The organism is Candidatus Bathyarchaeia archaeon (assembly GCA_035283685.1).
Taxonomy (GTDB): domain Archaea; phylum Thermoproteota; class Bathyarchaeia; order Bathyarchaeales; family Bathyarchaeaceae; genus DATETJ01.
The window spans coordinates 113,311-167,102 of the sequence record DATETJ010000004.1; the positions used below are offsets into that span (position 1 = coordinate 113,311).

A 53,792-nucleotide genomic window follows, 5' to 3' on the forward strand; every position below is an offset into this window, starting at 1 on the left:
GAATGTAGACGTCACCGGGACCAGTTACCTCAGTGACCAAGCCTTCGCCGCCTAGAAGAGTCTCTTTCAAGCCTCCGAATTTGATCACTTTGTATGGGCAGGTGTCGCTGAAAGCCACAAGGTGGAAGTTGTCGACAATCATCTTTTCTCCAGACTTCAGAGTATGCTTGTCGATGGCGCCGAACGTGTTTATGAAAAGCATCCCCTTACCGGACACTTTGATCATGAACAGGCCTTGACCGAACAAACCTTTCGTGAAACCTTGCCACTGCACATCTAGGTTCACGTCTTTTGTGGAAGCGATGTACGAGGATTTCTGAACTATGTATCCCTGCGTCGGTGAAACATCAAGAACTTCGATGTCTCCTACCGGCGCTGAGACAAACGCTGCCTCTCCGGGTTCAGAAGCCGCAGTGTAGTCGTTGACAAAGAATGACTGTCTGCCAAGAAACGTTAGTCCAAGTGTTCCCAGGAAGCTCTTCTCTCTCATCCGCGTCTTCACGTCAATACTGGGATTCATGTAGGTCATGGCGCCAGACTCGGCTGTTATGGTCTCGCCTGCATCCAATTGTACGACAAGCATGCTGTAAGACGGCTTGTACCGTATATCATACTTCAAAGCGTTCTAAACCTCCAAACCACTGGGACACCTTCTCTATGTGGAAGTTATTAAGCGCTCCTCCTATCAACTTCTGCCATATTACGATATTGAAATAACGACTTTAATTTTGGAAAACAATGATGCCTCTTGAGATTCTCCATGTCCTCTTACAGATGCGACGATTACTCATGCTTCGGCAACGAAACCGAAATTCTTGAACGAACAATTAATGGAAAAAAGGCGCGAGTACAGTGGGACTGGGCAAATTTCAAATCAACCGAAAACTTCCCCGTAGACGACAATCTAATGTCTTGGGTTATCGGTCAAGACCGCGCACTTCAAGAATGCTTTCTCTGCCTCGACGAATGGGCTCACAAGCTCAAAACGCTTGAAGAACAGAAATGGTACGAAGAATGGAAGGATCCGCTAGCGTCAAAGCCAGATGTTAAGACTAAACTCAGCCCCGGACCCTACCTCCTCCTGCTAGGCGACCCAGGCACAGGCAAATCGCTTCTTGGGCGCGCGTTAGCTGAAAAGCTAACTGAAGTCTACCAAGAGAACAAGATCAAGCTTTTCGATGTGCTGTGCTGGAAGAACAGAGTTGTCCCCAGCGAACCAAAAATATCCATAAATGAGGCTGGAAAAGGCAAAGAAACAATCAGAAAGGAACGGCTACACCAAGAAAAAAGAAAGTTCCTAGTCTCTGGCGGCCTGCGCGTAATCCAAACTTTTCTGTTAGCTTTCGGTATGCTTATGCTGTTCATAGGAATGTACGGCATTTACGAATTGGTTGAAAAATGGCAGTTGAACCCCGGAGTGGCCGACGGTGTCTCTCTGCAGGCAATGTTCAACTACAACTTCTTCGAATACTTCGCCAAGTCATTTCCATCACTTGTACTCATTTTCGTGCCAGCAGGGTCGCTCATATTCTTTGGAATATTCATTTGGTGGTTCGGCAAAATGAGCGGCGGCGCCCTCAACCTAGGAGGCATAGGAGGAGCTCAGCAATCTGGGGTACCCAAACTTCTTGTTGACAACTCTTCTCAAAGGGCGCCTTTTGTTGATGCAACGGGTCACATGTCTTCACAACTGTTTGGCGACATAGCGTGGGATCCATTCCAAACTGGCGGGATGGGCACACCTGAACATCAACGCGTCACTGCAGGCGACGTGCACAGAGCGTCTTTAGGCATCTTATACATTGACGAAATCAAGAACCTGAGCCCTCTCGAAGCAGTAACCCTGTTAACCGTTTTGGAAGATGGACAACTGCCCATAACAACGCGGGGGCATCTGATGACAAGCGGCACCGCAGCCATGGCAGTGTCAACCGAGCCTATCCCGTCCATGTGCTTCCTCGTAGGCGCCGGCAACTTCGACTCCATCGGACAACTGCACCCAGCCCTAATGGATCGTATCTACGGCTATGGCAAAGTTGTACGCATGAACAATGACATGCCCAACACAGTTGAAAACAGACGCAGGTATGTTCAATTTGTGGCACAGGAAGCCAAACGATTCCACCTGTCTCCTTTCAGTCGGGAAGCATGTGAAGAACTTGTAGAAGAAGGCAGGCGCCGAAGCAACAAACGAGATGCACTGTCCACCAAGTTTCGACCATTAATCTCATTGGTAAAGACCGCTGCCACCTTAGCCATGAATGAAGACAATCCAGCAGTTGAACGGCGTCACGTAGAAGAAGCCATAGAGAAGCATTGCAAAACCATTCAACGCCAGATTTTAGAGCATCAACTCAGCGAAAGAGGCAAACTGCTTGAAATAGACCCGCATGGGACACAGCTGGGCCAAATCTACGGCTTGGCCGTTGTAACCGACCCGTACAGCGGCGAGATGACGGGCAACGTGCTCAGCGTGAAGGCGCAGCTGGTCAAGCGTAGCCAAGTTAACCGAGACTATCCAATGCAAGGATATTACAAAGTCACAGGTGTGGCTAAGGGAAAGACCGATTCATTCATTTCTGACAGCATCGACAAAGTGCGCAGCGTCATACTGCACAAATACGGCGTCGACATAGCCCAAGACTTTCTCACACACATTGACTTCTCACAATCATACGGCGTCGACGGACCATCTGCAGGGGTAACCATGGCCATACTGATTTGCTCACTAATCGAAGGACGGGCCCTAAGACAGGACGTAGCTGTCACTGGCGAAATCAACTTGGGTGTAGGCGACCAGATAATGATAACAGCAGTCGGCGGATTATACGAGAAGATCAAAGCAGCCGAAGCTTGGGGCTTCAAAAAAGTGGTCGTGCCACAAAAGAATTATGAATACTCGCTGGACGTCAAAGACTACAAGATAGAAGTTGTGCCAGCGAAAACTCTAGACGACTACCTCAAGGAATGCCTAATATAGGCACATTGCCCGCTTTTTCTTCAGCTTTCTTCCATCCTTTAGTGTCAGAAATGGCCATTTATCGAAGGTTTAAAAAGCGTGAGTGTAGTTCACAGAGTAGAAACGCTGACAGGGCAAGGTGCAAGTCTACATGGACATTGTATGTCGCGCTCCGAAGGAATTGGTGATTCTGGAATGTACGCATTATCCATCTCTTGAAGCTTTGTCCAGAATCGTGGCAGTAATAATGAGCAGCGGTGAATCCGTTATCTTGAAATGGGCTGAAGGTGTAGTCTTCTCCTATAACCCCATAGCACCCCAAACCGAGGTTCTTGTAGACGAGTACATTAAAGGCAGAATATTCTGGTCAGACGTGGTCTATGCGCTTATGCCCGAGTACAAGCAGGCAATACGCGTTGGAACATTGGACATACCGGTCATAGACGTGTCGCCAAACCCGCTGCTACGCGAAGCAGCAACGTGGATGAAGAAACACGCCTAGTTTTTTTATCACTTTTGTTGGTCCAAGAATCTGCTGTAGATGATGAGATCTAGACCGTACGAATGCTGCCTCATGTAGCCTTCAGGCACAAATCCAGTCTTGATATAGAGCCTTATCGCCGAATGCAGGTTAGGCGAAGTGAACAGCCACACCTTGTGAGCGTTTCTCTTCTTTGCCTCCTCAAGAAACCTATTAAGCAACATTGAGCCCTCGCCTCCTCTGCGATAATCCTTTTTGACGCCTAGAAACCCAAGTGTACCGACTCCGCCTTCTCCTGCCCTTCCAGTTGCTAGTCCAATGATCTCTTTGTCTTCTTCTGCGGAAAGGTAAATGACCTCTCTATTCTGAAGCATTTCCTGCCAGTTCTGCAGGTAATCAGGTCGCCGAATGTAGTCCATGTTCGGCCTGACAAATGAATCAGGCAGCCATTCACTAAGGCTTTCCCAGATCTGCAACTCGCACTCTCGAAGCCTTCCCAAGTCTTCAACTACAGCGAATTTTATCTGAGCCATATCATATCCCAGATTGCTTAGGTCTGTTAAGATATTTAACTGCCTTCACTTATTAGAGAAGCAGCTTGGTGAAAACTCGATGAGCGGCTTAACCAAAGAAGACCAAGAAATGCTGAAAAGCATGCCAACTGAAACGTTACTCAATCTCTTCAACATGCAAATCCGAAATCTCTGGCGCGTTGACGGCTTGTACTTCCTAGGCATTGAAGAACGATTTGGCACAGAAGCAGCAACTCAAATCGACTCAAACTGCTGGAAAACCCTAGGCAAGCTTGAGGCTCGCGAACTCAAGAGCTTACTCCAAATCCAGAACAACGACATTTCAGCATTAATGTATGCTCTGAGAAACACAAGTTGGTCACTTTATCAAGAGGAGAAACAGATCGAGGAATCGCTTTCCATAGGAGTCTACCGTGTTACCAAGTGTCGAGTACAAGAAGCAAGGATCAGCAAAGCGCTCGATGTTTTTCCATGCAAAAACGTGCGATTCAGCTACCTTAAAGCCTTCGTCGAAGAATTCAACCCAAGCATCAAGGTCAATTGCCGCTTTGCACCGACTGAAGAACGCCCCAAAAACGTCTGGTGCGAATGGGAATTCAAGCTCTGATTTCCTCTCGTGATCCCGTTTGATCCAAAAGTTTCCTGTTGGCAAGGGCTCTTACGCCTACCGCTAGCAGTAGATATATCAGTCTTTACACCTAAACTAAATCCTAGACTTGCACACGAACAAGGTGAAGAAATTGTCCAAGGAACAATCTGGAGACTTGAAGAAATACCCATACGGAATATGCGGCGTCTATTGTGGCCAATGCCCCAATGGCAACGGACGAGTAAAAGTGATAGCTGGAGAGCTGAAACGACTTGTTGACACAGTTCGCTACGACTGGCTCAACGAAGTTGTGAAATCATTCAAGTTTGACGAGTTCAGAAAAGGCTTAGAATGGTTCTCCGCAGCGCAGTGCCCCGACTGTCTGAACGGTGGGGGCGCACCCTGCGAAAACAAGAAATGTGCTCCTGAAAAGAAGATTGAAAGCTGCCTTCTCTGCACAGATTATCTTACATGTCCTAACACAGAGTATCACCGCGAGTGGTATCCATTCGTCGTTGAAAACTACGCGCGCGTCAGGCAGGTTGGACTCCAGAAGCATCTTGAGGAAGAGGAGCAGAGGGCAAAGGCTGGAATCAGCCTGATGAGCCAGTTAGAGAGAAGATGCTGCAAAGTCGTGAAACTAGAAGACGAATAAACGTTGGAGGCTGCCCTCAAAGCTTGATTTTTTCGTGTCGTTTCTGTTTTTGTCTGCACTGATCAAGCACATCGACCGCTCGGCGCAGGTGCGGTATCGTGATCGACCCGCCCACAACCATCGCCACATTCAACGCCTCAAACAACTCCGCGTCGGAAGCGCTTTCCTGCACGCAGCGTATGACATGATAGGTGATGCAGTCGTTGCAGCGCAAAACGGTTGAAGCAACGAGACCTAGTAGTTCCTTGGTTTTTGCGTCCAAGGCGCCTTTCTCGTAAGCGCGACTGTCCAAGGCGAAAAACCGCTTAATCCCGAGATGCCCGTTCGAGAGGATGCGCTTGTTCATTTTCTCCCGATAACGTCTAAACTCTTCTAGGGTGTCCAATAATGGTCACGCGCATACACTCTGGAAAATGAGGGCATAAAAGCGTTTATGCAATGACAACAGAAGCAGATTGTATGTCCAGCAATGGCAAAAAAAGAAGCGTTGAACGCTTTTCTTTGAAAGCAGTCACTCGTCTATACCTTGCCAAACATCACCTGCTTCGAAAAGCCCAAAAAAAAGCCCTTGGCCAAGTTGTTGACGACGTTTGCGGTTTACATGCTCAAGCGGCAACTACACCTTATTTGTCGTTGTGGAGCAGAGTCGAAGACTTTGACAATAGCCTACTGGATGAAGCGCTTTACAAAAGCAAATCGCTAGTAAAGACGTGGGTTATGCGCGGCACGTTGCATGTGACTCCATCTAAGGACTTGCCGATCTTCAATAGAGCGCTGAGACGAATGTGGTTTGAGCATCATGGTCGTTACATGCGTGCTCCTGACTGGCCGTCAAGAGAGGAGAGGAAAAACGTCATCTATCCCAAGATAATGGAGGCGTTGGCTCAAGAAGCACTCAAACGCAAGGACCTGAACAACCGCGTGCGTTCGTTGCTCAAAGATGACTCGAAGCCTTATGAAAGACTCTTCTCAGGTTGGGGCGGTATTCTTAAGGAAACCGCATATGAAGGCTTAACCGTCTACGCCCAGCCCTGCGACAGAAAAGCATGCTTCGCACGATTGGACAAGTGGCTACCCAACATCGACTTGAACAAAGTGAGCGAGGAAGAGGCTCAAAAAAACCTTTTTCTGAAATATCTGCACGGTTACGGTCCAGCCACACAACAAGATTTCGTTCTATGGAGCGGGGTGGTGGCAGGCGACGCCAAGAAAGCAATAGAAGGCGCAAGCGACATGATTGAAGAGGTCGAAATAGAGGGCGCGAAGGGACGGTTCTGGCTCTTAAAGAAGGATTTCAGGACCTTAGCCTCGATATGTCTCGATGAAAGACCACCGGCGATCCTGCTGCCCAAGTTCGACTCTATTCTTCTGGGACATAAAGACAGGACACGCATAATACGAGACGAATACAAGAAACGCGTGTTCAAGCCAAAGGTTGGAGACATAGCCGCTACGGTATGGATCGACGGGCATGTAGCTGGAACGTGGAAAACCCAGAAAACAAAACAAGCACTTTCAATTTTGATAGCTCCGTTCGAGAAGATCGGAAAAGAAGACTTGAGAGACCTTGAAAAGAGGGCTCAAGAGCTAGGTTCGTACACGGGATTCGGGGAAAGCAAGCTTATGCTAGCGGGTTGATCGGCTATTTGCTGAACTTTGGATCAGGGTTTCCGCCTTTAATTTTCTCTTCGAGCCATGTTTTGGTGCCTATTTTCTTCCTATAGGCCAATTGACCAGCTCTGTAGAACACTCGCCACGCACCTTCTTTTGGATCGTACGTTGTCAGATAGTAGTTGCATGGAAACTCGGCGCACAAGCCGCAGTGTTCCACGCATTTTTCTCTCACGCATGAATAGAATCGGCATTCTCCCCAGAATGGCTTTCCTTTTACGTAGCCGCATCCCGGACAGCCTTGCTTATAGTAGGTGCATTCGCCGCAGTACGAACCACAAGGCGTCACCAGGTTGAAATCTAGAGTCTTATCCATGACGCTTAACGCCTGTCCGTAGGTTTTTGTTCGCTAACCCAATATGATTTGACCTTGCCCTTCTTATCCTTAATGTGTTCTTTCTTGAAGATGGGCGCCTCTTTCTTGTAGCGTTCAACTGCCTTGCGCAACACGGGAAACACGTCATCCCTATGTCCTCCAGCCACTAGCACATAGACCAAGTCTTCGCCCAGTTCAAACTCGCCTATGAAATGATGAACCTGCACGTCAACTATGCCTTTTTCGGCTTGAAGGTCTTCACAAATCTGCTCGAGTTTTTGGTCGGCTTTTTCGTCATAGGCTTCAAGCTGCAAGCGGCTGACAGATTCACCCTGTTTTGTTTCGCCTCTGACCACGCCTACGAAAAGGGTCACCGCGCCCACCTTATTATAATCTGGATGCTTCTTGACAGATTCTATAACATCGGATAGCTTCAGCGATCCTTTTGGGTGAACTCCTGCATGTTTAAGCGGCATTCTTGGTCACAAGTTAAGCGTTTGTGATCGCAGATATAAGATCAACTACCAAACCGTTGAGGCTGGGTGACAAGCCGTCGACGTATGGCTTGGGCTCCTGGAGTATGCTGTCGATTGCCCCAGCCTTCACGATGCGATTGAACAACTGCATTTCGGCTTTCTTGTTGTGAGTGTATGGTATGCCTTTGAGCAGGCTCAGGCAGGCGGCGATGCCGTAGGTTCCCCAATTTGAAACGCCGCTGACAACTAGGACATCGGCTGGGGTGGCTGCTGCTATGCCGCTGTTGCAGGGGCATTGGCATTTGGCGCCGTAGGGTACATGTTTGCGCACGGTTTGGCTTATGAGTCCGCATCCCAGTTCGTTTCCGCCGTCTGCGATGCCTATCGTTAAGACATCGTGTCTCTGGGCTAAAGTGAATAGGTAGTCTGTCTTGCCCACAGTGTTGGATATGTTCAAGCCGCGCATGTTATGATATTCCCGTTTGCTGTTCCACCCTGGCCGCTCAACTGCTATGAGTGCTGTTGGGTTGTATTTCTGCAGTACATGCTCTGCTTGAGAATGAGCTTGCTTCGGATCGACTGAGAATTGGAGGACTTCAGTTCCGGGCGCTGCCGCTTTCACTACTTTGAGGCATGATTCGTCTGTTATGAGGATTGGTTTGAGGTCGATTGCCTTTAGAGACTTGGTCAGCACAGCAGCGCCTATTGGTCCATCTGTCTCGGGGATGTTCATTGGTGGGATAGCAAATCCTGTGAGTAGAAGGACATGGTCTCCCTTGTTCATGCGTTCCGTGAGCTTTTGGGCGGCGCTCAGGCAAAGATGCTTGCCGGCATTCGCCTTCAAAGCTGCTTCGTAGAGTTGACGCACTACTCGTCGGGCTGGAAGGTCCATGGACACGGTTTGGTCTATCATGTAGGCTTTTTGTTCTGTGTCCAAGTTGAATCACTGTGTCGTCAAGAAAACTGGTTCTTAAAGGTATTTTCTCATGTCTTCGACTGCTGCCACGGGAACGGGCAGGTCTTTCATGGTGAGTAGGCCCGGGGTTGCGTTCATTACTTTTGGTATGGAGTTGACTATTATGGCGACTGTGGCTAGGTCTCCGTGGACACAGGGTGAAATCTTCTGGTGCACTGGGGGCACACCGTCGATGGTTATGGCGTCGTATTCCTCTCTTGCGCCTATGTAGGCTTGAAAATCGAGTGTGATTGCGTCTTTTCGTTTCATTACGCCTCTGGCAATCTGTCTCAAGCCGGCTACCTGTCCCTTCTTGACTGTTATGGCTTCGCTTTTGGCTTCTTCTTTGGCTATGACAGGCTCTGCTTGTTCAACTTGGATTTTGTCCAACTGCCATCGCAACGCTGCGGCTACCATGCCGATTGATTGTGCAAGTCCTACGTGGCCTGTGATTTCTTTGGTTGCCATTTTCTTTTTGAACTCAGCCACTGTGAGTCCGGCGCCTACTTTCTTTTGGAATGGCACGCGTCGGGTTGCGGCGTTCATTACTCTTTTGACTTTTATTTTGTCTATTTTTTGGCATACGCCTGTGAGCGTGATGACTAGTGTGTCCATGAGGAAGCCTGGGTTGATGCCTGTGCCCAGGAAGGACATGGCGTATTTGACTCCTAATGCCTCAAGTTTCTTTGCCAGCTCGGGTTCAGAGAGGTATGGGTAGGAGAGTTCTTCGCAGGTTGAGACCACGTTGACTCCGTATGTGGCTACAGGCGCTATTTGTGAATAAACATCTCTTAGGTAAGAGCTAGTGGCATGGACGACCACGTCGGCGCAGGCTTTTTTCATGACGTTGTCAATGTCGTCGGATACGGTTACACCGAGTTTTTTCCCGATTTCGAGCACTTGGCCGAGGTCTTTGCCGACTTTGTCTTTGGCTACGTCTATGGCGCCTACGATTCGTACTCCCTGTTTTTCCAGTAGGAAGCGTGCTATGCGGCTACCTACTGCGCCTACACCGTAGCACACTACGCGTATCTCTTCTTTCTCTTTATCCATAGACTGTGCACCATGCTGATTGTTTTGAAATATGACTGAGGCTAGTCTGTGGTTTGGGTTATAAGTTTTTGCCGACAGCGCATTCTCTGTTAGAATTGGGTTTTTTCAAAAAGGCTTGGAGGCGCTTAGAGCATGCCTAGTTTGATGGCGACGTCTGCGGCTTTGTAATCTGGGTGCAGTTTGACGAAGGCTTTTTTTTCGCCTTTGTGTGTAATGTTGACTGTGACTTTTTCCACTCTTACTTCGTAGAGTTCTTCCACCGCTCGTTTTACGTCGGCTTTGGATGCTTTGAGGTTGACGACGAAGACGAGTTTGTTTTCGGATTCCAGTATGCGGCTGGCAACTTCGGTCATGATGGGGTGCAGGATTACGCTGTATGGGTCCATGATGAGTTTTGGTTCTCCTTTCTTAGGCATATAGTTCGTTTAGTTTTTCGAAGGCTGATTTTGACCAGACTGTGAGTCTTCCGGGGTGGGTTCCTGGTGCAAGAAGTTCTACGTTTAGGTTGTTGACGGTTGTTATGTCCACGCCTAGGAGGTTGCGTGCTGCTTGGGCGATGCCGCCGTTTTCAGCTATGACCAGTAGGGGTCCAACTGCTTGTTTTAGTCTTCTGCCACGTCCTTTGCCTTTTCCAGCGCGTTCTTTGAGGCTTTCTTTAACTCGTACGATGTCAGGCCATAGTCCGAGTTTGAGGAAGGCGTCTTCGACTTGGCTTGTTTTTTTGAGGGTTTGTATGTCGTCTGTTACGACTAGGGGGAAGTCTTTGATCATGTCCGCTATATGTCCTCGGGCTGCGACTTGCTCTTTGGTTCCTGTGGCGGCTAAGGCTGAGCGTATGGCTAGGTGCATTTCTTTTTTTGGGATTTTTTTGTAGATTTTTTTTTGGGATACTGGTGGGAATGCTTGTCGTCCCTTGACTATGCCTACGCCGAAAGCGGCTGTTTGTCCGCCTGCTTTGAGTCTGGGCACGCGGGCCATGCCGTGTCCTGCGCCTAGTGATTCGACGCTTCTGCGTTTTCCTGCTAAGGGGTCTCTGCCTTGTGGTTGGTAGCGGTGTGATTGTAGAGTGATGACGCCTCTTTTGATTACGTCTGGCCTCAACGGCGTCTTGAAAACTGGCGGGACTTGAACTTTGGCTTTGGGTATGGGTTTCCCTTGTAGGTCGAAGATTTTGCTGGTTGTTTTGCCCATGTGCTGACTCTCATCCTTGTGGTGATTGAAGTGAGATTTCCATTATTTTTGGTGGTGCTTCTGGTACTCGACTTGGCGGTCTGGCTGGTATTCTGAGTCTTATGAGGCGTTTGGTGGGTCCGGGTACGCTTCCGTTCAGAACCGCGTATGTGCCTTTTACGGGTCCGTAGCGTAGGAATCCGCCTTTGGGTGTGATTTCTGTGCCGTCGGTGCCGATTTTTAAGATGCGTTTGTTGTATTCGACTCTTTGGTGGTAGCCCATTTGTCCGCTTCGTGGCACCGTGTATAATACGCGGTGGGGGTTCCATGGTCCGAGTGTGGCTACGCCGCGTTTCATTTTTCGGCTTTTGCGGTCTCGGATTTTGACGCCCCAGCGTTTGATGACGCCTTGGATTCCTTTGCCTTTGCTTACTGCTATTACGTCTAGGTATTGTCCTTCCTTGAAGACGTCGGTTATACTTATGGTTTTTCCGAGTAAGGGTTTAACGTAGTCTAGTTGCTGTTTGATTGTTGCGCCGTCGATTTTGATTTCGATGAGTTCGGGTTTCTTTTTGGGTACTCCTGCGAGTCGTGGTTGTGTGGCTGCTAGTAGGCGTATTTGGTTTATCTGTGCTAGGTTGTCTTCGATTTTTTTGAGTCCGTTCTCTGGATCTGGGTTGTTGGGTGGTGTTGTTAGGCGGTTGATGTCTTTGGGTGGGTTTTTCATCCATGTTTCGGTTAGTGTTTTCAATCCGTATGCGGTGCGCTGGTAAGCGCGTACTGCGATTATTGTGACTGGGGGTGTGTCGATTACGGTCGCGGGCTTGGCTACTTCCTTTCCGAAGTTTGGTGAGCCCTGTTGGTCCTCTACCATGATTACGTGGGTCATGCCTGCTTTGTAGCCCATGAAGCCTAGGAGAGAAGGAGCGTCAGCTTTTAGGCTTGGCCAGTAGCGTATGCGTCCGGTTGGGCTGGCAGCGCGTCCTTTCGGCAGATAAGATAGTGAACCACGTTTAGGAGCGCTGACTTTGCGGTGACCCATGGGTTTTCATCTGGTTATGGTGTTTCGCTGTTTCTGATTAGAATCAAGCGTTATAAAGGTTACTAAAATAGTCGTAGCCTTTTTTGGCTGTGTGGAATAGAAAAGTCACTGGGTAGTGCTTGTGTGTATTCTGGATTCATAAGCGTAAAATCCTTTGACCTTGAGTTTATGAGTGCAAGGAAGTTGTGAATGTTGGACAAAGAGACAGAGCGGTTGGTTAACGAGGTTAAGAAGGAGCTGCAGGCGTTAAGAGTTAGGATTGATCAGAGGGAAGACCCGAAGCTCTTGAAGACGTATCGGAAAATGCAGTCAACATTGGATTAACACGGGTTTAGAAACGGGTCCTCGCAGACTTCTCTCTGGTTTCTGTTTCAGATGTTATTAACTTTCGCTTAGAAACAGTAATAATACCGAGGGTTTCTGCATTCAATTACTGTTATGATCCAAATAGAGCTGTGTGGGTGTCGTCGTCAAACTGTTCTTAGTGACATCATCATTCAAATAGCTGTGGCTGCGGGAAGAGTAATTTCAAAAGAAGAAGGCGTTATGCCCCTTATGCCTTCTTCTGCGATGATGCGGGTACATATGTTCTTGAAGCTGTGTGGATGTCGTCGTCAGAGTGTTCCGGTGACATCAACGAGAAGAATGTTATGTTTGGAGGGGGCCGTGGCGTGTTAAAGTTGTTGTTGACCAGCGTAGTGTTTTGTTACAACAACTTCTTGAATGGTGGGTTGTGTTGAGGTGAAGGTATGTTTCTGTTTTATGAGTCGTTAACTTTCGGTTAGAATCAGTAATAATACTGAGCTTGTTCAGGTTTAGAAGTAGTAGTCTGCGCCGCGTGTACGTTGACTACTTCTATGTTGGCTGCAGTGTGTTGAAGGAGCTTTCTGTTTCGTGTTTTGGGTTTTGGGTTGCATGGCGGTATGCAGAATCGTGTGGTGACGCTTTATTGTTTACTCGGCGTAGCCGCAGATCCACATTATGCCTGTGCCTGTTACAGGTGTGGGTGGAGGAACCGGGAATGGTGTTGTTGCGCCGCGTACGTGGGCGTCGCTTTCAAGCAGGTATGCCCATGCTCCGGTGGCTGCTGTTACCCAGCCGTTGGATTTGAATTCGAAGCTTTTGAAGCTCCATACGCCTTCTTGATACATGGTGATTGAGCCGTCGGTTGTTGTGATGGTCCATGTTTCGGAGTAGTGTTCTGTGATGCCTGGGAAACTGGCACTGATTAGACTGAGTGTGGCTGTTCCTTCGATGTCTCCTGAAATGGCTCCGATCCAAGTGTAGGGCGATGAGCCCCCGAACCCAACCCAATCCCAATTGAGCTGAAAAGACACTTCGCATCTAAGAGGCTCGTTGGGCTGTGCTGAAATTGCTGGCATCGACAGCGCGGACAGAAGCGCAACCATGCTCAGTGTGAAAAACGCCACTAGCATCTTTCTCATTGCTTTCTCACCTCCTTTTCACATAAACCGAGGCAGGGGCAGCTACGCTGATCAAATGCCCCATGGAAGTCTATTGCAGTTCTCGCTACTATAAATGAATTATGAAACAAAATTCTAGAACATTTCCAAACGTTTCAATCATATCTCGTTTAGAGATGCATCAATAACCTGAGAACGCTTAGAGGGCAGCACATCCTGTTGCAGAATCCATCTGCTCAAGAACTCCGATTACAGGTTACATGGGTTTGTCCGTTGGAGCCGGGGATGGGAGTTGAACCCATGTAGAGCAGCTCTGCAGGCTGCCGCCTAACGGCTCGGCCACCCCGGCTGTCAAACAGCAGAAGTTCTCAAGCAAGCTGAGGCTTTTAATCTTTGTCTTCACCTAATGTTGGAGCGGTTTTTATGTTCAATTCACCCACTATAGATGGTTAGGGGTTGGGCATTGATGAGCAAGGTTCACAGGTTGGTTCTGACGGTTAAAGAGATTCGTGGACACTGCCCTGTCCATAGGGTTGGAGACAGGATTGTTGTGGAATCGCCCAAGATTGATGTGGATAAGAGTGATGCGTTGTGTGTTCATGCTTTGGGTTCCATGTTGTCCATGCTGGTTCCGCTGGCACGTGGCGTCAGCTTCAAAGACCTAGGCTTGGCTGTCCATGAAGGAAACGTAGGCTACGTTCAATGTTTGGACCCTGGACCGCCTTACACTGCTGGTGGAACCGTGATCTTCGAGATAAAAAGAGAAACATGACTCGTCTTCTAGCGTTGCTTTCAGTTTTTTACGTAGGGATTTAGGCTTCACAAAAGACTTGTAATGGCTTGTCTGTTACGGCTTAGGCATGAGTAGTGGAAAGAAGCGCACTGTCCTGCTTGGTCTCGTGTTCCTTTTCTTTTTGGTCTTGGCTTACGTTGAGAACACTTCATTCTTTGTTTACATCAGGGACAGCTTCACGAATCCGCCGTTAGGTGTGGTGTTGCTTTTCATCCACAATGTTTTAGCGATCTCTCTTATCATCTTGGGCATGGCGTTTTACGTCGAAGTCGTCTTGGCTTTCATGCCGAAACGAAAAATCGAGTACGTGGTACTTCACAACCCGGAAGTCTTCGCCGTTGTGTTCGCGACTATGATTCTCTTGATAAGCATTCTGAGAGCTAGCACACTGGTTAGGGGGCAGGTTGAAGTAAGCACGTTAGCCATGGTCATACTGTTAAGTCTACCAGCTGGACTGATTGAAGGCTACGGCATTTATCAAGCGATCAAGAAAACCTTGAAGAAAAGCCTCAAAACCCGAGACTTGGCGTTCATCTACGCTGTGTTCTTCATAGCGGCGCTGGTTGAAGTGGGGTTTGTCCAAGCCTTGCTCTGGATATCCTCAGCCTCGTAGACGGTTCTGCATTACCTTGCAGTCGCAAGGTTTTGGGAAAAGCTTTTGTTGAACAACTCAACGCAGAAGTAACAAGCGAAAAAAGGAGTCAGTTCACTTTGAAAGCTGCAGTTATAGTCATTGACATGATTAACGATTTTGTCACCGGCGTGTTCAAAAGTGACAGAGCGGCAAGGATCATTCCCAACATCAAGGCTTTGTCGGATTACGCCCGAGAACAGAAAATCCCTGTCATCTATGCCACCGACGCACATTTGCCTGAAGTAGATCCTGAGTTTAACGTTTGGGGCAAGCACGCTGAGGCGGGATCATGGGGCGCTGAAGTAATTGACCAGTTGAAGCCTCGCAAGGGTGATTTTCGGGTTTTCAAGAGGAAGTACAGTGCCTTTCAAGGCACGGGTCTAGATCAAATGCTTCGTGACTTGCATGTTGACACTGTTGTTCTAACTGGCGTGGTGACGGATATCTGCATTCAGCACACTGCTGCGGACGCGTTTTTCCAAGGCTACAATATCCTTATCCCCAAAGACTGTGTGGAAGCAGTTGACGCGGCAACTCAAGAAGCCGCCCTCAAATTCATGAAAAAAGCCTATGGACCAAAGATAGCAACGTCGACAGAGCTGTTGAAAAAGAAGTGGACTTAAAAGAAGGGACCTAACCAACGAATACACCACGCGGTTTCGATTTCGTAACCGAAGACAACATGAGTCTGCTCACCGACTTGTACGAGTTGACCATGTGTGCCAGCTACTTTGACAACAAACGAACTGAATCAGCTACTTTTGACTTGTTCATTCGAAAACTTCCAGCTGAAAGGTCGTACTATGTTTTTGCGGGTCTGGAGCAAGTGCTCCTATACCTGAAGAACCTGAGGTTCACTACAGCTCAGATCGATTACTTGAGGACACGCGGGTTTAAGGACGAGTTTCTCAGTTACCTGCGTGGATTCAGGTTTTCAGGCGAGGTTTGGGCAGTTCCCGAGGGCACCGTTGTGTTTGCGGATGAACCTTTGATCAGAGTCACAGCTCCGATAATTGAAGCCCAACTTGTCGAATCTTTCCTGTTGAACACCGTTAACTTGCAAACGATGATTGCCACTAAAGCCTCCCGAGTCGTGTGTGCGGCGCAAGGCAGAGCCGTGGTTGAGTTCGGTCTGAGACGAACCCATGGCACGGATGCTGCAATGAAGGCGGCGCGGTGCAGTTACATCGCGGGTTGTGATGGCACTTCCAGCGTGTTAGCTGGAATGAAGTATGGTATTCCGGTTTTTGGAACGATGGCTCATTCTTTTGTTATGTTTTTCGACAACGAGGTTGAAGCTTTCAGGGCTTTTGCCAAGACTTTCCCGAGAAGTTCCACGTTTCTAATCGACACGTATGATAATGTCAAAGGCGCGGAAAACGCGGCGGTTGTTGCGAAAGAGTTGGAGAGAAAGGGCTTCCGACTTGGCGGCGTCAGGATCGACAGTGGGGATTTGGTTGAAATAAGCAAGAAAGTCCGTGCGATGCTGGATGAGAAAGGTCTGGGCTACGTGAAGGTTTTCGCCAGTGGCGATTTGGACGAGCATAAGATTGAGGGGTTGTTGCGTGGAGGTGCGAAGATTGACTCTTTCGGTGTTGGCACTCGAATGAGCACGTCTCAGGACAGACCGTATGTTGACGTTATTTACAAGTTGTGCGAGAAGATGAACAAGTCGGGAAAGTTTGTGCCAACTATGAAGCTGAGTCAGGGCAAGATAACTCTTCCAGCAAGAAAGCAGGTGTTCAGAGTTGAGGACAAGAGCGGCTGCTTTGTGAAGGATATCATTGGGTTACATGACGAGAAGGTTGAAGGCACACCACTGTTGATCAAAGTGGTAGAGAAAGGCGAAGTAGTATATGAACTGCCCCGGCTTGAAGAGATACGGAAAAACACTTTGGAAAACCTTTCCAAGTTGCCCGACAGGTACAAGCGGCTGAGAAAAGCGCCTCACTACCCTGTGACAGTGAGCCCAAACCTGAAAATGCTATTGAAGGAACTAACCAACGAACTGAAGAAGATTGAGGACTCTGCTTAGGTCTGAGAACTATTCTGCTCTTTCTACCACTAGGGTGCAGCGTGTTGCCAAAGCGGCTATCGCGCCTAACGCGGCAAGCCATGGAGCTAGAATGGCGCCGACTACACCCACGGTTGCAGGCATTTCAAAAAGAGTCTTACCGCGTTCATCCTTAATCACAATCCTTGTGACATTGCCCTCATGAAAGAGCTGCTTGATTTTTTCAATGAGATTGTCGGCTGAGACTGAGAACTCCTCTACGCGAGTTTTCACGGCTGAGCCGCAGATATGGCAGTACTTGGCGTTTTCAGCTAATTGAGCCCCGCATTTCCAGCAAGACACCATAACCATTTCACCGAGCCGTATCCTTCGCTTTCAACATAGAGTTTATGAGACATAAGTCTTGCGTGTGACTGAAAGACTGTAAGAAAGAAGAAGACTATTGACCCTTAAGGCCTTCCTCTACCTTTCTTAGGAAAACATTCTTTTATGTAGTGTCAGTGCAATGTGGTATTCCTGAGGGTTTCAGCTTGGAGCGGAGGACGCGCTACGAGATCTTCGCCGACTTGCTTGACATTGTTATGAAGCGGGAGCTCTGCGCCTTAACTAGGGCTTCTTACGGCGCTAACTTGCCCGTGGACAGAGCCAAGAAGTTTCTGAGTTTTCTAGCTTCAAGGGGTTTTGTGAAAGAAGAGTTTGTGGGCGACTCTAAACGGTACAGGATAACTAAGAGAGGCTTGGAATACTTGGAAGCCTACCAGAAAATGCAGAAAATGTTCGCCGCCTTAGCTGAAAAACTGCCAGAATAGCGGCCTGTGCTGTTACTCAAGGAACAGTTTCAACAGCGATTTTACTGGTTCCATTTAGCAAGAAAGCGTTCTGCCTCAATTCTTAGGGTTCTTCTCGAACTATTACGTTGCTTCTTTACGAAGGAGACGACTCTCTCTTTTGAACCGATCTTATCAAAGAACATGTCGAAGGATTTGATGGTCTTTTCAGCTATGACTCTCCTGCACTCCTCTGTCAAATGAGGAGCTGTCGAGATGTTATTGACTTTTAGAAGTTCGTTAGTTATTTTTTGGATGAGGTGGGGTTTTGCAGAGGCGATTTTGCCAGAGTTGCCCACCACGTTAGCCACAGTGACCATGTATTCATCATCCAAGAAACTGTAGTATTTGCTAAATGCGGCGTCGAATTTCCTGTCCACGTCAACCTTTGCCAGATTCGCAATGATTGTCATGGCGCTCCAAACGAGAATCCTGTGCTTGCTGTTTAAAAGATCTATGAAAACATGCATGTAGGCGTACAATTTTTCTGGGTGCGTTGCACTCAAATCGATTAGCACTTTGGCACAACCGTATCTAATCGCTGCTTCTGGTGATGAGATTCCGTTAAGCACTTCAGGGAGAAGGGCGAAGTTCTGTTCAACATTTCGGAGAAGTTCTTCTTTAGTCATGGTTTTGTTCGCAAGTTTTTGCAGCAGTTTGGATTCCATGAGAATCCGACTAGTTACTAGTGAGATATAATGTTGGCGCTTGATAGCGTAACAAGGTTCCGCATGATTTTTATGGGCTAAACGTGCTGTAGAATCCAAGAACTACTGAAATTGCATGGCGGTGTTTTGACTTTGGTTTCTCCGTTGGACAACTGGAAATTCCTCGTTGGCGAATGGAAGGGCGAAACGAAAGGTCAGTATGGCGAAACCGAAATCATCAAGGGAACAGCGGTCTACTCGTGTGAGCCAAGCGACAGCTTCATCATGGAAAGACGCGAAGCATGGAGCGGCAACAAACCAGTCAACAGAAGCATTGGCATAATGTTCTTTGACGGAAATGAGCAGAAGTTTAAGCGTAAAACGTTCTTTTCCTACGGGTTTGTCAACAATGAAGTGGAATACTTGAGAAACGAGAACGAAATCAGGTTTGACATCACCATGGAGCCGTTGTCGAAGAGCTTTCAAGGCACACGCTGGCGGTCTTTCATAAAGAAAATCTCTGCAGACAAGGTAGCTGTGGGTCTCGAGATGGCTAAGGAAGGCGAGGAGTTCAAGAGCTACGGCGAAACAACAATGATCAAGACTAAATGCTGAGCACGTGCATAGTCGCTACCATCCATGTCACCGAAGTCAAAAGCTCATTTCTCAATCATTATAAGTAACAACTTGTGACTACCCTAAGTGCGTTCCACATATGCGTCGCCTTAAATACTCACGCCAACGGCTAATTCCATCATAGGTGAAACATACATGCCAAATGAAGCCCCTTCCAGAGCAGTTCAAACATTAGGCGTTGTGCAAGGCGACCTCACAACAGGAGACTCTGCAGTAATCAGAGGCGAAGGCACACCACCAAAAGTCACAGTTACAGGCGCAGTTCACTGCCGGGGCGACTGCACGTTTGAATGCAACCTTTCAGCCCAAAGCCTCGACGGCGAAGGCCACATCATAGTTAAAGGCGATTTAGAAGTCAAAGACCACGTGAAAATAAGCAACGGCTTCGGCTTCCACTGGGGTGACAACGCAAAGGCTCAGCTTGTAGTTGAAGGAAACATGCACGCTGGAACAGTGGATGTAGACAGCAAACTATCGGTGGGCAAAGATCTTGAAGCTGAAACCGTTGACATAGGCGGCAAGCTAGAGGTTAAAGGCAACACCAAAACCGAAAGCATTGACGTGGGCGGAAGTTTCTCAGCCACAGGAGAAGTCGAAGCACAAAGCATCGATGTTGGCGGCTCGGTGCACATTGAGTCAAAAGTCAAAATTGAAAAACTCGAAGTTGGCGGCAGCGCCAAAGTGGCAGGCGGAAGCATAAGCGATATAGATGTGGGCGGCTCGTTCGCATCCAGAGAATCACTTGAGTTCAAGTCAATAGACGTGGGCGGTGTAGTGAGACTAAATGGCAAGAATGTAGGTGGCGACATTGATGTCGGCGGAGTCTGCAAGGTCGAAGGCGACCTGCAGTTTGGCGAAATCGACGTTGGCGGAGTTGTAGAAATCTCAGGATCAGGCAAGGGCAAGAGCATCGATGCAGGCGGCGTCGCAAAGGTTGGCGGCTCGCTTCAACTTGAGGGAAAAATCGATGTTGGAGGCAGGGTGGACGTTGGAGGCGACTTGACTGCTTACGACCTAGACGTTGGAGGCAGCGCCAGAGCCAAAAGCATAACCGCCACAACCGACGTTGACGTAGGCGGTTCAATAGCCACTGAATCAGGCGTATCAGCATCAAGAGTCAGAATCGGCAGACGCGGCGAAGTAACAGGTCCAATAAGAGCTGATGAAGTGCAGATAGAAGGCAGAGCAAGAGTCGAAGATGTTTACGCAAAAAGAATACACATGGAAGAACACAGCCAAGCCCGCAGCCTCTACGGAGAAAACCTAGACATCGAATCTGACTGCCAAATCACCGGCGAAGTCCAATACACACAGGATCTGCAAACTGAAAGAAACATATACTTCGCTAAGCAGCCACAAAAAGTTGACAAACTGCCACAGCGAAGCTAAACCTTTGCCCTCGTTCCATACCTGCCGAGTCGCGCATTAAACACTCCGGCAATTTCTTAAATATTCCCAGCTATTACATCCATCGGAAGCAATCTCCCCTTTTGACCGGGCGATGGCTCCAAGAGAAAAAGTGAATGATTACATCTCCTCTCAAATCAAAGACCATACAACTGTCATTAGCAGCAGTTTTCACAGCTCTAGTATTTGTTGCCACAACCGTCTTTTCTGTCTACGTGCCCCAGACAAGAGGCTTCTTCAACATAGGCGAAATCATGGTCTTCGCCACCGCTCTGCTCTTAGGTCCAATTATTGGCGCTTTCGGCGGAGGCGTCGGCTCAATGCTCGCAGACCTTTTTCTAGGCTACTGGTACTACGCTCCAGCAACTTTAATCATAAAAGCCTGCGAAGGCGCAGTAGTCGGACTACTGGCACGAAGAAAACTGATGAAACTGACAAAAACTCAATGGAGAGCATTCACATTCCTAATAGGCTTAGTGATAGGTGTTCTTCTAGCCAGCATTGGCTCCACCTACTACAGCGGGCAAGTTGAACTCTATCTAGGCTTTCCGCCAGCCTCAAACCCCAGCTTAACGCTCGACGTCCCAAAGGAAATCTGGTACGTTATAGGCGCCATCGTACTGCTACTTCTTGCCTTTTCTGGCTTCGTCTTCGAACCCGAGTTTGGTTGGCTCACGTTCACAGTTTTAACAGGCGGCTTAACGATGGTAACAGGCTACTTCTTATATCAACAGTTCTTCATCGGCCCGCTATTCGGCATTTCAGTTATAGCCGTGGCGGAGATTCCAATCAACATAGGACAAATGCTCGTAGGACTCGCCGTGTCCATTCCAATCGTCAGGACCATTTGGCGTTCTTTGCCGTCTCTTAAAGCTTGAAGCAACACGTGGAAACTCAGTTAGCTTTTAAATAAACCAGTCAGAATTGTAACGTTGACCAAGGAGACCTAAACTATGGCTTCAGACTCGTTGGAGACAGGTAAGCTTGAACCAAACCTGCTCAAGCAAATCGTGCTAGGCCACCTTGGAACAAAGGATGCACGCGTCCTTCTAGGACCGAACATAGGCGAAGATGCCTCGGTCATAGACTTTGGACAAAAAGCCCTGGTGGTTCACTCTGATCCGATTACGGGCGCTGTTGAGAACCTAGGCTGGCTAGCCGTCAACGTGTGCGCCAACGACATCGCAACTCGAGGCGTACGACCACTATGGCTGCTGATAGTCATCTTGCTGCCCCAAAACACAACACGTAAGCAACTGAAGACCTTGACAAGTCAAATCGACGGAGCAGCCAAAAAACTGGGAGTTGCTGTCGTCGGCGGGCACAGCGAAATCACGCCAAGCGTAAACCAACCTATAGTTATCACGACAGCCATAGGGGAGACTTCTAAAGGCAAATTCGTGAGAACGGGCGGAGCCAAGCCAGGCGACCTCATAATCGTGACAAAGGGCGCCGCAATAGAAGGCACAGCCATCCTCGCATCAGAACTAGCCAAACAGCTACAAAGCAAAATCGGCATGAAAACGCTTGAAAACGCCAAGCGGTTCATAAAGATGACAAGCGTAGTTGAAGACGCTCTAACCGCAATTGAAGCAGGCGAAGTTCACGCCATGCACGACGCCACCGAAGGCGGCATTGCAAGTGGCTTGCAAGAAATTGCATGGGCATCTAAAACTGGACTAATCGCCCACGAAGAAAAAATCCCGATCAGCAAAGAAACCACTGCCATCTGCAAGGCGTTGAACATTAATCCGCTCAAAACCATAAGCTCAGGAGCACTCATAATCTGTGCTGACCCCGAAAACGCCGACAAAATAATGACAGCCCTGGAAAAAAAGGGCATCAAAGCATCAATTGTAGGAAAGATCATTGACGACGAAGACAAGGTTTACCTCGTCAGAAAGAATGGAACCAAACTTGACTTGACAAAACCTGTTAAAGAAGACTTGTGGAAAGCGCTGAAACGACCCGTATGAAATCAAGGTAATGGAAGAATATAGAGTTGCCCGACAAAGAGCCCCAAGTGTCCATTATCATTCCTACTCTTCAGGAACAAGACTACATAGCAGCCACTCTCTCACAACTGAGGCATTTGAAACCTCCAGTCGAAGTCATAGTCGTAGACGCAGGCAGCAGAGACAAAACAGTTGAAGTTGCAAACGGCCTCGCCACCCACGTCTACAGAATAGACAAAAGAGGAATAGCGGCGGGAAGAAACTACGGCGCAAGAAAAGCCAAAGGCGACATACTCATATTCCTAGACACAGACGTTAGCATTCCAGCGAGTTTCATGGAAAAAGTGTTCCAAACCTTTAGGGATTCAACTGTGGCAGGCGCCACATGCAACATCATGCCGTTTCGCAACCAAATCGTGACAGCAGTATTCTTCAGACTCTACAACCTAGTGATCCGAGCCACGTGCAAGTTCAAACCTCACTCAAGAGGCGAATTCTTCGCGGTGAGAAAGACTGCCTTCCAAAAAGCTAAAGGCTTCAACGAAACCATGCCGTGCTTAGAGGACCACGACCTAGCCAACCGCTTATCGAAGCAGGGGAAATTCGTCTTTATCACAGACTTGACAGTGTACGAGTCGTTGAGAAGATTCAGGAAACTTGGCTTTCGAAGAGTAGTGGGCACATGGATAGTTGACTACATTTTCTTCATCCTTCGTGGAAAACCGCTTTCACCAGAATGGAAGCCAGTGCGGTAGAAGTGCAACATCGCTTCATGTGGGCTGAAAACACACAAAGTTTAAACTGACGACTGCCGAGTAAACGTTTGTCGTAAGGGATGAAAATACCCATTCATTAGTCGGAGCCGCAGCCATTGACGTTCTCTTCTCAGAAGGTCTTGGGCATTCTGAAGCGTTCTCTCACGCCCAACCGCCCATATCATGCACAGTGGCTCCTGACCAGCAGATGCAATTATCGCTGTCGAGGATGCAATGTGTGGCGAGAGAAAAGATGCCCTCAAGAAGCCACAACAGACGACGTTAAGAAAGGACTAGGCGTCCTTCGAGACTTGGGCGTGGTTGAAATTGTTTTATCTGGCGGCAACCCTCTCCTGCGAGACGACATCGACGAAATCATAGATTACTCTTCACGCTATTTCGTAACAACGATATACGACAACGGAAGCATAGCCCCAAGGAAAATCGATGCCCTGCGTAAGGCGGATTTCGTCTCAATATCACTTGACACCTTAGACGAAAAAAAGTTCGACCACATACGCGGCGTGAAAGGCGCTTGGAAAAACGCGATGAACGCCATTGAAACACTTAACGCAGAAGACATACGAGTCGGAGTCTCACCCACCATCTCCCAACTAAACCTATACGAGATACTGGACTTCACACGCTACTTCACTGACAAAGGTGTTCCAGTGTGGTATTGCCTCTACGCCTATGACTATCCATCCGAGAATCCAATGTTCGGCATCGGGAAGAAGACCGACGAGTTCGAAATCACTGATAGAGAAGCCGCAGTCAAGGCTTTCGACGGCTTAATGCAAATGAAGAAAGAGCGGTCGGGTGTGTTCATAACAACACAGACGCTAGAAGCGTTAAAGCAGTTCTTCCTCACGGGACAGAGAACATGGAATTGCAAAGCGCTCAAAAGCTTCTTGATAGTTGATGCGTTGGGCAGAGTGGCTGGATGCCATCGCCAAGAGCCAGCTGCCTCGATTCTTGAGCTAAGAGACGTGTGGAGCAGCCCGCGTTTAGACAACTTGAGGAACCAGTACAGTCAGTGTGCTCAATGCACGTACCTTTGCTACATATTCTACTCCATTCATGGAAGCGTGCTAAGCAACCTGAATCTTGCGCGAGACCAATGGAAAAACGTTGCATTACTTCGAGCTCAAGCCCAAAAATCGCACTGATCGTGGAAGGCCGTCAGCGTAACTCTGATGCAATCATCCATTCATACGAATGTAGTCGTCATTCGGCCAAATTAGTACTCAGCCAAGCGCAGAAGATAAATGTTTTCAGATAGTTCATAACAAAAGGACATAGAGCCTTCGGAGTTGGTTTATTGAAAGTAGTCGCCGCGGATTCAGCCGCTGCTATACTGAACGACGTTTATCAACCACTGCAAGTTGTCGCCGCTTGCGCCGCCTTGGTTGAACCTCCCTTCACCAAAGCGACAACATGCATTGCAGAACCCATTTTCGTGCAAGTTGAAGATGGATATCAACTGGTTGTGCATGAGCTTGAACTATGTGCGAACCTTTTGAAGACAAACAAAGCTGATGTGGTGCACTTGGATGTGTCACTTGGAGGCTTGAACCTTGAAGAACTGTCAGCAGTCAGTCTATCGCAGCTTTCTCTGTCAAGCAGGGCGAGGGCGCACTTGCTCAAAGTCATGCCTAGACTTAGAAAACTTGCCCTTGACATAAGACAAGCATATAACATTGAGGTTTCCGCCATAGGCAAGGAGAGCATACCAGTGAGAATCGCCGAATTAACTTCAGGCGCATACGCTGTCCTGTATTCAGCAGAGAAAGCGGTGAAAGAAACGAAAACTATCAAACTTGGACTTCCAGCCCGATGCACAGTCAAGACAAACACGGACGCAATAATGTTGGAATCATTGCTGCCAGCCGAAGAGGACTTGGTAGGCCATGCCAGCGACGATAGCAAAATGCTTGAAAAGGTTGAACTGGCAGAAATGCCTAATCCTTGTGCAAGAGGCTTTAGGCTGTTAGAGATAACTCCCAAAACATAGTTTCTAACTGAGCTAATTCTTTCTTTTTTTGTTCCTCAGTCCCAAGTAGAGACCATAGAACATGGCGAAACTTGCCAAAGACCAGAACGTAAAGAAAACTGCATAATAAACCACGCAGGAGTCACGATAACGCCAGTACAACTTCGCCGACTTGTAAACGAATTCCGCCAGCAGGATGGAAAACAGAATCGCCGGAACGTGCCATGGAAGCAGAAAAAGAGAAAACAAAGCTGCAATCAGCAAAAAGCCTCGCACGGGCAAGTTAAACCGCACAAAAGCCGATTTCAACCCGTGTTTGGCAAAGAGTTGACCAACTCCGATAAAGTGGCGAATGCATTTGCGCGAGGCAAAGCGAAGGTTAGGTGAGCCTTTGAACCACACCACAACGTTTGGATCATACACGATTCTGTGGCTCCGACTGATCTTATAAGTTAGGTCAGTGTCTTCACATCGGATCAGATCGTCGTCAAATGCGCCTACTTCATCTATCACTTCACGTTTCAAAGCAAGATTCATTGTCGGCGCGATTTTCACTATTTTCTCCTCGGCAGGCATGTTAATTCTGCCGCCCACATGAGCCAGAAAACGCGCAACGCCACTCTCAGTGTTCCACAAGCGAGTTTGACCTGTGACGCCCACTATCTCCGGGTTGGAATGAAAATGAGGCAAAGCCTTCTCTATCCAGTCTGGCTCAGCATAGCAATCAGAGTCGATGAAGAACACGATATCGCCTGACGCGTTCTTTACCCCGAGATTACGCGCGTATCCGAAACCCAAGCCTGGCTCAGACACTAGTTTCACGGGATAATTTTTCACGATCTCAAGTGTTCCATCAGACGAACTCCCATCAACTACGACAACCTCGTCAGGTTTGCGCGTCTGCTCAAATACGGATTCAATGCTTTTCTGAATTGTCAAGGCTGAGTTCTTGGTTAAAAGAACAACTGAGACTTGATGGTTGTCCGCCTGCAACTAATTCTAGTCCTTCCGCTTTAGGCACGTGGCTTCTTGACATCGGTGATTTCGAGACTTAGGTCAAGCGGCTTGGCGTTCTGAGTGATCTCACTTAGGCTTATGATGTCAACGCCTATCGCTGCATATTTGAGTATGTTTTGCTCGTTTATTCCGCCGCTTACTTCAACCAGAACATCAGTTCGCAGCTTGTTTTTCTTCAGCAGTTCAATGGTTTTCTGGATCTGCTTGGGCGTGAAGTTGTCCAACATTATGATATCTACTTGAGCTTTAGCTGCCTCCAAGACGTTGTCTACGCGAGATACTTCAACCTCGATTTTCTTTGAGAATGAGGCTTTTTTCCGAGCCTGTTTGATTGCGTCTCTTATGTTGCCAACGATGGTTATGTGGTTATCTTTGATGAGAATCATGTCGTCCATGCCCCATCGATGAGAGTCTGCGCCACCAACCATCACAGCTTTCTTCTCAAAATAAGCCATGCCCGGCGTTGTTTTCCGCGTAGCAGCAACTCTTGCTTTGTACCCAGCCTTACGGATCTTCTCAACTAGTCGATTCGTGTGCGTGGCTATTCCGCTCATCATCGACAGCAGGTTCAGCAGTGTACGCTCAATCGTAAGCATTGTGGCTGCGTCGCCTTTGATATGCAGTAGTCTTGTCTTGGGGCGGGCACTCGAACCGTCTTTGACCAAAGCCTCTGCTTGAAGCCCAAAAGTCTCTGCAAATATCAAGGCTTCTTCCAAGCCTGCGATGACGCCCTCCTCTTTCGCTATGACCTCAGCCTCCGCAACTGTTCCGAAAGGCACAGTGCAGAATGTGGTTACGTCGCCGTGTCCAACGTCTTCTTCAACAAATCTACGTAACTTTGTTTCCATGATTTTCCTTGGCAGCGACATCGTAGATCAACGCCTATTTAGAACTCATTTCCCTGCGCAAGATACTGCCTTTTGGCGCGGTTTCCTCGAAGACTATGGCTTGGAACTTATAGATTTTCGTGCCGTTTAGCAGCCATGAATCTGGAGGTAGCCCCGCCTTCACGCAACACTCGCAGAGAAAAGTCTCCTCATCCCAGCCCAGTTCAACGGGCACTTGCGGTAGTAACAATCCTTTGCAGTAGGTGCGCTCCACGATCAAGCCGTCGCGTCCCACCTTGATTTCGCTGCAGTAGTCTCGCGGCTTTTCAACTTTCACAGGTTCTGGCGGCGTGAGCACGCTGACTTCAAAGACGACATGATCGAGTTCATCTGGGCTCATCGACGAAAAGCGCGGGTCTTGCGACGCCGAGCTTATGGCAGACTCAATCACTGCCTTGCCCAGCGGCGCGGTAGGATACGGAGTCCCTATGCATCCTCGCAATTGATGGCGCTTACCTTGAACAGTGTTTATGGTGACGAAGACACCGCATTGCTTCTTAAGTTTTGGCGGCGCATCAACAGGCACTTGAATAATTTGCCTTTTCGTCAGATAGGTTTTGGCGGCTCTTCGCGCCAGCGTTACTAGGTATTCGCCCTCTTTTTGCGTCAGTTCAAACGACATAATAATCTAAGCTCTTACTGCAGAATAACCTGAACCGAACGCTTATTATCCTTACGTTAGGGAAGAGGCGGATGACAAAAAGGGTCGCGTTTAGAATTTTATGGACTCTTCAGCCATGCCCTCGTTGGTGATAATGAGAAAGTCAATGCCGTCGCCGCTCATCACATCTCGACTTATCGCAGACTTCATTGCCCGTGTAACTAGGTCTTTGCCATCTTCAATTGTCATATCTTCCTTGTAGCCTTCTTCAAGTAACCCATAGGCGATTTCGGCGCCCGAGCCCACAGCAGCATACTTGTCAGGTATGAGCGAGCCCAACACATCGAGAACATAAATCGATGCTCCTTCGTCATCTATGCCGCCGACAATGGTTTGAGTTATCAGCGGAAACATTCGTCTAGCAAACAAGAGACTGGACATCAGCTTCGAAGCAGACTTCACCGTTATCGGGCGGTTAGCATCTAACCTGAACAGGTTGGCGTAGGCTTCAACCTCGCGGATCAAAATCTGCATATCAGAGACTAGGCCTGCACAGGCTGCGCCAATGCCATCCGCGACTTTGAACACTTTCTTGCCAACGCGGCTCATCACCATGTAACCGTAAGAGATTCGTTTCTCAGAAGCCAAGATGACGCCGGTGGAGCAGACCACGCCGATGGTTGTGGCGCCTGGGATAAACATGTACGGTTGCTGCTGCCCTTGTTCAGTCAAGAACTACTCCTCCTAGTTGACTGCAGTATTTCCGCATGGCAACCTAATAAGCTTTTGAACATACAAGAGGGTTTAAAAGCCATCACATAAGAAACTACTCGCGAGGAGAATACGGCCATGGTAAAACGCGGCCTGTTTGTTGGACGCTTTCAACCTTTTCACATGGGTCACTTAGCCGTCATAATGGACATTCTAGAGGAAGTGGATGAAATAATCATAGTGATCGGCAGCGCTCAGTACAGTCATAGGATCGACAATCCGTTCACAACGGGCGAGCGCTTAACCATGATTCACCACGCTTTGAAGGAGGCTAAGATTCAGCTAGAGCGCTGCTGGATAGTGCCCGTTCCAGACGTTCACAGACACATGCTATGGGCGGCTGAAATAACTGGTTACACGCCAAAATTTGAAGTAGCCTATGCTAACGATCCGCTAACCAGCCGTCTTCTCAAAGAGGCAGATTTCAAGGTGAAGCCCTGTCCATTTCACAAGAGGGAACTGTACTCGGCAACAGAAGTGAGGAAGCGAATGCTTGAGGACAAGAACTGGGAAACATTGGTACCCAAAAGCGTCGTAGCATATATCAAAGAAATTGACGGCGTCCAAAGACTGCAAGACCTGAACAAGACAGACAGAGTCTAAAACCGCAACACATTTGCTGAAACGTTCTTTCAAGAATCACCATTCTCCCCAATGTTCATGGCATCGCCGACTTTCACTCTTAATTTTTCGGAAGCACTGCCCTGATTCACTGCAATTTCAATTAAGCCGTGACTGCCGATTAACGCCAACAGTGATCTAGGCGCACCCTCTCCGTAAGCGGTAGAAAGATTTGCATGATAAGATTTGTTTTTCAAGCGGATGACAAGTCGTTCTCCAACTTTGATGCCGGCTTTTCTCAAGTCAGCACCTGTAATATTCGTAACTACATTTCCGAAGTCGTCAATATACAATACCTCGCCCGCCAAGCCTTTCGCCTGCAGCACTGGCTGGGCGAAACTCGGCACTGTGAAGTCGCTGATCTCGGGTCCAAACCGCTCAGGCTTCACTCCATTTGCCAAGTGTGCTGCAGCAGGCGCAAACACGTCTCGACCGTGAAAGGTTGAAGATATTTTCGGAAGCATGAACTCCGGGTTTGTCAATGTGAAAACGTGGTTAATCGGGTCTTGTTTAGCTGCAAGCATGAGTATGCCATTATCTGGTCCAATGTAGAAGGCACGCTTAGTTTGCGCTAGCAAGGCTCGACGTTTCGTTCCAACGCCCGGATCAACAACTGCAACGTGAATTGCGCCGTCTGCAAAGTAGCGAGCAGCTGAAGCCAGCACAAAAGCGCCAATTTTCACATTGAACTTCTCGATCAAATGGCTTATGTCAATTATTCGCGCATTTGGACAAATAGCCAGTATAACTGCCTTCATTTCAGCCACGTAGGGATCCTTCAACCCGAAGTCGGAGAGTAATGTAACTATCGACCCACTCATTGTTTCACCGCTCCATCAGAGGTTAGCTCTGAACCGTCTGCTAAACCTTTTATAATTCAAGCATTTTATGCTTTAACTTCAATCCAAACTGGAGAACACATGGAAATGGAAAGAGAAAGACAGCTAATCATGTTGCCAGGTCCGACCAACGTGCCTGATCGTGTTATGCTAGCTATGATGAGACCGATGATCAATCATCGTGGACCAGAGTTCGCAGCTTTGCTTGATAGCGTTACTGAAGGGTTAAAGTACGTTTTCGAAACTAAGGAAGACGTATATGTGTTGACTTCATCGGGAACCGGCGCTGTTGAATGCGCAATAAGCAACGTTGTCGATCCTGGTGACAAAGTAATTGTACCAGTTTTTGGATTTTTCAGCGAGCGACTCAAAGATAAAGTCGCACACCACGGTGGAAAAGTTGTCGAAATCCCAGTTGAATGGGGAAAAGCGCCCACAACAGAGCAGATTGAAACCGCAATCAGGAAAGAGAAAGATGTTAAACTCATAGCCGTGGTGCACAATGAAACCTCTACTGGTGTTACAGTCCACGACTTGCCAGAGATGGCGCAAGTAGCTGTAGAAAACAATGCGTTACTGATGGCTGATTCAATTTCAATTTTGGGCGGCGACCACCTTCCAGTTGACAAATGGGAAATAGACTTGTGTGTGACTGGAAGTCAGAAATGCCTAGCAATTCCACCTGGGCTAGCTATGATTTCAGTTGGCAAACGAGCTTGGGAGGCTATTGAGAAGAAAAAGGTCAAGCCGCCTTACTACTTTGCTTTGCCCTCAATTCGAGACCACTGGTTGAGAAAGGAGACGCCATTTACTCCGGCAATATCATTGTATTATGCCTTAAACGAATCCTTGAAAATGATACGAGAAGAAGGTCTGGAGAAACGCTTTCAACGCCACGCAACATGCGCCAAAGCTTTTTACGCTGGGTTTGAAGCCTTAGGGTTGAAGCCCTTCGCCGCAGAACACGTGCGGTCCAACACTGTAGTGACTGTCTCATCGCCATATGGAGTTGACGTGAACAAAGTTAGGGAAATCATGAAGGAGCGATACAAGGTGGTCATTGCAGGCGGGTTAGGTAAGATTCGCCAGTCGATCCTGCGCGTCGGGTGCATGGGAGCAATCTCTGAAGTTGAAGTCCTAACCACAATCAACGCTTTGGGAAACACATTAACAGACCTTAACCACCCAGTCCAACTCGGAGCTGCAAACGAAGCTGCCAAACATCTTTTCCGATGATATTAACCTTGTAGCCAGCGTATCAGAAGGTCTAAGGCATGACGTTTCCCGTTGAAAACACGTGAACTTTGGTGAGCGAATATTATTGCAGCCCTCACAAATCCTATCTCTGAAGCAACTACGAGACAAAAAATATGCAGCTGTTTTGTGCTATCCGCATTACAACCGCGAGCAGGCATCTAGGCGAATTCGAGAGCTGATGAAACTAGGCGTCACAGCATTGGAATTCACAGGGGGGAAGACAGCGTTCAACATCCCCATTTTGGGAAAAGGCAATGTGGGCTTGGTGGTGATCGCCCACCTCAAAACTGGCAGAGTTGCTTTGAAGATTCGCCGAGTTGACGCAGATCGGAAAGAAATGAAGCATGAAACAGATATGCTAATCAAAGCAAACAGCATCGGCGTAGGTCCACGCTTTCTTGGTTCGAGTGACAATTTTCTAATCATGGAATTCATCGAAGGCAAGCTTCTGCCACAATGGATCATGCAGTTGAAGGAAAGAAGCGTCAAAGCCCGTGTTAGAAAAGTTTTACGTGACGTTCTAGAACAAGGTTGGAGAATGGATCAAGCAGGTCTTGACCACGGCGAATTAAGCCATGCACCGAAACACATCATCATCGATGCCAACGATAAGGCGCATGTCGTAGATTTTGAAACAGCCAGCGTACTACGCAGAACATCGAATGTCACTTCACTTTGCCAGTATCTCTTCATGAAAAGTCAATTGGCAAAGAACGTGCGCCGCAGATTTCGCGGGATAGACCTGGAGGAACTAGTTGTTGCCCTTAGAAAGTATAAACAGCAACCGAGTAGACAAAGCTTTAACAAGATCCTCAAGAAATGCGAACTGGCATGATCAAGGCCTGAACTCATCTATTCTTGATTTGGAATCTGCATTCTCCTTTCATAATCTCTTTCTACTAACATACGGCTTTCATTAGCCATAATACGAATGGAGGTTAGATTATGGATAGAAAGACAACCCTAATGCTGTTGCTATCATCCCTTACCTTGATAAGCGCGATTCAAGCGGTCAGCGCTGCGTCAATAACAGCCGCGTCCCTCGACAGAGCAGAATATCTAGCGGGTCAAACAGGATACATATCAGTCACAATTTACAATGATGAAAGCGAAAAGATCAGAGTCACGGAACTAAGCGCCACAATAGACTATTATTATGCGGATGGCACAAAGTACATTCAGAAATTCTTCACCAGCGCTACGTTACCAGATGAAATCGCAGCTGGACAATCAGAAACATACCAAATACCGATCAGCTTGCCAACAAACTTAGCTCACGGCTACACAAACCCAAGAGTGGAAGCATACACAGACGTTTGGCGCCCTCAAGATGACCGTTGGACAACCTCAGACCGCCCAACATGGAACACCTTGAAACTATACGTACAGACCGCCTACAAGCAAATGTACGAGACATCTCAGCAGACTCTTGAAGAACAAGTAGCAACAAACGACAGCCTAGCTAACACAATGAATCTACTTTCAATCACAACCGTGATCTTCGCCGCGGCATCTGGATTCCTGCTGTTCCTAGTCTTCAGAAGACCAAAGCCAATTGCGCAGGCGTAGCAGAAGGGAGCTCAGGAAAAGCCTATTTCAGACTACTGAATCACTAGTGGCGAACGTAAGGCAGGCAGACGCACAGTTCATCGTGCTAAGCGTGGAGAATAACGTTCAATGACACGCCAACTGTGCAGCGAAGCATCGAAAACTCCGGCGAGAACCATCACTTCAATCATGTTTGTATGTCGTCAGCGAGATATTTCAAATCAAAGGGTTTAATGGGCATCCCGTCTCTCAGGGTCACAATGAAAGATTGGAAGTCACTAACATAGTCAGCCCAATCAACGGCGAAGCTTCTCATGAAGTTGGCATATTCAGAATAGTTCCTATGAAGTGACACCATGACCGTGTCCTTGCCCAATCCCTCTCCATCAGAGGCTAAAACCACGTTTGGGCGTTTGGCAGTCCATTCCTTTGCGCCCTGGATCATCTTCTCAGCGTCTTCCCGTCGGTAGGTTTTCGCCTTGGCAAAAGTGAACGCAATCATCTCATAACCCATCTTCGCGAAATCTGGAATCAAAGTGTAAGTCCGTATGATTTTCTTCTCCAAAATCTTCCTAGTTCGCGTCACCGTTGGCTGCGAAGTTTTCAGATTCTTGGCTAGTTCCCTGTCACTGCGCTTCGAATTTCGCAGCAGTTCACGTAGAACAGGCATCTCCTTGTTTTTTCTCAAACTTTTCGCGTCTCCGACTTAGCACAGTACCACGTTACCCAGATATTAATAATTTTCCGCTCTTCCGCAGACCTAGTCAGCATTCGTTTGCAGAATCGAAAGAAAGCCGGGAAAAGACGAAAACTCCCAAAAACGTCCAGAACAGCTGTTTTCTGAATCTTGCCACTGCCCCGAGCCAAACGGACTGAAAGATAATCCTTTATAAATACTCGACTATTAATGACTCTAGCATTGTCTAAGATGCTAGGAGAGTTGTGTCAGATTGCCTAAAGTCAAGGCGACAATTAACATAGAAAACGTGGTTGCATCAGCCACACTAAAACAGAGAGTTGACCTCAACGCTGTGGTTAAGGGATATCCAGGTGTAGAGTACCGACCAGAACAGTTCCCAGGCCTAGTCTTTCGATTGAAGCGTCCGAAAACGGCTACATTGATATTCAATTCAGGTAAAATGGTGTGCACCGGCGCGAAGTCTGAGAAAGAAGCGCGGCGCGCTGTAATGAAAGTGATAAAAGAGCTGAAGAAAAGCGGGATTATCATCATCAGCAAGCCTGAACTCAAGATCCAAAATATCGTGGCTTCAGCCAGCCTAGGTGGAATGATCGACTTGGAGAAATCTGCGTATTCGCTCGGACGCACAATGTATGAGCCAGAGCAGTTCCCAGGACTGATCTACAGAATGGACGAACCCAAAGTGGTCATTCTGCTGTTCGCAAGCGGCAAACTGGTGTGCACCGGCGCCAAGCGAGAAGAAGACGTATACCTTGCAGTGAATAAGCTACATCAGCGACTTGAAGATGAAAAACTAATCTACTACGAGTAAATGACGAACGCCCTATTCGCTCTTTTTCACTCCGTCAAAATGCGGATTTTGAAAGATACAAGATTCTTGAAAACCCTTTAATAAAGAACAACATCTACTCTACGCTTTAACCACTTGAGGGCCGGTAGCTCAGCATGGTTAGAGCGTTCGGCTGATAACCGAAAGGTCGAGAGTCCAAATCTCTCCCGGCCCACTTTTCAATTCTGATTGTAGATTCATATTATTTTTATGGACTGAGAATCAGATCAAAGGTGTGGTGTCGAATTCAAACTAAAGATGAGATACTGAGGGAGGGTTCGACATAGCGACTAGGAATGCCCTTGTCTCGGTAGTAATACCCACATACTGCGAAGAGCAAAACATAGAACGCTGCCTGCAAAGTATTAGAAGGCAAGTGTTCGAAGAGGGCAGAATCGAGATAATCGTTGTAGACAGCAATAGCCCTGACAATACGAGGGCTATCGCCCAAAAATACGCGGACAAAGTCATGAACTTGAAGAAACGTGGCGTAAGCAAAGCCAGAAACGTTGGAGCTCAAAAAGCGAAAAGCGAAATACTGCTCTTTCTAGACGCGGACACCATTTTAGATTTTGGATTCATAGCCGAAATCTACAAGATTCTAGCCGATTCCAACGTTGTCTGCGCAGTCGGCACAATGGCAGGCCTTGAAAGGTCTAAGACAATCGACAATCTGTTCAAGTTTGCGCACTATGGCCTTGTGAACTGTGTATCAGCAGTAACTGCTCACTTGGGCTTCCCCTTCTTTCCAACCGTGTGTTGCGCCTGCAAAAAATCTGCGTTTCATAGGATCGGCGGGTTTGACGAAGGCCTAGCGATCGCTGAAGATTTGATTTTCTCCTTGAAAATGGGCAAAGTTGGAAAATGTCTTGTTAGCCGGAGAGCTAAAGCCTACACGTCCTTAAGACGGGTGATGAAGAATGGGCGGATGAAAAACTACTACGTGTATTTTAGAAACTACTTCCAAGTCTTCGTCCTAAACAAGAAACCTTGGATACAAGATTTCCCACATACTTCGGAAATCTAAGAAAGTAATTCTACTTCTTGGCAATTATCCATAATTCTGGAAACAATGACGCAGCTCTCTCCGACTTTACAAAGAACCTCGTTTTTTTGAAGGCATAGGCAATGAACCCAAAGCATTTTTCCGCTTTGAGCCCGTACTTTGGCAAGATTTTCTGCCATTGCTCAAGTCGGAAGTTGTTTATGTGTGTCTCATCTTCCAGTCCTAGGTTCCCGCAAAGGTGTGCCCAAATCAGAGGGTTAGGCAACTGAAGCAATAGGATTCCACCTTTTTTGAGTGCTCTTGCAATGTCCTTTAAGCAATCGTTGAAATTTGGTATATGCTCTAACGTGTCTACAAGGGTTATGACGTCGAATGACTCGTCCTTGAAAGGAAGATTAACCGCTGAAGCTCTTGAAATATTTCCTTTGCAGTATTCTTTCGATTTCTTGACAGCAAAGCGAGATATGTCTATTCCATAAGCTTCAAAGCATTTGAAGGCCTCGTTTACGAGCAAGCCATAGGCGCACCCAACGTCTAGTAACCTGCCACTCCTCCTAAACTCTTGTATAAGCTTCATCATTTCTTCCCAGTGGGAAAATCGTCTCAAGTTTTCGTAGCTTCCAACCGTCCACCAATAATTGGAGTTTCTGCCTTCGAAGTAGGATTCGTCATAAACATTCTTTTCCACCTGCCCACGCTCAATCTGAAGTCTCTTTGGCTGCTAGACAAAATAAGAATTCCTGTCGCATCTCGACTACGCATCCTCGAATTTGCGAATCATGCATGAAAAAGAGCAATGGGCACATTGACTAAACACTAGCGGCTTTCGAGTCTGCAGAACCTCGCTGATCTTTGTATTTTAAGATTTTCCCAGAATGAGCAAGGTTTCGAGAGAGAAATGGTTCTAAGCGGAGTAAGACTTCTCGAAAAAAGAAAAGTTTATTATCAGATTTTCTATATTTAATGTTGTTATTTGGAGGAGGACATGTTGTCTCATCCTGAGTCATGGGAAAACGTTTGCTGCCGTTGCGGCAGCGATGCCATAGACATGGTGTATCCAGGTCGAAGAGCATGTCATGTAACCTGTGGCCCCTGCTTCTATCCTGACAATCCCAAATGCGTCTCATGCGAGATAGTAGGTCATTGCCGACTTGCTCTCGACTATTTCAAGCGACTTGAACCCAACGGCGTCAAGAAAGGATGTTATTTCAACGAGCAGGTAACCGGCGAAGAGACATTGTACCACTTACTGGAATTTGTCAATGCACAACAACGTCTTGCAAATGAGATCGGTGAACACCAATACATGGAGGAACTGAAAAAGGCAAACTACAACAGCCCGTGCCTCAAAAAATAGCTTCTTAATGTCTTGTCAAATCATCTGTTTCAGAAGTTTGTTGACAGCTTCCCCTCGGTAGCCTGCGACTCCTCCAGACTGGTAACTCCGTTTGACTTTTTGTTTGAATCCCTTGGTTGGTGGGTGCAAGCGAAAAACTGGCTTGACGCTGGGCAAACTGCGAAAATCAATCTCACCCTTGACCAGAGCCTCAGCCAGCTCATCCAACGATTTCTTGCCAACTTTTTGCGCATATTCGTCAGTCAATTTTTTGTTACCAACAAGTCGTCCGCGTCTAGTCAGCAGAAGCTTTAGAGTTTCTTTCGAAATCTCGCCCCAAGCTAAGTAGCTCTGCGCCTTCTGAAGCATGCCCAAATAAGCGGGTCGATCATCTATTAGAGTCGCGTGGCAATTTCTTCGAAGACGCAACATATTCATTGTTTCTTTGATATCTCGATGAATGTCACTTACACCTCGAACCCGAATAACTGCTAAACACTTTCTGGGCGCGGGTTGCTCCATGGTCTTATCTCACCCATTCCGACGAAGTAACCAAACGATATGTCTTCCTCAGCGCATCAAACACTGCGCAGGCAAAAGAAGGCACGGTTCGCGTCGACCCAAAACTGCGTGTCCAAATGTCATTTACACCGGCTAACCCAAGAATGACCTTTGCTGCTTCACTCGCAACTATACCAAGACCTCGAGGCCCAGGCACAAGCAGAATGTCAACACCTCCACACTTGCCTCGTACCTGAAAGGGAAGCGAATGAGACTTGCCGCATCCACACTCCCAACTGCCACAGCCTCTGCGAACTAATGTTATGTTCAAACGAGCGTCCACACCCGCTTTTTCAATGGCTGAGCGCACTTGTTTAGCCTTGCCCGAGCCCAGTCCAACATAGCCGTCGCGGTTTCCAACAGCCACAATTGCTTTGAACTGCGATTTTTCACCCGCATCCGTCTGTTTCTGCACCAAATTAATGCTGATAACCTCTTCCTGAATGTCGGGTAACAAAACATCAACTATTTCTGGTTCCCTAATCTTCTGGCCTTCACTAAAAATCTCTTCTACCGAGGAGATTCGGCCTTCCTGAATCATTTTCCCGAGCCCTGTGCGCGGCACCCAAGTCTCAGCGCGCCTGCTTGGTCGCACCTCACGTGCCCCTCGTCTTCCACCTCTTCCTCTACCTCTGCGCGGCATCATTGTTCCTCCTCTGGTTCATCCTCTTTCTTTTCTACAGCAGACTCAGACTGTGTTCTTTCAGTCGCCGGACCGGACTTCTTCAGAGACATGACAATCTTCTCTTTAACTTGCTCAAAATGAGCGCTCAGTCCTTCAGGCTTCAACCCTTTGGATATCTGTGCGGAGAACCTTTTTTGATACACCTCGGGATTGGAAGACAAAAGCTTCGCATACTCAACCACGTGCAGGCCGCTTATCCTCTTTTCATCAGGTAACATAGCTTTGTCAGAAGGAACCTTCAACCCAGCGTCAAGCACACCCTTGAGAGCCCCAAAAATTCTAGAACCCTTAGACGGGTTGTGCAAGCCCACGTCTAACACTGCCTGCTCAACGCCTTGATTAAGAGCCTTGAACCCACACAGCAGACCGGTAAGGTAAGCGGAAGGTATATTTCCTGTAGCGCCAAGCCACCCGTAATTCTTTGCCAGCTCAGCTGAATGCGCGTACGCAACGACTTTGTCGCCGCCTACCTCAGCCTTAACTATCTCGGCAGTCATGTTTCTCAATGAACCCCTCACAATGAAGCGAGGCAGCCCCGAGAGGACGAGACCTCGACGTTGCTGATAATCGGTTTTGCCCTGCCTTCTTCTGCGAAAGGCAACGCGATAACTTGGACCAGTAGCCATGTTTACCGTTTCCTCCACATTCCATGAGCTTTAGCATAGCGTTCCATGTCAGCTATTGAACCAAACGCTCCACTGCCAGCCACTGCATACAAGTGACGATAACTGTCTTCTGCTATAGTGCGGGTAGCCTTCCACTCCTTCATTTTTCTCCTCAACGCACGAATCCTCAGCATCCAAGCATCTTTTTTAGTAATCTTCGCTCGACTGGAGCCCTCTTTTGTTCCCGGCCCGCGACGCAACCCCTTTTTTTTCTTTTCGTGTAGGTCCCTTGCGCGAGCACGACTTACACCGCTAGCGGGTAGCTGTCTTATGACGCTTTCATGAATTAGCTTTCTGATCTCACTGCGCGTGATGGCTACTTCAACATCTTCAATGCGATTGGGATCAATCCAAACTCTGTTTGCGCCCACTTTGAGGAGCTGAGCGGCCAGACGTCGTTGACTCTTGAGACTCAAGCTTTGTTTTCCTCTCCAGATTCCTTTTCCTTGCGCTTGCCATCGGTCTCATCTTTAGCGCCAGTCTCCGCTTCTTCTGTTGTTTTTTCTCTTTCTTTTTTCGCCGTTTCCTCCGCTTCTGCTTCGGCCGCCTCTTCCTCTTCTTCAGCGGGTTTTTCTTCAGGCAACGGGTTCAAAACGTGAATGTGTCTTTCTCCAGCTCGAACGTAGATCTCTGCGCGCCTCTTCATGCCAACTGTGTGCGCAATGCGTATGGCGTGCGTGTTTGGGTCAACATTGGCCAAGTCATCTACGTTTCTTACAAGGATCTCTGCGTATCCTGACGGATGTAGATTTCGAGCTTTTCGTGGTCCGCGGTAACCAATCTCGGCTTGGGTCGGCCAGCCCTTGGCTTTTCTGCGCATCTTGCTGTCTATACCGTCAGGTTTTCGCCAAACTTGAGACACTCTCTTATAGCGCCAACTCTCTTGGCGTCTGAACGTGGGTTTCTTGCTCTTCAGTCGAGCCCTAAGTTTCAAAGCATGTTCTCTTGCCGGTTTTTGACTCATAGTTCCATGCCTTCTTTTTTGTCGTAGATGAAAACTCCGTCTAAGAACACGCGGGGATCTTTGTTTTTTACTTTTGTTGCGCGTTCGATGTTGGCTGCTGTCTGGCTCACATCTTCAAGGCTGATGCCATACACTATAACGTCGTCTTCCTTGACTGATACCTTCACTGCACCCATTATTTTCGTAAATCTGGGGCTTCGCTCTCCAGTGAAGTTCTCTATCGAAACCTTATCCCCTTTAACCTTGACCCCTATCGGAAAATGCGAGAAGACAATCTTGAGTTTGTACGTGAAACCTTTGGTGACGCCTTTAATCATGTTCTGAATGATGGCTGTTACTGTGCCGACCAGAGCTGCTTCCTTCTTCCGAGGCCAGTTGGCTTGCACAATGATTTTTTTGTCCTCCAGTTGAAGACCTACCGGTGATCCAGAGAAATCGCGGGTCAATTCGCCCTTCTCCCCTTTCACTGATACCATTCGACCGTTTATTGTGACTTGGACTCCATCTGGGACTTCAATAGTTTTAACCGCTTCAACAGCCCTCAACAGCTTTACACTCCCTCAATACACGAAAGCGAGTAACTTGCCTCCGACACTCTTCTGCTTTGCTTCCTTGTGCGAAACCACCCCGAAAGGCGTTGAAACAACCAAGACGCCCATTTCACGCGCCGGGAGAAATGATTTCTCCCAGTTTTCAAAGCCGTCTGTCTTAACTGAATAGTGTGGCTTTATAGCTCCACATTTGTTGATTCGACCAAGCAGTTGAACCTTGAACTTGCCAGCCCGCCCGTCCTCAATAAACTCAAACTCACCCACGTAGCCACTGAGCTGCAGGACTCGCAGAACCCGCCCCAGAAGCTTGGAAGCAGGACTAATCACGCATGACGTTTTGTTTCGAAGCTCATTGTTCATCAATGTGGTTAGCCCGTTTGATAATGTGTCAATTGCAGTCAAGTCTGCGCCTCATGCCTCCCTCATTGGTATTTCCTGAAGCCCAGTTGCTTGGCAACCTCTCTGAAACATTGGCGGCACACGTTCAGGCCGTACCTGCGAATAATGGGACCATAAGAGCCACATCTTCTGCAAGGGCGACTGCCTTTGCCGTATTTGCGTTCCTTCTTAGGCTTCTGTTTAACCATGATTTACATCCTCAACCGTCATGTAACTTGGATTCCAAACTCGTCTTGCACAAAATTGATGGCTTCCTCGGGAGTCATGCGATGTTTGATTCCGACCCGTGATTTAGTTCGATGCCGACGTTTGACTCGTTGTCCAGGTCTCGACAAAGTCACTGAAACGTCCATTCCATGTATGCCTAATTCGGGCAGGTATTTCGTGCCGGGTATGTCGATGTGTTCCTTTATGCCAAAGGAGAAATTGCCGAATTGGTCAAAGGACTCTTTTAAAACCTTGTTCTCAACTGCCTGTAAAGCTCTCTTGATAAACTCCTTTGCTTTCTCCTTTCTCAACGTGACCATGCAGGCTATGGGTTCTCCCTGTCTGATGCCGAAATCCCGAATAGTTTTCTTTGCCTTTCGCTTACACGGTTTCTGACGAGTCAGCTGTTCGAGAACAGACGCTGCCTTTTCTAGAGGTTCACCAGATTTGCCCACAGACATGTTAACGATGACCTTCTCGATTCTGGGCTTCAGCATGGGATTTGTTGCTTGTCGCTTATGCGCTTCCTCAACCGACATGTCAAGCCACCTCTGGTAGAGAAACGTGGGGTTTGACATCACCGGCTACGAACACGTATTCAACCGTGGTCTGGAAACGATTGCCACGCGCGTCCTCTATGGTGATGAGAGCGTTTCTTCTCTTCTGAGCTTCTCTGCTTTCTATAGCCGCAATCTTGCCGTGCTTTCCAATGTTCTTGCCGCCCACTATTAGAGCGGGTGCCCCTTCTACGAGCTTGAAATGGCTTTGTATCTCTTGGTCTGGAAGGCTAATCTTGACTATGTCTAAAGTGTTGAAGACGTCCTCTTCAGGCTTACTTGCTTCCTTAACTTTGATTGTGACGTTTCTGCCGTCGTGAAGATTGAGTTGGATGTTTCCGGACTTGAGAACAGTTTTGTTTTCAATCCTGCAGAGCTTGAACTCAGCTTCATCCTTGCTTATTGGGTGAATCGTCAATCCCTTCTCAGAGGGCAGTACCCGATACCATTTTTCCACTGTCGGTATGGAAATAACATCGAATAAACCGGTTGGAAACAGCTCGTTTTTTTCAACAGTGCCGTCCACAATTATGTTTCCCTGAGAAAGTATCGCCACGGCCTCGCCACGCGTTTTCGCCAAGCCAAGCATCTCTCTCAGCACAAGTATCAGGGGAAGTGAATGTTCAATAGCATGTGGGCCAGCATTGGGTTTAACGGTCCAAACGGTTTCTTTTCGATGGATTGGCCAGAACGCAGGCGCTGGTTTGCGTTTTAGATGTCGGCTTCCGCCTTTCTTACCCACTTTCAGCCTCTCCTTCTTTTTTCTTTTCAGACTTCTTGACCTTTCTTTTTCGAGGCGCCTTTGGCTTTTCTGAAGGTGCCTGCCGTGGCTTTCTCTTTCTTCGCTCTTTTTTGGGTTCTTCAGCTGGTTTTTCAGGTTCTTTTGGTGCTTCAACCTTCAGGGAGTCTCGTCGCCATTTATCATCTAAGTTCAGGCTTGTGATCATGACTTTGGATGGATGAATCGGGACTTGGACGGCGGATCCATCAACTTTCTCTCTGGTCACGCCCTCAACAAATAGTCGGTAACTGCTTCGATCAATGCGTGAGACTTTGCCTTCGACTCCTTTCTTGTCGCCCCGCATAATCCTGACCGTGTCACCTGATCTAACTGGGACAGAGTTCACTTTATGAGTAGCCTTCAGTGCAGAGGAAAGAGGCGCTGAGAAAAGCCTGTAGCGTATGTGTGAAGGCGCTTGAAACAACATTCTGTGTTGTTTTCTGGGCTGTACGGTTTTCATGCTGGGCTCTTCCTTTCATACTATTATGCTGGCTGCGCTGGCGATGCGAGTCCATATTTCAGCCGCCTCCTTAGAGACGGGTCCGCGGATTTCCGAGCCTCTCATGTCGCCTTCAGGGGTCATAACTACAGCTGCGTTGTCTTCGAATTGAACCCAAACGCCGTCGCGGCGGCGGTATGGTTTTCTCTGTCGAATCAGGACCGCCGGAAAGATCTTCCGCCTCATATCAGGTGTGCCGCGTCTTACAGAAATAGTTATCATGTCGCCCACAGCCGCAGTTGGCACACGTCTTAGGCGTCCTTTGTAACCCTTGACTTGTATTACCCGCAATGCACGTGCGCCACTGTTGTCTGCGCATTTTACTATGGCGCCGCAGGGAATGCCGCGCGAGACTCTTGACCGCTGCGCAACTGCGCCCTTGGCAACGAGCGCTCGTCCTTTTGCCCTAGCAGCCGTTTTAGTTCTCCTCCGTTCGTTCTACGACAACGAAGGACACTGTTTTGCTGAGGGGGTGGCATTCCGCGATTCTTACTTGTTGGCCTTCTTTCACGTTGAGGCACGGTGGGTTGTGTGCGTTTATGTGGCTGTGTCTTCGTTCATACCGTTTGAATTTGGGTACGTAAAATTGGTAGTCTCTTCGTATGACTACAGTTTTGTCCATCTTGGCGGTTATGACCACGCCATTGAGAACTCGTCCGCGAATCGAGAGGGTGCCGTGAAAAGGGCAGTTTTGGTCATCGCAAGATTTTTTTGGTTTCTTAAGCGCTAGCGTTGCCACTCTTACCACCGTCTCTTCGGTTTCTTCTTCACTCGGTCTTGAGGTCTTCCAAGTATGGCGTTGCCTTCAACTTCAATCACGGTGCCGTTTGGCAGTGTGAAGTGAAAAACCGCTGTTTCTTTAGCGACTATTTTGTCGTTGTCATCGTGTCTTATTACAAGCGTGTTGCGTGTCTCATCTATTACTTTCCCGGAGATGCCCATGTTGCTGGGGTTTGTGCTCCTAGCAACTTTCGCGTCGAGTCCGATTAGCTCGCCTTGAACAACTGTTGCCGCGGCTTTCATTCTTCTTTGCCTTCTTTGGGTTTCTTTTTCTCTTTTTTCTTTGGTTTCTGTTCCTTTTCTTCCTTTTTCGCTTTCTTTTTCTCTTCCTTCTTAATAGGTGTGGGTTCGCTGTCGATGGTTAAGACGCGTGCTATGGTTTTGCGCAGTTCGCCCACTCGGGCTGGGTTCTCGATTGCGCCGCCTGCTTTTACCATTGTTTTGAGTCTTATCAGTTCGGTTTGTAGTTCGTCTAGCTTCTTCTGCCTGTTTTCGTGGGACATGTCTCTGATTTCTTTGGTTCTTAGAATGGGCAAGGTTACTGTCCTGTCTCCTCTGTTTCTTGCTTTGTTGTGGCTGGTTCTGCTTCGTTGGGTTGTGTTGTTTCGGGTTCCAGTTTGGGCTTTTTGGTTTCCGCGTTTGTTTTGGCTTCGAGTTGTGGTTCGCTGGGTTTCTCTGGTTCGGTGGCAGCTGCTGCTGATTCTTCAGGTTTCTCGGTTTTTTCTTCTGGATTTGGTTCAAGTAGTTTTACTTGATCGGGGAATGTTGCGTCGGGCGGCATGATGCGGACTTTTATTCCGTACATGCCGGGTTTAAGCTGAACGTGTAATACGGTTTCGCGTAGGAATTTGTGGGCTGGGTTGCCGCTTTTGGGTAAGTAGCCGTTTCGGAATTTTTCGTATCGGGCGCGTTCGGTGCGGAGTTTGCCGCGTATGATTATTTCTGCGCCTAGGGCGCCTGCTTCCATGGTTTGTTGGAGTGCCCAGAATCCTGCTCGTCTGAAGTGTACTCCTCTTTGGAGGGCTGAGGTTACGCGGGAGGCTATTACGTGTGCGTTTAGTTCGGGTATTTCGATTTCGGCTACGCTTATTTGTGGGTTGGGTAGGCCGAATTTTTGTTCGAGGGTGATGGCGAGTTCTTTTATGGTTTCGCCGCCTCTTCCGATTACTATGCCGGGTCTCATGGCGTAGACGACTATGTGTGTTCCTAGTGGTGTTTTGGCTATGTCTACTCCGCCGTATCCTGCTCTTTCGAATTGATTTTGGAGGAATTCGTTGATTTCGGTTTTTTTGACTGATTCTGAGACGAAGTGTTTGACGACGGACATTTTATTGTGTTTTCTCCTCGGTTTCTTGTAGGACGAGTTCGATGTGGGTGAGGGTTTGGACTTTGGGTGATGATCTTCCGAAGGCTCGGGGTGTGAATCGTTTGAGTTTGATGCCCTGGTATGCGGATGCGTGGATGATGCGTAGTCTTTCTGTGTCTAAGCCTTTGAATTCGGCGTTGGCTTCGGCTCCGGCTAGGATTTGGAGTATTTTTTGTGCTGTCTTGATTGGGTATCGTGCTGCGAAGGTTCCTTGTGCTGTGCCGTGTCGGTGGCCTAGTTTTTTTTGGTGTCGGCGGTATGGGACGGGTTGTTTTTTGGCGGCTACGTTGTTTAGGTATGTGCGTGCTTGGTCTAGTGTCATGTTTTTTATGGCTGTGCATACTTCGTGGGCATGTTTATGGGATACTCTGAGTTCTCGGCCTGCGGATTTGACCGTTTTCGCTGGGTCGAGGTCGGTTATGGAGTATCCCCATTCTGGCATAGTGTTTGGTTTTTCTCCTGACTGTGCAAACAAACTGCAGAGGCGTTCCATATATGTCTTATGTGTTTGATGGTGTGGGAGAGGGTTAGTATGAGTGCAGAAAAATTTTTTGCAGTTGAAGCTGTGCTTTTCTGTTTGTGTTCTTGGGGCTGTTGATGGTTCTGTGTAAGGGTTGGGTTCTGTTTGTGTGTTTTTTGCGTGACGTTCTATGTTGCTATGCGTGACGTTTAATGTTGCCAAACGTGACGTTTGCGTATGTTGAGCAGCTCTGCGAGAAGAGAAATTTCAAAAGAAGAAGGGAACAAGCCCCTTATACGTTCTTCTACCATGTTGCGGATATCTCTAGCTGAAGCTGTGTGGACATCGTCATACGAGTGTTCCCGGTGACATCAACGCCCAGCATGGCTATGGCTGTTTTGAGGTTGTTGTTGACTCTGAAGGCTTTACCACAACAACTTCTATGTTGGCTGCAATGGTTGCGGAGGCGGGTTTTTGTTCAGATGTTATTAATTTTCGCTTAGACTGAGTCATAACACCGAGGCTTTTTGTCGGCGGCTGAGTTCTGTTCAGTAGTCTGTGCTGCGTGCTTGTTGGCTATTAGTGTTTCTTGAATGTTGGCTGCATTGCTTAGGCGGGTCTGTGTGTTCAGATGTTATTAACTTCCGCTTAGTTCAAGTAAGAATATCTTCTCGGGATGTTGAAGGATTGCTTTAGCGGTATGTGGTTAAGGGTTTGGAGCACAAGTTCTCTCTGAGCTGGGCAGATGTGGAAGACGTGGCCTGCAGGGATGACGTTGACAGGGATATGTTAGAGGAGTTGCACTTTGCTGGACCATGTGGTATTCTGCCAAAAGACGTGGCTGATAGGTTGGAAGAATATGGGCTTACGCCTTGGAATGTGACTCGGCGCATAAATACGCATGAACGATAAACTGGACAAACTAATTGGACAGAGGGTGGCGGAGAAAAGAGGCAAAGGCTGGGCACTAACAACATTCCTACGACAAGCATGGGGCTCAACAAAAGAAGAAGTGGAAAAAGAGGAGTTTGGCAGCTGAATGGAAAATGCCATTCTAAGCTGTTGGGTTTGTTGGGGACTCAACAAGGAATGAAGTAATTTGCTTTCAGAAAGAATTGTCAAGTGGACCGTAGGATAGCTAGTTGTAATTCTACAAGGTTAGAAATCATGTGTTCTGTAGGCAATATGCTGCGCACCCGTAAACTTTTTTCGTAGGATATCGCTAATGTCTATGTTAAAGGTTGAAGATGATTTACGGACTCGTTGTGGCTTTCGTTCCAATTTATCAGCCAGTGTGCAGACCAGTTGTACTAATCTGCCCTAAATGTCAAGCTCGTATTCCAGTGAGTTCAAAGTTCTGCCCAGAATGTGGAGTCGACTTGAAACAGCCTACATTCACGAATTAAAGACCTGAGAGAATACTTCGCCTCTCTATCTATCTCTGTTCTTCTTTTTGTTTCTTGCGTTTGACCCAATAGTCGATTAATGGGTCTTCCTTCCTATCACATTTGGCAAATTCCTTGATAAGTTTGTCTTCTTCCTTCTTCGATCTGAACAGCTCTTCCACTTTCATCTTTATACCAACTATTACTATAGGTATTCTAAGACTTTAGTTTTTTCTCTCTCTTGTTTTTTTTAGTATTGGTCTTTTTCAAGTTTGCTGATATCACGTAACGTATTACATGCTTATCTGCGCTTTGGAGTAGGTAGTTTCCAAGCCATTCTCGCATTATGCTCCATTCTTCAGGGTATTTATCATCTTTAGCTACATTGAGACCTGCTTCCTTAGCCTTGTCAAGGTTGATAACTTCCCCATGCGTCAGAAACCCCTGAACCAAAGTATGTGCGATTTTCTTAGCTGCTGGATTCTTGTGTCCACTACCAGTTAAGATTTCGACCAAATAATTCTCCATTAGAACTAATGCACTTACAGCGCTGTCAAGTTGTTCCGCTTCATATTTCTGCGCAAGAACCTTATAGGTATAAGGCGCATCTTCTTCTGATGTTCGCTTGAAAAAGTCCGTAACGGTTTGAAAGCCGTCGACATAATGTTTCGCTGAACTTCCTTTACTCGACGGGTCAACAGGACTTAATTGACTCATCATTCCCATGACTATTTCATTTCCAGCTACAGCTACTAATGTGCCACCACTTGCAGCAATATGTGGCACAAAAACTTTTATTACCTCAAAATTTCTCCTCAATGCCCTTGCAACTTTATAAGATGAGTCTACAAGTCCACCTGGACTATTCAAGAGCAGATATAGTTTTCTTGCTTCAGTTCGAGCTCTTATTTGCTCAATAACAGTCTCTATTGCAAATTCTTCTGAGATACCCATGGAAGCTGTTAATGTCCTTGTTGGAGAAACTTTCTTTCCCACATAAGGTGCAATGCAAGCCATAACCACAGCTCCTTCCTTCTGCGATATTCCAACCAATTTATCTTTTAGCTCACTTTCTTTTTCTTCTGAAACGTCTACAATTTTTTTCAACGATTCGGATAATCTAATAGTCATATTATCCCCCTTTTGATTTAATTCTGGTGTTAATATAAGATTTTACTGAGCAGAAACAAAAAGGATGTGTAACCGCTACTTCAAAAAGTCTCGACAGCTACCAGTCAACCCTTTTTTCTTTACCAAGCCCCTTTTTCTTCCGCCTCTTTTTCGTGTGCATGTTCAAGTTTTTTGTGTAAATCATCCCAGTTTGGCATGTAAGCTGATAATAGGGCTTTGAATGTTTTTCCGTGGTTTGGTGCTATGAGGTGCAGTAACTCGTGGAGTATGGCATATTCTGCAAGTTCTTTAGGTAGTTTTGTTAGGTCTTGGTTTAGGGTTATGTTGCCTTTTGTTGAGCAGGAGCTCCACTTGTTTTTCATTTTCATTATCTGAATTCGATTAATATGGATGTTTAGTTTTTGCTGCCATGAGTGGGTGATGTCCAGCAGGTCGCTCTCCGTTAATGGTTGTAAGTGATTGAGCCTTGCTGCTTTCATTCTGTTCCCTCTGTTAGGAATTTGTGCATTTTGAGTAAGTTGTCAGTTAGTTCCACCAGTGTTTCTTTTGGGGCTGTGGGGAGTAATAGTTTGTAGAGTTCTCTTCTTAGGTCTCTTTCGGTTTTTTCGTTGTAGAGCCATTCTTTGTGTCTTTCAAGTTCCGGGAAAATGTTTTTAGCCATTGTTTCTGGTTTGTTGACTTTGTAGTTTCTGAGGATCCAGTATGTGGTGAATTCTTCTTTGGTGAGGCCTGATTTTTCTTGTTCTTCTTTTGACGCTGCTATGGCTTCTGCCAGTTTTGTTAGTTCGGTGAGTGCTGTGGCGATGTCTTTTTGTTTTTCTCGTAGTTGTTTGATGATTTCTTCGACTTTTTCAGATATTGAGATCAGGATGGGTTGTTTCTGTTTGTTTTGATGTATGTATGTGGTCAGGGTTCGGTGTAGGTTTATGACTTTGACTCTTTCAGGTGCTTTGTCGGCTTTGATTAAGCGTGTTATTTGTTTGGTGATCTTGTACGGTGGGAGGGTGTCGGTTATGCCTTTTAGGTCTACGCTGCTTTTGATGAGTGCTTCTGTTTTTTTGAGGATGTCTCGGTATATTTTCTTTTGTTCTGCTTCTGGATTGTATGCGTTGTAGATGATTTTGTAGACTTGGATGAGGAGTTTGTAATCTCTTATGTGGTCTCTTAGGAATTCGTCTGGGGAGAGGATTTCGTAGAGTGCTTGGGTTTCCTTGAATGTTTTTATGTATTGGTCTCTTGTTTTTTCGTCGTAGAAGTAATCTATTATTTTCGTCACTCTATCTTTTTGGTCTTTGATTTGGATGTTTTCGATTGTTGTTTTTGCTTGTGTTATTAGAGTTGTGAATCTTTCTTTTAGTGTGTTTATGTCGATGAGCCCTTTGCTTATGTCTTTTGAGTCGAAGGCGAGGGCTCTCTGTAGGTTTTCGAAGAGGCCTATGAAGTCTATTATTATGCCGCAGGTTTTTGCTTCATAGGGGCGGTTTACTCTTGCGATGGCTTGGTAGAGTGTGTGGTCTTTGAGTGGTTTGTCGAGGTACATGGCGTAGAGAATTGGGGCGTCGTATCCTGTGAGTAGTTTTTCGGTGACTATGAGGATTTTGGGCATTTCTTTGGGCTTTTTGAAGGCTTTTCTTGTCTTTTTTTCTTCGTCTTCGTTGATGTGGTATTTGCTGAGTAGGGCGCCGTCTTTATAGTTGGATGTGTAGATGACTTTTGTGTATTCTTTTGGTAGGTATTTGTCTATTGCTTCTTTGTATAGGGCGCAGCCTTCTCTGTCTACGGCTACGATGAAGGCTTTGAATCCTAATGGTTCGACGAATTTCTTGTAATGTTCGGCTATGTGTTGGGCTATTTTGTCGACTCGATCAGGGCTTTTCAGAATTGCTTTTGTTTTCTTGGCTTTTTCGATTATTCTGTTTACGCCTTCGATGCTGGCTACTCCTTGTTCTTCTATGACTTTGAAGAATTCTTTCTCAAGGGTCTCTTTATCGACGTGGAGCTTAGTAGGTGTCAGTTGGTAGTATAGGGGTACTGTTGTTTTGTCTTCTATTGATTCGTCGATGGAGTATTTGTCGAGGTAGGGTTCTTCTGGGTAGCCAAAGGTTGCGAATGTTCCTCTTCCGATTTTGCCTTTGTCGACGGGTGTGCCTGTGAATCCGAAGTAGCGGGCGTTGGGGAGGGCTCCGCGCATGTAGTTGCCGAGGTCGCCTTCTTGACTTCTGTGGGCTTCGTCTATGAGAACGATTATGTTGCTTCTTTTGTTTATGTGCTTGGGCATGCCTTCAAACTTATGTATGATTGTTATGATTAGGCCTCTGTAGTCGGAGGCGAGTAGTTCTCGTAGGTGTTCTTTGCTTTCTGCTTTTTGGATGATTTCTTTGGGGAAGCCGAAGGCTTCGAAGTTTTGGTGTATTTGGGCTTCAAGCTCGATTCTGTCGACTACGACTATGATTGTTGGGTTTTCCAGTTGTGGGTTTTCTCTTAGTTTTTTGGCGGTGGTTATCATTGTTAGGGTTTTGTATGCGCCTTGGGTGTGCCAGATGAGTCCTTTTTCCTTGTTTTCTAAGATTTTTTGGATGATTTTGTCTATTGTTCGGCGTTGGTGTGGTACCAGAATGTATTTGTGTAGTTCTTCGTCGATTCTTTGGAAGGTTACGTAGTCTTGTAGGGTTCTGAGGGTTTCTTGTTTGTTGAGTAGGGTTTTGGTTAGTTTTTCGAAGTTGTAGTGGTTTTGGGTTTTCCATCGGTAGAATAGTTTGGGTTCGTATTTCCAGGTGGGTCCGTGGTAGAGTCTTATTCCGTCGCCTGTTGTGTAGAATTGTAGGAATTTGAATAGTTCTGGTAGGAGTTCGTTGTAGAGTCTTATTTGGTCGTAAGCTTCTTCTTCTGCCTCTTCCACGGTTGGGCTTTTGGTTTCTATTATTGCTATTGGGAAGCCATTTACGAAGAGGATTATGTCCGCTCTTCTTTTCTGTTTGTCTTCAAAAACGAATTCAGTCGTACAGATGAAGCTGTTGTTTTCTGGGTTTTCATAGTCTACGAGTTTTATGTTTCTTTCTCGTTTTTCTTTCTCAACGTAGATGGTTTTTTGGTTTCTCAGATATTTCAGGAATTCTTCGTTTCCATGTAGGTTTGCTGGGAGAAGTCTGAGGTTTCTTATTATGTCTTGGATGTTTTTGTCTGTTATGATTCCTTGGTTGAGTTCTTTGAGTTTTTCTTTGATTATTGGAATTAGGAGGGGTTCCTTGAGGCTGTTAGCTCTTAAGTTCATGATGTCAGAAGCGTCAAGATAATCCCAGCCAATTGAGCAAAGATGATCCTTTATTAGATCTTGAACATCCTTCTTCTCAGAGACAAGTCTCAACTGTTAAACCTCAACATCCTTCAACCTTATTTCCCCAGTCATCAATTTTTGAAGCATAGTTTTGAAAAGTTCGCTAAGAGCGGCTTTCTTCCTTTCCTCAACTTCAATCTTTTTATTTACAGTGCTTAAGATTCGAGCGATTTCTTTTTGCTCTCGAAGTGAAGGAAGAGGGACGATGAAACTCTTTACATAACCTAAATTCAGATGTGATATATGTCCCTGTATTCCTGTTTTTCTGAGTTTTTCGTATTGATATTGGAGATAACACCAGAGAAAGAAAGAGTCCATATTAGCACGTGGAATTATAGCCGCTGTATTTTGCGATGTTGTTGCTGATATGCTTAACAAGGCAGACTGTCCTCTGGTTTTGCCTTGACCATACATAGCCAAAAAGACAGTGCCCGAAGGGTACACTTTGAGATTGTAATCATCAACAGCTTTTTTGGTGATCAAGACCTGTGCATTTCTGATTATGTTGTTAGTTATTTCGTTGGTCTTCACAAAAGGGATTTCGCCATTGTAGTATCCTTTGTTTAGTGTAGATGGAGTTGTTCCGGTTGAAATTGTCGCGATATCTCCCAGCCCTATTGCTTCCCAGCTTGTTGGAATTATGCCTATTTCTGTCTCCTTAAACTCTGTGTGCCCGAATCCTTTAGTGAAGAGTTCTTGCATCAGTGATTTTCTGAGGTCGTTCCCCGCCTCTATGATTTTGTTCTGCCACTCAATGGCTCTTTGAATAACACCCAAAACCTTGGCAATTCTCTGCTGTTCCAGGAGCGGAGGGATTGGGATAACTTTCTCTCTCAGCAATGGATAATGCCTATTGTAACCTCTACTCTGAATTTTTAAATTTGATAAGGCGTAATAAAAGAAGAGTGGGTTCACCAACACTTTTTCGGGTAAAATAACCTTGACTCCATCAGCGCCTATAACGAAAGGAAAGTCTATTAACTTAAAAATTCTCGTGTGGTCCCCAAATATCACAATCGGCAGGTCGCCTTGATAGACCCTTTCAGAGTCATCGGTGAAACCTGCTATGAACTTTTGACTCTGGTCTATAACTGGATATTTGCCCACTTTGTTGTATTCTCGTTGTCTTATTTTCCCAACTTTGAACCTCTTCTTCGAAATCGCTTGTTCGAATTTTGCAACATTCCAGTCTTCAGGAAGGGAACCTATTTCTGTCTCTTTGAAAGAGTTCTTCATGGTTGTCTTCTGGGCATTAGCGAGACCAGCGTTTTTCGCCTGCATCTCATTCCTCGCCAGCAGGGTATCTTTCAAATCCTAACTTCTGTATAATGGCATTGAGTTCAGCTTCTATCTCCTTTCGTTCTTCTTCAACTTGGGCAAGCTCTACCAAGGCTTCATCTACTGGTAAATATTCTTCTTTCTCGCCGACAGCCACATAACGGGAAGGGCTCAGATTATAGTCGTTTCTTACTGCTTCGTCAATGGTTATTATCTTACTGAATCGTTCAATTTGCTGCCAGTTTTTGTTAACCTCTTGTATCTTTTTTATGTGTTCCTCGCTGAGATAGTTTTTCGGTCTTCCTTTTGCGAATTCTTTGGAGGCGTTTGTTAGCAGAATTTCGCCTTTGTGCTTCTTGTCTTTGTTTATCACTATGATGTTGCCAGGTGCAGTAGTATTATAGAACATGTTTTCAGGCAAAAGTATAACAGCTTCAATGAGATCCTCATCCACGAATTTCCGCCTTATGTCCTTCTCCTTATTACTCCCAATATTGCCGCTTCCCCTCGACACGACACCGGTATCAATTACCACAACAAGTTTTCCTTTCTCGTTCAGAGAGGCAAACATGTGTTGAATCCAGCCCCAGTCAGCAGTCGAATTCGAAGGCGGAATGCCAGACAAAAACCTGTTATACGGGTCATTTTCGAACACTTCAAGGGAAAACTTCTGATTCCACATAGGATTCGCAGTTACCTTGTCAAAAGTTCTGAGTTTGCCACCTTCAACAAACTGAGGCTTTATCATAGTATTTTGAACTCTTATGTCAGCATCCATATCGTGAATGAAAGCATTCATCCTCGCCATAGCATAAGTGAGGGCATTTATTTCCTGCCCGTAAAGCTTGAGAGGCCTCTTAACTCCCTCAGGTTTCTTTTCCTTGAGACGAAGCTGAGCCTTAATCAAAAGACCACCAGAACCACACGCAGGATCATAAACCTCCTCACCCTCTTCAGCATCAAGGATTCGAGCCATCAAAATCGCCACTTCTCTGGGAGTATAGAACTCACCAGCACTCTGTCCAGAACCCTCAGCAAACTTCCTCAACAAATACTCGTAAGCTCTTCCCAATATGTCAGGCTCAACATCCTTCAAACCCAACCTATGCCTGCTTAAAATCTCTATTAGCTTAGCAAGAGTTCCATCATCAAGTATTCTTTGCCCAGCCGCTGTAGCATTAAAATCCACGATGTCAATCACTCCCTGAAGCTTCGGGTTTTCCTTAGCAATCTCCCGCAAAGCAAAAGTTAGCCTTTCACCCAAATCGGTTGTTAATTTTCTAATTTCATTCCAACTGCATCCATCGGGAATGTAAAACCTAATCAGCCTGCGATCTGATTTCGCAAGTGTTTTAGCCTTTTCTTTATCGCCAAAGTCCGCTACAAGCCTATTTACCTCATCCTCATATACGTCGCAGAGCCTCTTATGGAACAACAAAGGAAGAATATAATCCTTAAACTTCGGAGCGTCAATCGGACCCCTTATACTACAAGCCGCATCCCAAAGCCAACCCTCAAGCGTAGATATCTCCATTCTCTCACCTACCCCGTTAAACGAGTCCCACAATACTTTCTTTCCTCTCTCTTCGCTTTCTAAGCCATGCCTTGATAAATTCTTCAATTTCTTGTTTGTTATATTGATCCTTCCAGGCCGTTTCAAGGGCTTGGCAAACGTTTGAGGCACCTACCAATCCAAAATAGAAGAGGACCTCTTGATAGAGCTGTTCTGTTTCACGCTCGCTTAATGAGGCACGTAGGTCAGTTAATACACTCATAAGTATGGTTCTACTCA

67 protein-coding genes, 2 tRNA genes and 3 pseudogenes (1 of these 72 running past the window's edge) are annotated in these 53,792 nt (G+C 46.9%); 28 read left to right on the forward strand and 44 right to left on the reverse strand.

Going from position 1 to position 53,792, the window contains the following annotated elements:
- Positions 1–619 carry the 5' portion of a TIGR00266 family protein gene (locus VJ249_04825; GenBank protein ID HKZ93890.1) on the reverse strand. 77 nt of this gene lie to the left of the window's left edge, so the window shows 619 of its 696 coding nt (coding positions 1–619); the start codon lies at positions 617–619; the stop codon falls past the left edge of the window.
- A gap of 141 nt (positions 620–760) precedes the next feature.
- On the opposite strand from VJ249_04825, the gene VJ249_04830 reads away from it, so the two are divergent.
- The gene (locus VJ249_04830) at positions 761–2,980 is read left to right on the forward strand and encodes a S16 family serine protease (protein HKZ93891.1); all 2,220 of its coding nucleotides are present in this window, start codon (positions 761–763) and stop codon (positions 2,978–2,980) included.
- A gap of 130 nt (positions 2,981–3,110) precedes the next feature.
- Positions 3,111–3,461, forward strand: a complete 351-nt coding sequence (locus VJ249_04835; protein HKZ93892.1) for a hypothetical protein — start codon at positions 3,111–3,113, stop codon at positions 3,459–3,461.
- Between the two features lie 8 nt (positions 3,462–3,469).
- Here the strand turns inward: VJ249_04835 and VJ249_04840 are convergent, their stop codons facing one another.
- Complete coding sequence (locus VJ249_04840; GenBank protein ID HKZ93893.1) at positions 3,470–3,973, reverse strand: GNAT family N-acetyltransferase; 504 nt, start codon at positions 3,971–3,973, stop codon at positions 3,470–3,472.
- Between the two features lie 79 nt (positions 3,974–4,052).
- On the opposite strand from VJ249_04840, the gene VJ249_04845 reads away from it, so the two are divergent.
- Complete coding sequence (locus tag VJ249_04845; protein HKZ93894.1) at positions 4,053–4,580, forward strand: DUF6125 family protein; 528 nt, start codon at positions 4,053–4,055, stop codon at positions 4,578–4,580.
- A 133-nt stretch (positions 4,581–4,713) separates the two neighbouring features.
- Complete coding sequence (locus VJ249_04850; GenBank protein ID HKZ93895.1) at positions 4,714–5,217, forward strand: DUF3795 domain-containing protein; 504 nt, start codon at positions 4,714–4,716, stop codon at positions 5,215–5,217.
- A gap of 16 nt (positions 5,218–5,233) precedes the next feature.
- On the opposite strand, the gene VJ249_04855 is transcribed toward VJ249_04850, so the two are convergent.
- Positions 5,234–5,563, reverse strand: a complete 330-nt coding sequence (locus VJ249_04855; protein HKZ93896.1) for a carboxymuconolactone decarboxylase family protein — start codon at positions 5,561–5,563, stop codon at positions 5,234–5,236.
- 92 nt (positions 5,564–5,655) lie between these two features.
- On the opposite strand from VJ249_04855, the gene VJ249_04860 reads away from it, so the two are divergent.
- Entirely contained in the window at positions 5,656–6,855 is a 1,200-nt protein-coding gene (locus VJ249_04860) for a winged helix DNA-binding domain-containing protein (GenBank protein HKZ93897.1), read from the forward strand.
- 4 nt (positions 6,856–6,859) lie between these two features.
- Here the strand turns inward: VJ249_04860 and VJ249_04865 are convergent, their stop codons facing one another.
- The 7 genes from VJ249_04865 to VJ249_04895 all read right to left on the reverse strand — a co-directional run bounded on the left by VJ249_04865 (position 6,860) and on the right by VJ249_04895 (position 11,900).
- Positions 6,860–7,204, reverse strand: a complete 345-nt coding sequence (locus VJ249_04865) for a DUF3795 domain-containing protein (protein HKZ93898.1) — start codon at positions 7,202–7,204, stop codon at positions 6,860–6,862.
- A 5-nt stretch (positions 7,205–7,209) separates the two neighbouring features.
- On the reverse strand, positions 7,210–7,680 hold the full coding sequence (locus tag VJ249_04870; GenBank protein ID HKZ93899.1) for a molybdenum cofactor biosynthesis protein MoaE: 471 nt from the start codon (positions 7,678–7,680) through the stop codon (positions 7,210–7,212).
- A gap of 13 nt (positions 7,681–7,693) precedes the next feature.
- The gene (locus tag VJ249_04875) at positions 7,694–8,617 is read right to left on the reverse strand and encodes a DUF4392 domain-containing protein (protein HKZ93900.1); all 924 of its coding nucleotides are present in this window, start codon (positions 8,615–8,617) and stop codon (positions 7,694–7,696) included.
- Between the two features lie 33 nt (positions 8,618–8,650).
- Positions 8,651–9,688, reverse strand: a complete 1,038-nt coding sequence (locus tag VJ249_04880; GenBank protein ID HKZ93901.1) for a dihydrodipicolinate reductase — start codon at positions 9,686–9,688, stop codon at positions 8,651–8,653.
- 125 nt (positions 9,689–9,813) lie between these two features.
- The gene (locus VJ249_04885) at positions 9,814–10,074 is read right to left on the reverse strand and encodes a 50S ribosomal protein L23 (GenBank protein ID HKZ93902.1); all 261 of its coding nucleotides are present in this window, start codon (positions 10,072–10,074) and stop codon (positions 9,814–9,816) included.
- Positions 10,075–10,096: 22 nt separating this feature from the next.
- Positions 10,097–10,879, reverse strand: coding sequence for a 50S ribosomal protein L4 (gene rpl4p / locus VJ249_04890; GenBank protein HKZ93903.1), 783 nt, complete (start codon positions 10,877–10,879; stop codon positions 10,097–10,099).
- A 10-nt stretch (positions 10,880–10,889) separates the two neighbouring features.
- On the reverse strand, positions 10,890–11,900 hold the full coding sequence (locus VJ249_04895) for a 50S ribosomal protein L3 (GenBank protein HKZ93904.1): 1,011 nt from the start codon (positions 11,898–11,900) through the stop codon (positions 10,890–10,892).
- A gap of 189 nt (positions 11,901–12,089) precedes the next feature.
- On the opposite strand from VJ249_04895, the gene VJ249_04900 reads away from it, so the two are divergent.
- A complete protein-coding gene (locus VJ249_04900; GenBank protein HKZ93905.1) occupies positions 12,090–12,224 on the forward strand; it encodes a hypothetical protein in 135 nt (44 codons plus the stop codon).
- Between the two features lie 629 nt (positions 12,225–12,853).
- On the opposite strand, the gene VJ249_04905 is transcribed toward VJ249_04900, so the two are convergent.
- Together VJ249_04905 and VJ249_04910 are read right to left on the reverse strand one after the other, a co-directional pair.
- Positions 12,854–13,345: a hypothetical protein gene (locus VJ249_04905; GenBank protein ID HKZ93906.1), complete on the reverse strand. Its 492-nt coding sequence runs from the start codon at positions 13,343–13,345 to the stop codon at positions 12,854–12,856.
- A 253-nt stretch (positions 13,346–13,598) separates the two neighbouring features.
- A tRNA-Cys gene (locus VJ249_04910) sits at positions 13,599–13,673 on the reverse strand.
- A gap of 117 nt (positions 13,674–13,790) precedes the next feature.
- On the opposite strand from VJ249_04910, the gene VJ249_04915 reads away from it, so the two are divergent.
- The 4 genes from VJ249_04915 to VJ249_04930 all read left to right on the forward strand — a co-directional run bounded on the left by VJ249_04915 (position 13,791) and on the right by VJ249_04930 (position 16,786).
- Entirely contained in the window at positions 13,791–14,096 is a 306-nt protein-coding gene (locus tag VJ249_04915; protein ID HKZ93907.1) for a TIGR04076 family protein, read from the forward strand.
- A gap of 88 nt (positions 14,097–14,184) precedes the next feature.
- On the forward strand, positions 14,185–14,730 hold the full coding sequence (locus VJ249_04920) for a hypothetical protein (GenBank protein ID HKZ93908.1): 546 nt from the start codon (positions 14,185–14,187) through the stop codon (positions 14,728–14,730).
- Positions 14,731–14,828: 98 nt separating this feature from the next.
- Positions 14,829–15,374 (forward strand): isochorismatase family cysteine hydrolase, encoded by a 546-nt coding sequence (locus VJ249_04925; GenBank protein HKZ93909.1) that lies wholly within the window; start codon positions 14,829–14,831, stop codon positions 15,372–15,374.
- Between the two features lie 59 nt (positions 15,375–15,433).
- Entirely contained in the window at positions 15,434–16,786 is a 1,353-nt protein-coding gene (locus VJ249_04930; protein HKZ93910.1) for a nicotinate phosphoribosyltransferase, read from the forward strand.
- A gap of 9 nt (positions 16,787–16,795) precedes the next feature.
- Here VJ249_04930 and VJ249_04935 read toward each other — a convergent pair whose 3' ends face one another.
- Positions 16,796–17,110 carry a DUF4342 domain-containing protein gene (locus VJ249_04935; GenBank protein ID HKZ93911.1) on the reverse strand — a complete coding sequence of 105 codons (315 nt, stop codon included), beginning with the start codon at positions 17,108–17,110 and terminating at the stop codon, positions 16,796–16,798.
- A gap of 185 nt (positions 17,111–17,295) precedes the next feature.
- Here VJ249_04935 and VJ249_04940 point away from each other — a divergent pair, with 185 nt between their 5' ends.
- The gene (locus VJ249_04940; GenBank protein ID HKZ93912.1) at positions 17,296–17,574 is read left to right on the forward strand and encodes a winged helix-turn-helix domain-containing protein; all 279 of its coding nucleotides are present in this window, start codon (positions 17,296–17,298) and stop codon (positions 17,572–17,574) included.
- 41 nt (positions 17,575–17,615) lie between these two features.
- On the opposite strand, the gene VJ249_04945 is transcribed toward VJ249_04940, so the two are convergent.
- Positions 17,616–18,221 (reverse strand): hypothetical protein, encoded by a 606-nt coding sequence (locus tag VJ249_04945; protein HKZ93913.1) that lies wholly within the window; start codon positions 18,219–18,221, stop codon positions 17,616–17,618.
- A gap of 171 nt (positions 18,222–18,392) precedes the next feature.
- Here VJ249_04945 and VJ249_04950 point away from each other — a divergent pair, with 171 nt between their 5' ends.
- From VJ249_04950 to VJ249_04980, 7 genes are all read left to right on the forward strand, one after another.
- Positions 18,393–18,854 (forward strand): hypothetical protein, encoded by a 462-nt coding sequence (locus tag VJ249_04950; protein HKZ93914.1) that lies wholly within the window; start codon positions 18,393–18,395, stop codon positions 18,852–18,854.
- A 156-nt stretch (positions 18,855–19,010) separates the two neighbouring features.
- Positions 19,011–20,264, forward strand: coding sequence for a hypothetical protein (locus VJ249_04955; GenBank protein ID HKZ93915.1), 1,254 nt, complete (start codon positions 19,011–19,013; stop codon positions 20,262–20,264).
- A gap of 134 nt (positions 20,265–20,398) precedes the next feature.
- Positions 20,399–21,160 (forward strand): ECF transporter S component, encoded by a 762-nt coding sequence (locus tag VJ249_04960; protein HKZ93916.1) that lies wholly within the window; start codon positions 20,399–20,401, stop codon positions 21,158–21,160.
- Between the two features lie 75 nt (positions 21,161–21,235).
- On the forward strand, positions 21,236–22,258 hold the full coding sequence (locus VJ249_04965) for an AIR synthase family protein (GenBank protein ID HKZ93917.1): 1,023 nt from the start codon (positions 21,236–21,238) through the stop codon (positions 22,256–22,258).
- Between the two features lie 26 nt (positions 22,259–22,284).
- Positions 22,285–22,992, forward strand: a complete 708-nt coding sequence (locus VJ249_04970; GenBank protein HKZ93918.1) for a glycosyltransferase — start codon at positions 22,285–22,287, stop codon at positions 22,990–22,992.
- A gap of 116 nt (positions 22,993–23,108) precedes the next feature.
- Positions 23,109–24,161 carry a radical SAM protein gene (locus VJ249_04975; protein HKZ93919.1) on the forward strand — a complete coding sequence of 351 codons (1,053 nt, stop codon included), beginning with the start codon at positions 23,109–23,111 and terminating at the stop codon, positions 24,159–24,161.
- Positions 24,162–24,313: 152 nt separating this feature from the next.
- Positions 24,314–25,006, forward strand: a complete 693-nt coding sequence (locus VJ249_04980) for a DUF4152 family protein (protein ID HKZ93920.1) — start codon at positions 24,314–24,316, stop codon at positions 25,004–25,006.
- Positions 25,007–25,018: 12 nt separating this feature from the next.
- On the opposite strand, the gene VJ249_04985 is transcribed toward VJ249_04980, so the two are convergent.
- The 4 genes from VJ249_04985 to psmB all read right to left on the reverse strand — a co-directional run bounded on the left by VJ249_04985 (position 25,019) and on the right by psmB (position 28,222).
- Complete coding sequence (locus VJ249_04985; GenBank protein HKZ93921.1) at positions 25,019–25,978, reverse strand: glycosyltransferase; 960 nt, start codon at positions 25,976–25,978, stop codon at positions 25,019–25,021.
- Between the two features lie 20 nt (positions 25,979–25,998).
- Positions 25,999–26,871 carry a carboxylating nicotinate-nucleotide diphosphorylase gene (nadC, locus tag VJ249_04990; protein ID HKZ93922.1) on the reverse strand — a complete coding sequence of 291 codons (873 nt, stop codon included), beginning with the start codon at positions 26,869–26,871 and terminating at the stop codon, positions 25,999–26,001.
- Positions 26,872–26,884: 13 nt separating this feature from the next.
- Positions 26,885–27,511, reverse strand: a complete 627-nt coding sequence (locus VJ249_04995; protein HKZ93923.1) for a TIGR00296 family protein — start codon at positions 27,509–27,511, stop codon at positions 26,885–26,887.
- A gap of 90 nt (positions 27,512–27,601) precedes the next feature.
- A complete protein-coding gene (gene psmB, locus VJ249_05000) occupies positions 27,602–28,222 on the reverse strand; it encodes an archaeal proteasome endopeptidase complex subunit beta (GenBank protein HKZ93924.1) in 621 nt (206 codons plus the stop codon).
- 117 nt (positions 28,223–28,339) lie between these two features.
- Between psmB and VJ249_05005 the strand changes: the two genes are divergently transcribed.
- Complete coding sequence (locus tag VJ249_05005; protein HKZ93925.1) at positions 28,340–28,864, forward strand: nicotinamide-nucleotide adenylyltransferase; 525 nt, start codon at positions 28,340–28,342, stop codon at positions 28,862–28,864.
- 29 nt (positions 28,865–28,893) lie between these two features.
- Here VJ249_05005 and VJ249_05010 read toward each other — a convergent pair whose 3' ends face one another.
- The gene (locus tag VJ249_05010; protein ID HKZ93926.1) at positions 28,894–29,703 is read right to left on the reverse strand and encodes an SAM-dependent chlorinase/fluorinase; all 810 of its coding nucleotides are present in this window, start codon (positions 29,701–29,703) and stop codon (positions 28,894–28,896) included.
- 99 nt (positions 29,704–29,802) lie between these two features.
- Here VJ249_05010 and VJ249_05015 point away from each other — a divergent pair, with 99 nt between their 5' ends.
- The 3 genes from VJ249_05015 to VJ249_05025 all read left to right on the forward strand — a co-directional run bounded on the left by VJ249_05015 (position 29,803) and on the right by VJ249_05025 (position 32,547).
- Positions 29,803–30,957 carry an alanine--glyoxylate aminotransferase family protein gene (locus VJ249_05015; GenBank protein ID HKZ93927.1) on the forward strand — a complete coding sequence of 385 codons (1,155 nt, stop codon included), beginning with the start codon at positions 29,803–29,805 and terminating at the stop codon, positions 30,955–30,957.
- An 85-nt stretch (positions 30,958–31,042) separates the two neighbouring features.
- Complete coding sequence (locus tag VJ249_05020) at positions 31,043–31,813, forward strand: serine/threonine protein kinase (GenBank protein ID HKZ93928.1); 771 nt, start codon at positions 31,043–31,045, stop codon at positions 31,811–31,813.
- Between the two features lie 110 nt (positions 31,814–31,923).
- Positions 31,924–32,547, forward strand: a complete 624-nt coding sequence (locus tag VJ249_05025; GenBank protein ID HKZ93929.1) for a hypothetical protein — start codon at positions 31,924–31,926, stop codon at positions 32,545–32,547.
- 166 nt (positions 32,548–32,713) lie between these two features.
- Here the strand turns inward: VJ249_05025 and VJ249_05030 are convergent, their stop codons facing one another.
- Positions 32,714–33,214 carry a hypothetical protein gene (locus VJ249_05030; protein HKZ93930.1) on the reverse strand — a complete coding sequence of 167 codons (501 nt, stop codon included), beginning with the start codon at positions 33,212–33,214 and terminating at the stop codon, positions 32,714–32,716.
- A 262-nt stretch (positions 33,215–33,476) separates the two neighbouring features.
- Between VJ249_05030 and VJ249_05035 the strand changes: the two genes are divergently transcribed.
- The 3 genes from VJ249_05035 (at position 33,477) to VJ249_05045 (ending at position 35,082) form a co-directional block, all read left to right on the forward strand.
- Positions 33,477–34,037 carry a TATA-box-binding protein gene (locus VJ249_05035; protein ID HKZ93931.1) on the forward strand — a complete coding sequence of 187 codons (561 nt, stop codon included), beginning with the start codon at positions 33,477–33,479 and terminating at the stop codon, positions 34,035–34,037.
- Between the two features lie 118 nt (positions 34,038–34,155).
- Positions 34,156–34,230 (forward strand) — tRNA-Ile (locus VJ249_05040).
- Positions 34,231–34,371: 141 nt separating this feature from the next.
- Entirely contained in the window at positions 34,372–35,082 is a 711-nt protein-coding gene (locus tag VJ249_05045) for a glycosyltransferase (protein HKZ93932.1), read from the forward strand.
- Between the two features lie 10 nt (positions 35,083–35,092).
- Here the strand turns inward: VJ249_05045 and VJ249_05050 are convergent, their stop codons facing one another.
- Positions 35,093–35,749 carry a class I SAM-dependent methyltransferase gene (locus VJ249_05050; GenBank protein HKZ93933.1) on the reverse strand — a complete coding sequence of 219 codons (657 nt, stop codon included), beginning with the start codon at positions 35,747–35,749 and terminating at the stop codon, positions 35,093–35,095.
- 297 nt (positions 35,750–36,046) lie between these two features.
- On the opposite strand from VJ249_05050, the gene VJ249_05055 reads away from it, so the two are divergent.
- A complete protein-coding gene (locus tag VJ249_05055; GenBank protein ID HKZ93934.1) occupies positions 36,047–36,418 on the forward strand; it encodes a hypothetical protein in 372 nt (123 codons plus the stop codon).
- 15 nt (positions 36,419–36,433) lie between these two features.
- Here the strand turns inward: VJ249_05055 and VJ249_05060 are convergent, their stop codons facing one another.
- The 17 genes and pseudogenes from VJ249_05060 to VJ249_05140 form a co-directional block, all read right to left on the reverse strand.
- A complete protein-coding gene (locus VJ249_05060; GenBank protein HKZ93935.1) occupies positions 36,434–36,919 on the reverse strand; it encodes a 50S ribosomal protein L30 in 486 nt (161 codons plus the stop codon).
- A gap of 4 nt (positions 36,920–36,923) precedes the next feature.
- On the reverse strand, positions 36,924–37,604 hold the full coding sequence (locus VJ249_05065) for a 30S ribosomal protein S5 (GenBank protein HKZ93936.1): 681 nt from the start codon (positions 37,602–37,604) through the stop codon (positions 36,924–36,926).
- Positions 37,601–38,269: a 50S ribosomal protein L18 gene (locus VJ249_05070; GenBank protein ID HKZ93937.1), complete on the reverse strand. Its 669-nt coding sequence runs from the start codon at positions 38,267–38,269 to the stop codon at positions 37,601–37,603. Before VJ249_05070 ends, VJ249_05065 begins: the two co-directional genes overlap by 4 nt.
- Before the next feature lie 2 nt (positions 38,270–38,271).
- On the reverse strand, positions 38,272–38,724 hold the full coding sequence (locus tag VJ249_05075) for a 50S ribosomal protein L19e (protein HKZ93938.1): 453 nt from the start codon (positions 38,722–38,724) through the stop codon (positions 38,272–38,274).
- Between the two features lie 167 nt (positions 38,725–38,891).
- A pseudogene (locus tag VJ249_05080) lies at positions 38,892–39,272 on the reverse strand (50S ribosomal protein L32e).
- On the reverse strand, positions 39,269–39,817 hold the full coding sequence (locus VJ249_05085) for a 50S ribosomal protein L6 (GenBank protein ID HKZ93939.1): 549 nt from the start codon (positions 39,815–39,817) through the stop codon (positions 39,269–39,271). Before VJ249_05085 ends, VJ249_05080 begins: the two are co-directional and overlap by 4 nt.
- A gap of 15 nt (positions 39,818–39,832) precedes the next feature.
- Positions 39,833–40,225 (reverse strand): 30S ribosomal protein S8, encoded by a 393-nt coding sequence (locus tag VJ249_05090; protein ID HKZ93940.1) that lies wholly within the window; start codon positions 40,223–40,225, stop codon positions 39,833–39,835.
- Between the two features lie 20 nt (positions 40,226–40,245).
- Entirely contained in the window at positions 40,246–40,410 is a 165-nt protein-coding gene (locus VJ249_05095; GenBank protein HKZ93941.1) for a 30S ribosomal protein S14, read from the reverse strand.
- A gap of 18 nt (positions 40,411–40,428) precedes the next feature.
- On the reverse strand, positions 40,429–40,968 hold the full coding sequence (locus tag VJ249_05100; GenBank protein ID HKZ93942.1) for a 50S ribosomal protein L5: 540 nt from the start codon (positions 40,966–40,968) through the stop codon (positions 40,429–40,431).
- 1 nt (position 40,969) lies between these two features.
- Positions 40,970–41,728: a 30S ribosomal protein S4e gene (locus VJ249_05105; protein HKZ93943.1), complete on the reverse strand. Its 759-nt coding sequence runs from the start codon at positions 41,726–41,728 to the stop codon at positions 40,970–40,972.
- Entirely contained in the window at positions 41,721–42,227 is a 507-nt protein-coding gene (gene rplX, locus VJ249_05110; GenBank protein ID HKZ93944.1) for a 50S ribosomal protein L24, read from the reverse strand. The genes VJ249_05105 and rplX overlap by 8 nt, the downstream gene beginning before the upstream one ends.
- A 15-nt stretch (positions 42,228–42,242) precedes the next feature.
- A pseudogene (locus tag VJ249_05115) lies at positions 42,243–42,623 on the reverse strand (50S ribosomal protein L14).
- A 61-nt stretch (positions 42,624–42,684) separates the two neighbouring features.
- Positions 42,685–43,005 carry a 30S ribosomal protein S17 gene (locus tag VJ249_05120; protein HKZ93945.1) on the reverse strand — a complete coding sequence of 107 codons (321 nt, stop codon included), beginning with the start codon at positions 43,003–43,005 and terminating at the stop codon, positions 42,685–42,687.
- Between the two features lie 2 nt (positions 43,006–43,007).
- Positions 43,008–43,289, reverse strand: a complete 282-nt coding sequence (locus VJ249_05125) for a ribonuclease P protein component 1 (GenBank protein HKZ93946.1) — start codon at positions 43,287–43,289, stop codon at positions 43,008–43,010.
- 113 nt (positions 43,290–43,402) lie between these two features.
- Positions 43,403–43,582, reverse strand: a pseudogene (rpmC, locus tag VJ249_05130) (50S ribosomal protein L29).
- Between the two features lie 2 nt (positions 43,583–43,584).
- On the reverse strand, positions 43,585–44,373 hold the full coding sequence (locus VJ249_05135) for a 30S ribosomal protein S3 (protein ID HKZ93947.1): 789 nt from the start codon (positions 44,371–44,373) through the stop codon (positions 43,585–43,587).
- Position 44,374: 1 nt separating this feature from the next.
- Entirely contained in the window at positions 44,375–44,854 is a 480-nt protein-coding gene (locus VJ249_05140; protein ID HKZ93948.1) for a 50S ribosomal protein L22, read from the reverse strand.
- 732 nt (positions 44,855–45,586) lie between these two features.
- Between VJ249_05140 and VJ249_05145 the strand changes: the two genes are divergently transcribed.
- A complete protein-coding gene (locus VJ249_05145) occupies positions 45,587–45,784 on the forward strand; it encodes a hypothetical protein (GenBank protein ID HKZ93949.1) in 198 nt (65 codons plus the stop codon).
- Entirely contained in the window at positions 45,774–45,911 is a 138-nt protein-coding gene (locus tag VJ249_05150; GenBank protein HKZ93950.1) for a hypothetical protein, read from the forward strand. The genes VJ249_05145 and VJ249_05150 overlap by 11 nt, the downstream gene beginning before the upstream one ends.
- A 396-nt stretch (positions 45,912–46,307) precedes the next feature.
- Here VJ249_05150 and VJ249_05155 read toward each other — a convergent pair whose 3' ends face one another.
- The 6 genes from VJ249_05155 to VJ249_05180 form a co-directional block, all read right to left on the reverse strand.
- Positions 46,308–46,445 (reverse strand): hypothetical protein, encoded by a 138-nt coding sequence (locus VJ249_05155; GenBank protein HKZ93951.1) that lies wholly within the window; start codon positions 46,443–46,445, stop codon positions 46,308–46,310.
- A gap of 28 nt (positions 46,446–46,473) precedes the next feature.
- Positions 46,474–47,388, reverse strand: coding sequence for a hypothetical protein (locus VJ249_05160; GenBank protein HKZ93952.1), 915 nt, complete (start codon positions 47,386–47,388; stop codon positions 46,474–46,476).
- A 119-nt stretch (positions 47,389–47,507) separates the two neighbouring features.
- Entirely contained in the window at positions 47,508–47,867 is a 360-nt protein-coding gene (locus tag VJ249_05165) for a M48 family metallopeptidase (protein ID HKZ93953.1), read from the reverse strand.
- Positions 47,864–50,752, reverse strand: a complete 2,889-nt coding sequence (locus VJ249_05170; GenBank protein ID HKZ93954.1) for an HsdR family type I site-specific deoxyribonuclease — start codon at positions 50,750–50,752, stop codon at positions 47,864–47,866. The genes VJ249_05165 and VJ249_05170 overlap by 4 nt, the downstream gene beginning before the upstream one ends.
- A gap of 3 nt (positions 50,753–50,755) precedes the next feature.
- Entirely contained in the window at positions 50,756–51,958 is a 1,203-nt protein-coding gene (locus VJ249_05175) for a restriction endonuclease subunit S (GenBank protein HKZ93955.1), read from the reverse strand.
- A 46-nt stretch (positions 51,959–52,004) separates the two neighbouring features.
- On the reverse strand, positions 52,005–53,534 hold the full coding sequence (locus tag VJ249_05180) for a class I SAM-dependent DNA methyltransferase (protein ID HKZ93956.1): 1,530 nt from the start codon (positions 53,532–53,534) through the stop codon (positions 52,005–52,007).
- Between the last annotated feature and the right edge of the window lie 258 nt (positions 53,535–53,792).

What these genes read in the sequence shown, in the direction of transcription:
- VJ249_04870 (HKZ93899.1), bottom strand. Translation starts at nt 7,680, where the DNA reads ATGCCGCTTAAACATGCAGGAGTTCACCCAAAAGGATCGCTGAAGCTA.
- VJ249_05070 (HKZ93937.1), bottom strand. Translation starts at nt 38,269, where the DNA reads ATGGCTACTGGTCCAAGTTATCGCGTTGCCTTTCGCAGAAGAAGGCAG.
- VJ249_05055 (HKZ93934.1), top strand. Translation starts at nt 36,047, where the DNA reads ATGTTGTCTCATCCTGAGTCATGGGAAAACGTTTGCTGCCGTTGCGGC.
- VJ249_05165 (HKZ93953.1), bottom strand. Translation starts at nt 47,867, where the DNA reads ATGAAAGCAGCAAGGCTCAATCACTTACAACCATTAACGGAGAGCGAC.
- VJ249_04905 (HKZ93906.1), bottom strand. Translation starts at nt 13,345, where the DNA reads ATGAGAAAGATGCTAGTGGCGTTTTTCACACTGAGCATGGTTGCGCTT.
- VJ249_05180 (HKZ93956.1), bottom strand. Translation starts at nt 53,534, where the DNA reads ATGGAGATATCTACGCTTGAGGGTTGGCTTTGGGATGCGGCTTGTAGT.
- VJ249_05150 (HKZ93950.1), top strand. Translation starts at nt 45,774, where the DNA reads ATGAACGATAAACTGGACAAACTAATTGGACAGAGGGTGGCGGAGAAA.
- VJ249_04865 (HKZ93898.1), bottom strand. Translation starts at nt 7,204, where the DNA reads ATGGATAAGACTCTAGATTTCAACCTGGTGACGCCTTGTGGTTCGTAC.
- VJ249_05010 (HKZ93926.1), bottom strand. Translation starts at nt 29,703, where the DNA reads ATGAGTGGGTCGATAGTTACATTACTCTCCGACTTCGGGTTGAAGGAT.
- VJ249_04880 (HKZ93901.1), bottom strand. Translation starts at nt 9,688, where the DNA reads ATGGATAAAGAGAAAGAAGAGATACGCGTAGTGTGCTACGGTGTAGGC.
- VJ249_05125 (HKZ93946.1), bottom strand. Translation starts at nt 43,289, where the DNA reads ATGAAAGCCGCGGCAACAGTTGTTCAAGGCGAGCTAATCGGACTCGAC.
- nadC (HKZ93922.1), bottom strand. Translation starts at nt 26,871, where the DNA reads ATGTCGCTGCCAAGGAAAATCATGGAAACAAAGTTACGTAGATTTGTT.
- VJ249_04835 (HKZ93892.1), top strand. Translation starts at nt 3,111, where the DNA reads ATGGACATTGTATGTCGCGCTCCGAAGGAATTGGTGATTCTGGAATGT.
- VJ249_04935 (HKZ93911.1), bottom strand. Translation starts at nt 17,110, where the DNA reads ATGGTGTCTTGCTGGAAATGCGGGGCTCAATTAGCTGAAAACGCCAAG.
- VJ249_05175 (HKZ93955.1), bottom strand. Translation starts at nt 51,958, where the DNA reads ATGAAGAACTCTTTCAAAGAGACAGAAATAGGTTCCCTTCCTGAAGAC.
- VJ249_04915 (HKZ93907.1), top strand. Translation starts at nt 13,791, where the DNA reads ATGAGCAAGGTTCACAGGTTGGTTCTGACGGTTAAAGAGATTCGTGGA.
- VJ249_04900 (HKZ93905.1), top strand. Translation starts at nt 12,090, where the DNA reads ATGTTGGACAAAGAGACAGAGCGGTTGGTTAACGAGGTTAAGAAGGAG.
- VJ249_04860 (HKZ93897.1), top strand. Translation starts at nt 5,656, where the DNA reads ATGACAACAGAAGCAGATTGTATGTCCAGCAATGGCAAAAAAAGAAGC.
- VJ249_05160 (HKZ93952.1), bottom strand. Translation starts at nt 47,388, where the DNA reads ATGACTATTAGATTATCCGAATCGTTGAAAAAAATTGTAGACGTTTCA.
- VJ249_05005 (HKZ93925.1), top strand. Translation starts at nt 28,340, where the DNA reads ATGGTAAAACGCGGCCTGTTTGTTGGACGCTTTCAACCTTTTCACATG.
- VJ249_04930 (HKZ93910.1), top strand. Translation starts at nt 15,434, where the DNA reads ATGAGTCTGCTCACCGACTTGTACGAGTTGACCATGTGTGCCAGCTAC.
- VJ249_05135 (HKZ93947.1), bottom strand. Translation starts at nt 44,373, where the DNA reads ATGTCCGTCGTCAAACACTTCGTCTCAGAATCAGTCAAAAAAACCGAA.
- VJ249_04840 (HKZ93893.1), bottom strand. Translation starts at nt 3,973, where the DNA reads ATGGCTCAGATAAAATTCGCTGTAGTTGAAGACTTGGGAAGGCTTCGA.
- VJ249_04895 (HKZ93904.1), bottom strand. Translation starts at nt 11,900, where the DNA reads ATGGGTCACCGCAAAGTCAGCGCTCCTAAACGTGGTTCACTATCTTAT.
- VJ249_05140 (HKZ93948.1), bottom strand. Translation starts at nt 44,854, where the DNA reads ATGCCAGAATGGGGATACTCCATAACCGACCTCGACCCAGCGAAAACG.
- VJ249_05025 (HKZ93929.1), top strand. Translation starts at nt 31,924, where the DNA reads ATGGATAGAAAGACAACCCTAATGCTGTTGCTATCATCCCTTACCTTG.
- VJ249_04885 (HKZ93902.1), bottom strand. Translation starts at nt 10,074, where the DNA reads ATGGACCCATACAGCGTAATCCTGCACCCCATCATGACCGAAGTTGCC.
- rplX (HKZ93944.1), bottom strand. Translation starts at nt 42,227, where the DNA reads ATGAAAACCGTACAGCCCAGAAAACAACACAGAATGTTGTTTCAAGCG.
- VJ249_05015 (HKZ93927.1), top strand. Translation starts at nt 29,803, where the DNA reads ATGGAAATGGAAAGAGAAAGACAGCTAATCATGTTGCCAGGTCCGACC.
- VJ249_04995 (HKZ93923.1), bottom strand. Translation starts at nt 27,511, where the DNA reads ATGTCGTTTGAACTGACGCAAAAAGAGGGCGAATACCTAGTAACGCTG.
- VJ249_04830 (HKZ93891.1), top strand. Translation starts at nt 761, where the DNA reads ATGTCCTCTTACAGATGCGACGATTACTCATGCTTCGGCAACGAAACC.
- VJ249_04855 (HKZ93896.1), bottom strand. Translation starts at nt 5,563, where the DNA reads ATGAACAAGCGCATCCTCTCGAACGGGCATCTCGGGATTAAGCGGTTT.
- VJ249_04845 (HKZ93894.1), top strand. Translation starts at nt 4,053, where the DNA reads ATGAGCGGCTTAACCAAAGAAGACCAAGAAATGCTGAAAAGCATGCCA.
- VJ249_04945 (HKZ93913.1), bottom strand. Translation starts at nt 18,221, where the DNA reads ATGACTAAAGAAGAACTTCTCCGAAATGTTGAACAGAACTTCGCCCTT.
- VJ249_05060 (HKZ93935.1), bottom strand. Translation starts at nt 36,919, where the DNA reads ATGGAGCAACCCGCGCCCAGAAAGTGTTTAGCAGTTATTCGGGTTCGA.
- VJ249_05155 (HKZ93951.1), bottom strand. Translation starts at nt 46,445, where the DNA reads ATGAAAGTGGAAGAGCTGTTCAGATCGAAGAAGGAAGAAGACAAACTT.
- VJ249_05095 (HKZ93941.1), bottom strand. Translation starts at nt 40,410, where the DNA reads ATGGTTAAACAGAAGCCTAAGAAGGAACGCAAATACGGCAAAGGCAGT.
- VJ249_04955 (HKZ93915.1), top strand. Translation starts at nt 19,011, where the DNA reads ATGCCAAATGAAGCCCCTTCCAGAGCAGTTCAAACATTAGGCGTTGTG.
- VJ249_04960 (HKZ93916.1), top strand. Translation starts at nt 20,399, where the DNA reads ATGATTACATCTCCTCTCAAATCAAAGACCATACAACTGTCATTAGCA.
- VJ249_04920 (HKZ93908.1), top strand. Translation starts at nt 14,185, where the DNA reads ATGAGTAGTGGAAAGAAGCGCACTGTCCTGCTTGGTCTCGTGTTCCTT.
- VJ249_05100 (HKZ93942.1), bottom strand. Translation starts at nt 40,968, where the DNA reads ATGTCGGTTGAGGAAGCGCATAAGCGACAAGCAACAAATCCCATGCTG.
- rpl4p (HKZ93903.1), bottom strand. Translation starts at nt 10,879, where the DNA reads ATGGGCAAAACAACCAGCAAAATCTTCGACCTACAAGGGAAACCCATA.
- VJ249_04965 (HKZ93917.1), top strand. Translation starts at nt 21,236, where the DNA reads ATGGCTTCAGACTCGTTGGAGACAGGTAAGCTTGAACCAAACCTGCTC.
- VJ249_05065 (HKZ93936.1), bottom strand. Translation starts at nt 37,604, where the DNA reads ATGATGCCGCGCAGAGGTAGAGGAAGAGGTGGAAGACGAGGGGCACGT.